This window comes from Moorena sp. SIO3H5 (genome assembly GCF_010692395.1).
Taxonomy (GTDB): Bacteria; Cyanobacteriota; Cyanobacteriia; order Cyanobacteriales; family Coleofasciculaceae; genus Moorena.
Genome location: NZ_JAAHHS010000028.1, coordinates 1 through 48,811 on the forward strand (window position 1 = coordinate 1; position 48,811 = coordinate 48,811).

Sequence of the window (48,811 nt, forward strand, 5' to 3'; positions counted from 1 at the left end):
TGATGTTTTGCGTATGGGGGCTCTGGTAGAGCAATCTTTTCGACTCAGCCATCAAGCGCTCTTTGAGCGCAATCTCGAGACTGCCCAACATCTTGCCTCTCTTGATAAGCGCATTGATGGCTACTATCACCAAATTGAGATGGAATGTGTCACGCTAATGGCTCTGCAATCTCCCGTTGCCCAAGATTTACGACTGCTGAGTGCCTTTATGCAACTGGTAAGAGACTTAGAGCGCATTGGTGATTATGCTGAAGACCTGGGAGAACTATCAATAAAGCTGTTTCCTTATCCACCCCATCCCTGTATGCCAGAGGTGGAACTGATGTCTCATCATGCCCAAGCGATGCTGGCAACAAGTTTGAAAGCCCTAGCAGATTTAGATGCCATTGCTGGGCAAACGGTCAAAAAGCTGGACGATACAGTAGACGATGCTTATGACCAACTTTATCAAACCTTGGCCAGTCAGCGGGATATCAAGGGTGTTGTTGAACCAATTCTTTTACTAGGACTAGTGATTCGCCATTTAGAACGAATGGCTGACCATGCTACCAATATTGGTCAACGAGTCTCTTATATTGTCACTGGTCAACGTTCAGGAGTTACTCCTGGCCGTTAGGTTCACGACTATAGCAATCTGATCTGAGTTTTTACATACCATAACAAACCAAGAGGGCAACAATGGGTAAGAATTTGCTCCCCTTGCTTGTTGACGTTGCAATTAGGATTGCTATATCATAGCCTAGCCAAATAATATGCTAGCCCTAAACATAAAAGCCTTCTTCTTAACCTGACTATTACCAAAGCCTTACCTCCCCTTCAACCTCAACCGGTATGATCTAGACCGCACAGACAGCTATTGCTCCGTTGCTTCAAAAGATTGGTATCGTGCGTCACTACAATCGAATATTTTTATCGAAAAGCTAGCTCCCCTGAGCACAAAAAAAATGATATGCTACTTCAGAGTTGTCCTATAACTAACGAATTTTGGTGGTTGTAGGAAAAAGATGCGGACTGCGTTGAGTCCAATAGTGTCGTCTATTAGGTGTGAGGTTGATTGACAACTTATGTCAACAGTTTTTTGGAATACTATCAAGTATAGTCCCGCTTTGCTAGGGGCTTCGCTGCTGGTCGCTAACAGTGCCTATGGTGCTCCCAGCCTTGAGGAATCTTCTACTGAAACTCAAGTGGCTCCACAAGAGCTAACGGTTGCTCAGGCGACCAGTGAGTCTAACTCGGAAATCCTACAACAAATCAATATCTACAACAACGAGGGCACGAATGTAAATTCGATCGACCAGGTCACCAGTGTTTCCCAACTGCGGGACGTATCTCCTGGTGACTGGGCTTATGAAGCTCTGCGCTCTCTGGTAGAACGCTATGGCTGTATTGCTGGTTATCCTAACCGCACATTCCGTGGAAACCGGGCAACTACCCGTTATGAATTTGCAGCTGGTTTGAATGCTTGCTTGAACCAGATTGAGCGGTTAATTGCGGCGAGCACCGCTGATTTTATTACCAGGGAAGACTTGGAAACCCTGCAACGGCTGATTCAAGAGTTTGAAGCCGAATTGGCTACCCTAGGGGCAAGGGTGGATAACCTAGAAGGTCGAGTAGCGTTCCTAGAAGACCATCAGTTCTCTACCACCACCAAACTAAAAGGGGAGGTTCTGTTTACCTTCGCTGGTGCCTTTGGGGAAGAACAAGCTGATGGTAGTGGGGATGATATTGATGAAAACATTACCTTCAGCAACCGGGTACGTTTGAACTTCGATACCAGCTTCACCGGTAAAGACCGGTTGAGAACTCGTTTGCAGGCAGGAAACTTTACAAGTCTCGCTGGTGTGACTGGTACCGACATGGCTCGCTTGGGTCATGATGCCGGTGGTGGCAACGATGTTGAGATTAATGACTTGTACTACCGTTTCCCCATTGGTAAGAAATTCAGGGGTTATGTGGGAACCACTGGCCTGGACTTGGATAACATTTTCAACCCGACCAACCCCTTCCTGGCAAGCAGTGGCAGTGGTGCCTTATCCCGGTTTAACCGCCGTAACCCCCTAACCCTTCGCGGAGCAGAGGGAGCTGGTGCCGGTTTCAGCTATAAATTTAGTAATGCGGTGAAACTATCAGTACTTTATTTGGCTGATGATGGTGATGCGCCTAATCCTGGCGAGGGCTTAGGATTGTTCAATGGTTCCTATAGTGCTGGTGCTGAACTGGCTATCTCCCCCATTGATAACTTGGATTTATCTTTGATCTACGTCCGTAGCCACCAACGAGAAGGGGATATCAATCTTTCCGGTAGCACTGGTAGTTCCCTGGCTAAGCGCCCCTTCGGCAACGCCGTGCCTACCTCAGCTAATCGCTTTGGAGCACAAGCCAGTCTTCGCCTGAGCTCACAAATTCACCTAGGCGGTTGGTTTGGTTATATTGATGCGATCGCTGAAGATGATAATGGTACGGTGGAAGAAGGTGACAATGCTGACATTGTCACTTGGGCAGCTAACCTGTCTTTCGTGGATTTAGGCAAAGAGGGAGCTGTGTTTAGTATTGCCGGGGGTATGCCACCTAAGGCTACGGAAATTGATGGGGGTGACGAAGATGAGGATACGTCCTACCTGATTGAGGCACAGTACAAATTCCCGATTAGCAAGAACATCCTGATTACTCCAGGAGCCTACGTGATTTTCAATCCTAATCACGATGATGACAATGATACGATTTGGGTTGGAGCGATCCGTACCACCTTTAAGTTCTAGGTAAAAATTCTAAGTAAAAATTATAAGGTTTGCTATCAGCTATCAGTTGTAAGTTATCAGCTGATAGCTGACTAGTTTAGGAGAAAGCTTTACTTGCCCTTCAACCTCACCCCTATAATCGCACTTCGCACAGACCCCATTGCTCTGTTGGTTAGTTCAACTGCTATCGTAAGTGACTAAAATCGAGGATGAGTATCTTTCTCGAAAAATCACAAAAAAATGATATGCTAATCCAGAGTTGTCCTATAACTAACGAATTTTAGTGGTTGTAGGAAAAACTTGCGGACTGCGTTGAGTCCAAGAGTGTTGTCTACTAGGTGTGAGGTTGATTGACAACTGATGTCAACAGTTTTTTGGAATACGATCAAATATAGTCCAGCTTTGCTAGGGGCTTCGCTGCTGGTGGCTAACAGTGCCTATGGTGCTCCCAGCCTTGAGGAATCTTCTACTGAAACTCAAGTGGCTCCACAAGAGCTAACCGTTGCTCAGGCGACCAGTGAGTCTAACTCGGAAGTTCTACAACAAATCAATATCTACAACAACGAAGGCACAAATGTAGATGAGCTAGACCAGGTCACCAGTGTTTCTCAACTGCGGGATGTATCTCCTGGTGACTGGGCCTATGAAGCTTTGCGCTCTCTGGTAGAACGGTATGGTTGTATTGCTGGTTATCCTAACCGCACATTCCGTGGAAACCGGGCAACTACTCGTTATGAGTTTGCAGCTGGTTTGAATGCTTGCTTGAACCAAATTGAGCGGTTAATTGCGGCTAGCACGGCAGATTTTATTACCCGGGAAGACCTGGAAACCCTGCAACGGCTGATTCAGGAGTTTGAAGCAGAATTGGCTACCCTAGGGGCACGGGTGGATAACTTAGAAGGTCGAGTAGCTTTCCTAGAAGACCATCAGTTCTCTACCACCACCAAACTAAAAGGGGAGGTGATCTTTACCTTCGCTGGTGCCTTTGGAGAAGAACAAGCTGATGGTAGTGGGGATGGCATTGATGAAAACATTACCTTCAGCAACCGGGTACGTTTGAACTTAAATACCAGCTTCACCGGGAAAGACCGGTTGAGAATTCGTTTGGAGGCAGGAAACTTTACTCAACTCAGTGATGTGACCGGTACCGACATGGCTCGCTTGGGTCATGATGCGGATAGTGGCAACGATGTTGAAATTCCTGACGTGTTCTACCGTTTCCCCATTGGTACAAAAACCACGGCTTATGTGGGAACATCTGGGCTGGCCTTGGATGACCCTTTTGACCCGACGAACCCCTTCCTGGAAAGCAGTGGCACTGGTGGCTTATCGCGGTTTGTCCGCCGCAACCCCGTAACCCTTCGCGGACCAGAGGGGGCTGGTGCCGGTTTAACCTATGAATTTAGTGATGCGGTGAATCTATCACTACTTTATCTAGCTGATGATGGCGATGCGCCTAGTCCTGCCCAAGGAGATGGATTGTTCAATGGTGCCTATAGCGCTGGCGCTCAATTGGGGATTTCCCCCATTGATAACTTGGAGATATCTTTGACCTACGTCCGTAGCTACCAGCCAGGAGAGGATGTGAATCTTTCCGGTAGCACTGGTAGTGACTTGGCCAAGCAACCCTTTGGGGAGACGGCTACCTCTGCTAATCGCTTTGGAGCACAAGCTAGTCTTCGCCTGAACTCACAAATTCACCTAGGCGGTTGGTTTGGTTATGTTGATGCTCAAGCAGAAGATGATAATGGTGCGGTGGAAGAAGGTGACAATGCTGAAATCTTAACTTGGTCAGCTAACCTGTCTTTCCTAGATTTAGGCAAAGAGGGAGCTGTGCTGAGTTTTGCGGGAGGTGTGCCACCTAAGGCTACCGACATTGATGGTGCTGATGAAGATGATGATACTTCTTACCTGATTGAGGCACAGTACAAATTCCCGATTAGCCAGAACATCACGATTACTCCAGGAGCCTACGTGATTTTTAATCCTAATCACGATGATGACAATGATACGATTTGGGTTGGAGCGATCCGTACCACCTTTAGATTCTAGGGTTTTAATTCTAGGTGTTGCTATCAGCTATTAGCTGTTAGTTATCTGCAGATAGTGCGTCGGGTGCGTTAGGGACCTGCTACCCATCATTTTCACCGTCGTCAGGGTTGGGATAGCTTGTCCCGTAACGCACCACCAGCTCTAAAAGCCATCTTGCTTTAGTAAAAATTATCCCGACTTCTCTTGGAGGTGCAACATTTAACCTATCTAAACCTACTCAGTAGCAGGAATGACCTGTATAGCACCAGGAGAAAACCTGGTGGTTGTTGCCGACAAGGCACGAATCATTATGTTTCGTGCGCCATTCCAGTCCCTTGGTAACGAAAAATCACATTTTGGACATTGGAATTTTTTATTTCCACCTAGTTTTTCATGGATATGTCCACAACTTGGACAAGTTTTACTGGTGTAAGACTCATTAACCAAGACTACCTTTACATCACTACGTTCTGCCATCTGAACTAAGTGTTGACGAAATCTGTAATGACTCCAGGTAAGCAGATTACGAGCTGTTTTCTTGTTTAATTTCCTAGCTGACTTTACTACCATTGCAGAAGTCGTAAACGTTGGCAAAAATATCAGTTTGTAGTTATTAACAAGAAAAGAGGCTGATTTATTATGGCAATCTTTAATTAAATCTTGGATTTTTTGGCGTAATCGATGGGCAGCTTTTCTCATTGCTGCGCTTTGGCGCACGCTTCGCGAACGTCTCTGGCGTTTGGCCGAGCTTAAGTCAATGCGACTCATCAGCTGATCTAGTTGATAACAAAGTCTCTGAATTCTGCCAATATCACCATAACCTATTTCTACATAAGTTTCACCATCAAAACCGGTAATAAATGTTCTAACGCCTGGGTCTAAAGCTATTACTTTATTCTCTTCTGTAGGGATAGGTTCAATATATTCTGGAAAAATCCCGTACCATTTACCTTTAATCCATACTAACTGAGTTCCATATATGCATTCTTCAGGGAAACCTTGAGGTGAACGATAACACAAGCCTTTTACTTTTGTTGGGTACCAGCATTTTTTTTTAAAGTCTCCTGCTTTAAATTTAATAACTTGGCTTGTTTCTCGACAAGATTTAAATTTAACAGAACCCTGATTGGCTTTTGCTTGCTTGAAACTATCAATTGCATCGGCTACTGCTTCTTGTAATTGATGACCTGGAAGTTGTTTTACCCAATCTGCTCTATCAACTTTTCTCGCTAGTTTTTGTAAATCATAAGCACTACCTTGATAACCATTTTTAAGCATGGCTACTGACCAATTATAGATCCAACGATAAGCATTAAGCCAAGTTTTCCAAACTTTATGGAGTTCTTTAGACGGAAACACCCTGATCTTTGAGACACTGTTGGGTGTCAACTTCACCGTCTGATTCCGAGGTTTTTTCTTGTACCGCTTTCGTGACTTGTTTTTGGTATTTTCGGAGTCCGTAAAGCCTAGCAGAGAAACAGTGGAGGATGGACAAGATATCTTCGACGAGTTCTTGCTCTGGGGATAATTTACGTTCATTGAGAACCAAGAGTTTAACTCCACTTTTTTGGCACAACCATTCAAGTAACGGAAATCCAAATCGGACTGCTCTATCTGGGTATGCAATGACAAATGCCGAGATATCAGAGCTGTATATTCGTTCCAATATTTTGATAAACTTTCGCCGTTTAAAATTGAGTCCCGATCCAACTTCTGAAATAACTTCAGCGTTTGGGTATTTTGACCGTAAAAATTCAGCTTGTCTATCAAGGTCGTCTCGTTGGGAATGTGTAGAGACTCTTGCATAAGCGACAATGGGCTTACTCTGCGGGTCTTGTCCTTGAACACAAAACCTTCTTTGATTCCCTTGAGTCCTGATGCTGTCAAGTCTTCCGTCTTTATCCCATCTCCTGAGTGTTGTAATGGAGACACCGTAATATTCGGCTGCCTCTTTTGGGGTGACATATTTTTTCATAACGGCTTAACCTTTACAAATCTATAATAGCAGATTTGTAAAGGTATGACGAGGTTTGATAAGATTAAATGCTAATAGTTACACCTCGGGGTTTTTGTGTTTCAGTATCAAAATGCTAATATTTACCCAAGACTGAGGTAACAGGTGCTCTCTATGAATGTCATAAAAATAGGGTCATTTCTATCATTGGGCATTATATTCGCACTAACTGGTAATCGGGTTAGCGCCCTGCCTGGTCAGAGGACTGATCAAGTTGCTGCATGGATTAACGGTCACCCCACTCTACGACCTGGTATTGGAGATGGCTTAGTAGTTCGCAAAAGTGATACGGCTGGGGAACGATTTACTTTTCAAGCCACTGTCTTGCCTCCTGGTAGCATCTCTTATCCAAAAGACCGGAGTACAATTCGCAGTGAACGCATTGCTATCCATGACCAAGTTAATGGGGTAACCATCGAACGCCTGGAGGAATCCCTGCGCACTGTCTATGGCCCACAGATTTATCGGGATTACAATAGCGCTGAGTTTGTATACACCTATCCTTCTCCAGAAATCTTAGAGTTATCACGGCGACAAAACCTACCACTGTGGTCAGCTGAGCAGGGTCAACTCTTGTTAGGAGAACAATACGCTTATTGGATAGAAATAACTAAAAATGATAGCGGTAAGGCTTTCAATGGGCAACTTACGGTTTTCCTAAAAGAGGATTTAGGGAAACTAGAAACAGAATTGCGGGGACGGTAGGTGAGTATTAATAAGAAGGGAGTAGGGAGTAGGGAGTAGGGAGTAGGGAGTAGGGAGTTTGGGGGGCAAGATTACTATAAGAACCCCATCTTTTATATATATATTTATTTGGCATTCCTTGATTCAGCAACACCCGATCTTTGCCTATAACCGCCTCAAGCTTAGCGGCGCGAGCAGCACCTGTCGGGAAAAAGGGCACTATTCGCGATCGCGTCCGCTAGAGCACCCTAGTTAGGAAGAGATGGGATGATGCAGCCAAGGTGCATCCACACCATAATCTTAAGATGCGTTTGCCCTGTGGATATGGCTCTTGCGAAAATACGGTCGCTCAATTCTAATTGGTCAGTTACACTAATCATTTTTTGCTTAAGATCGAGGAATAAGCCAATACAACGGTTTATTTCTAACTAGGGTTTTCTGAAGTTGGATTAAATAATTCCCACAATCCAACAAACCCGACAAAAAACGTATAAATGCCATAGGTTATAGGATTTTTATCACAACTGTCAGCTTTAAAACCAGCGATTACACCTTCAATTAAATGGGAGATTAAAATGAAACTTCCTAGCCACAAGGCATAATAGAGGTTACTTGGTAGAGAGCCATGGGTTAACTGTAAATAAGTATACCAAATTTCTAGACCTAAAGCGCAAGTAATTAAAATAGTAGATGTTATTTTAATTAGATCAAATAATTGCTTTTTCATGCTCAGATTATCCTGCTTTTAAACCCAGACTATAAACTATTTTACCTATGTTACTCTGATATAGACTCCCCATCCTCTAATTAAAGTAGGGTGGGCAAAGTTCAATTATATAAAATACTCAAAACAACCAAACTCCTTTTGCCCACCCTACAAGCTAGTGCTATTAAAAAAAATTAGTACTAAGAACGGCGAGGTACTAAGTTCAGCAAAACATCAGCAATAGCCTGGGAAATTGGTAAGCCAGGGCAAAGCTCAAGCCAGAAGAATTCTCCCACTGGATTGACCTCAAGAAATACATGGCGACCATCGGGAGTTAGAATAATATCAATCGCGCCATAGTTCAAGCCAAAGTAATCCATTAGCTTCAGCAACTTTTCTTCCAGATCTTGGGGCAGCTGATAGGGCTGCCAAGCGTTTAGGGAATCAACGCCCCGTCGCCGCCAGTCGTAACGAGCACCTGGAAACTGTTGAGAGTCTATCGAAGCAGTAAACACTTGCTTACCTAAAATTGTGGTTCGTAACTCTAGGGTCTTAGGGAGATGTTCCTGAAAGGTCATTGGACAGAACCTTAATCCATCCAAGTTGTCCAAATCTTCTGCTTTGACAGGATTGGTAAACACTACCTGCTCCTCTCCCTGCTGATCATAGATGGCAAAGGATGAGAGCATCTTGGTGATTATACCTGACTCACATTCTTTGGCAAATTCCACCACTGCTGCGGGATTATTGGTGGTCAGGTTAAGGGGAGTATCTATCCCGAGTTCCCGTGCTACTTTTAGCTGTAACTGCTTATTTTTGGCTTGCTCAACCACAGGAACCCGATCCAAGTGAAAGCCATCGATACTGGCAATCATACCTTGGATAGTTACACGAGATTCTTGTACAGAGGCTTGCCGCATTTGCGGATCCATGGTGCTGGGAATTCTTGCTCCCATGGCAATGCGCCGATACCAAACTGCTGAGACCTCCTGCAAATCTAGCTTTTCTTCCTCAGACTTTAGGATTAGCCTTTCTTTATTCTTACCGTCTCTATTCTTACCGTAATAGACATCTAATTGGACTTCCGTGGGAAATCGGTCAGTGTCAAACCGAAAGGCTTTCCCCCCTTTTTCTTCAATGGCTTTTACCACTAGGGGAATGCTTTCGTTGTCTTGGCTATGGGTAATAATTAAAACTGTCATTGTTAATAATAAAGGGAATCGGGAATCGGGAATCGGGAATCGGGAATCGGGAATCGGGAGTAGGGAGTAGGGAGTAGGGAGTAGGGAATAGGGAGTAGGGAATAGGGAGTAGGGTAAATAAAATTATTAAGTATTATTCCAAAAGGAAAAATAAAATTTTTCCATATTTAATTATTCCCAATTAATACCCTAAACTCAAAAAAAATAAATAAATTAGATATTGCACCATTAAACATTAGATATTGAATAGATTAAAACAGGTAATAGCAAACATAAATAAATCATCATAATTTATAGTAATTTTATTGTTTATTTTATTATGATTTACATGATGATTTTTGACTATGTATCCTTAATAATAGGGGGATATTATTGCCTATTGCCTATTGCCTGTTGCCTATTGCCTATTGCCTATTGCCTCTTGCCTTTTGCCTCTTGCCTTTTGCCTTTTGCCTTAATTGACAACTTCAGACAATAAGGCATCTGCGATCGCATCAGAAATGGGGTAACCCAAATCTCGCTCTAGCATGCCCCATTCGCCAGTGGGGTTAACTTCTAGGAAGACATACTCCCCGTCTGGGGTAACAATCATATCAATCGCACCATAGGTTAGTCCCAACTTTGCCATCAAAGCATTCAGGCCATGGGCAACCTCACTGGGCAATTGATCAGGTTCCCAAGCACAATCCTCGGGTTTAGCAGAGCGCCAATCCATCGTTGTTGCAGAATACCGAGAAGCATCGAGAGCTCCTACAAATAGATTTCCCGCCACGAATGTTATTCGCAACTCTCGCTGTTTAGGAATCTCCTCTTGGAATACCATGGGGCTATAGCGCAACATTTCTGCCTCTTGGAGGTCTTCTTCTTTGACAATGCTGGTATATAGGAAAAAAGAAGAAGCTTCCATACTATAGGAAAGAGGAGTAAGCAACTTAGCCACCATCTTTCCTTCAACCTCCGCGAAGAAACCCCGCATCCGATCTGGATTATTCGTGACCAGAGTGCGGGGGACGAGCAGACCAACTTCATTAGCAATTCTGAGTTGACGTGGTTTGTTTTCTGCCTCTCGGATTCGTTCTAACCTATCTACCCAACGAGCATGGTTGAGATTATCTAAGAAACCATCAATGGTTGCTAATGATTCCCTAACGCAAGCGTCTTGGAATTGGGGAGCTAAGTTTGGGCTGACTTGTGGATGCCAGAGTCGTCGCATCCAAACCCCCTGCACGTCTTCGGTTGTAATCGACTGTCCACTATAGTCTATGTGGTAACTAAGTCCTTCGCTACTGATCCCAGCTGCCAGTTGCACCTTAGTGGGAAATTGATCTGTATCGAAGCGAAAGGGTTTAGCCCCTCGTTTTGATAGGGCTTCCGCTACTCTATCAATAGTGAAGTAATCACCACTGTGGGTTATTAATAGGATTATATCACGGGATCGGTTCATATACCTAAATGGTGAAGAATAAATAACGGTTCAATACATAACACTCAGCCCAAAGCTAATCGCTGAGGGCTGATCGCGGGTTTAAAAAGCTCAGTTTACGCAAAGCGAGAAATAGTATCGGTAATTATTTCAACTACCCCTTCCTAATCGAGTACCCTAATCGAGTACACCCTTGGGAAGGGGATTGTGTCTACAGTCCACCTCCAATCTAAGTACCGAGATAGGTATAGCCTTTGGCAATCCCCTCAGTCTAGAGTTTTGGTTTCATCCTGGGACACATCAGGGACGGTTGAAAGTCGCCCCGTCCTCTCAAAGTCTTGCCTCAAGAGGAGCGTTCTCAGTGCGATATTCTTGGCTCCGACTAAATCAGCATGTAGTTTGTATTCACAAGCCATGCAATCAAAATCTAATCCATTATTGGGTCGATTGGCTTTACTGGTGTGACCACAACGGGGACATGACTGGGAGGTAAAATCAGCATCAACTCTAATCGCTAAAGCGCCACCCAAAACAGCTTTATAGTCAATGAAGTAATGTAACTTAGTAAACTCCCAAATCCTTTTATTTTTATGGGCTTGACAGTTTTTTTTAGATGGTTCATGCTTTAGTTTTATTGGCTTAATTTTATCACGATTATGGGTGATATTTTCTAGACCAATCAATGAGCCAGGAATCACTACACGTTTGGCAATACAGTGATTAATATCAGCGTTAAACCGTCTCTCTCGTTTTGACAAGACTTTCAAGCGTCTGGTAGCCGAACGAGTGCCTTTTTGCTGTAGAGTTTTTTTCGTTTTATAATAACGATTAGCTCTATGAATTACTGACTTGCCAGAAAAGAAACCAGGTGTGTTATTCGTATCAAACGTTACTGCTAGATAGCGCTGACCTACATCGACACCAACAACACGTTTGATTGCTTCAGGTTTAATATCGGGTAGCTCCAACTCTAAGCTTACTAGTAAATAGTAAGTCTTGGTTGTTTCAGCATAGCAAATTATTGCTGTACCTATTTTGGCTATACCTGAATGAATCAAGTCTAAGTGTTTTTGATATCCGGAGTAGTCAACTTTTATACGACCTTCTAAGGTAACTAGGCTAGCTTTACCTTTAACAAACGAGTAGTCACGCTTGTAACTAAACGTACAAGTTCGAGCTATGAATTTAGGAGGGGTATCTAACCCTTTGTACCGCTTGTTGGTAATTCCAGATTTTAAGTGAGTAGCATTACGCTCTACTTTCATCCAGAGATTTTTATAGATTGCAGCTACCTGTCGAGGTACATTACATGCCATTTGGGCTGGTAACCTAAAGCGTTCTCGAATGTCGTAGTAAACCTGCTTTTGTAACTTAGCTGCATAGGAAATTTTGCCTTTTTCAAAGGCCAACTTCGATGTATAGTTCAAGGCATCACGATAGGCTAAAGTAACTGCACGAAGCTTTTCCTTTTGCTCTGGTGTGCAGTTCAACTTCAGCTTTGCTGTAATTACCTGCTGCATCTAATTCTTGACCTTTGTTAATTGTGTTATAGCAGTTCTAAATAACGCTATAGTCAACCAGACACGATATTACTTCTGGGGAGCATCTTCCTCATCAGAAGGGAACTTCAGGGTCACAATTTGACCACCGCCACCATCTTCTTGATCCGATGGGTACTTCCGTGTCATCGCAATTGGACCACCGCCACCCTCTTCGTGATCTGAGGGATACTTTTTAGTCAAGGCTGGACCACCACCACCCTCTTCGTGATCTGAGGGATACTTGCGGGTAAAGCATCCGGCACCATCTTCAAAATCAGAGGGGAACTTCTCTGTGAACGCAAATCCGCGACCGCCTCTAACATCATCCATTTCCTCTTCAGATAGCTCTTCGCACCATTGTCCTTCTAGGTAGCGAGCAAAAAAGGGAACTGCTTGGGAATTTTCTTCTGGTTTTTCCATATTAGACATGGCTTTAAACTCCTAGTGGATAAATAAGATGTGGGGAAATAGGATATAGGATGTGGCTAACTGATGTGCTTAACTATGAATATATCTATCAATAGACACAGAATAGATACAACACATAGATACAACAAATAGACACAACTATTTCCGTATAAATCTATTACAAGCCATGCCCCCCTAGCTGTAACGCCAAATTGGCGAAAATTTTTAATTAATTCTTGAAACCTAATATAACTTCTTCATCATTATCCGATGGGTACTTCAGAGTCAAAAATCTCAGGGGGTGACAAGCGCTCTTTAAAATATTACAGGGGTTAGGTTTTAGGGGTTAGGTGTTAGGTAAAATTGCCCTTGCGGGTGGATTGATTAAAACTATCATTGACGTTGTATGGTGAAAATTGCTTCAATTGCTGGGAAATACAAATGACACCGATGCGCTGATTTTACCCAACACCTAAAACCTAAAACCCAACACCTATATAGTTTTGAGCTTTGTTGTCACCCCGTGAGAAAGGCGATTCTGAGTCTACTCTTCGGGATATCCGGATATCTCCATCTTGTTAATCTGGGAGACACAGGAAATTATTGAGTTTTTCAGGCATTTATTCAAAATTCTATAGAAGGAAGTCCATTATGGCCATAAGTTGGGATTTTGAATTAAATTTTGGATTAAAAAAAATAACCTTTCCCTTAATTAACTGACCATGGATCACTAATCTCAGAATTAACAGACCATGGATCACTAATCTCAGGTATTTCCATAGCTTGTCGTCTGTCTTGCTGCTGTTGAATCCGATCGAGAGTACCAGTGGGAATAGAAGCAATCAGCTGACGAGTATAATCCTGCTGGGGCTCTCGATAAATACTGTCAGCGGGACCAATTTCTTCTATTTTGCCCTGGTTCATTACCATAATGCGATCGCTCATGAATTTGACTACACTCAAGTCATGGGAAATGAATATATAGGTTAACCCGAAATCCTCCTGCAATTGTTTCAGCAAATTCAGGACCTGTGCCTGTACGGAAACATCTAGAGCGGAAACGGATTCATCACAAATGATAAACTTAGGATTAAGAGCGAGTGCCCTAGCAATACATACCCGCTGGCGCTGACCTCCAGAAAATTCGTGAGGATAGCGATTCATCCAGTCAGGATTTAAATCTACTCGCTCCAACAACTCAGCCACGCGATCGCGTTTTTCCTTACTATTACCCCCAATATCATGAATCAATAGGGGTTCCATCACTGCTTCCCCAATCTTTAGTCGTGGGTCGAGGGAACTAAAGGGATTCTGAAACACAATTTGCATTTCACGGCGTAATTGCCGTAAACCCATACCCTTGATTGTGGTAATCTCTTTACCATCAAAGTGTACTTCTCCACTCATTGGTTCAATCAAGCGGAGCAATGTTCGTGCCAAGGTAGATTTGCCACAACCGGATTCTCCTACTAACCCCAAGGTTTCACTGGGATAAACATCAAAAGATACTCCATTGACTGCCATGAGATAGCGTTTTGTCCCGCCAAATATGCCTCGAATGGGAAAGCCTACCTGTAAGTTACTAACTGAAACTAATGGTGGTTTGCTTGTTCGCGTAGCGTGGCCTTTTGGCCAAGGTTGGGAGGTTGAAGGTTGGGAGGTTGAAGGGTTGAAGGTTAAAGGTTGTTCGCCTTTAGCGTTCGAGTAGGGTAGGTTATCTGAGGAAGTTTGAAGCTGGAACCGGTCAACATTCAACCCTTTTGATTTTTCTCGGATTACCTGTTCTCCATTAGGAGTAGTTACCACCTCCATGAAGTCAGAAACAGTTGGTAGGTATGTTACAGTTTGGTCGAGAGTTGGGCGACAAGCCAATAATCCTTTGGTGTAGGGATGGTTTGGTTCAGAGAAAATTTTCCAGACATCACCCCTTTCCACAATTTTGCCTTGGTACATCACCGCTACGCTGTCAGCAATTTCCGCAATTACCCCTAAGTCGTGGGTAATAAAAATCATGGACATCCCTCGGGTATCCCGTAACTCCCTGAGCAAATCCAGAATGGTTGCCTGTACGGTAACATCGAGAGCAGTAGTGGGTTCATCAGCAATCAACACATCAGGGTTACAAGAAATTGCGATCGCAATCATGACCCGCTGCAATTGACCACCAGACAGTTCATGGGGATAGCGCTTTAAAATTTCCCGTTTTTGCTGGTTAATGTGGCGATTAATTAGCCGTTCCCCCGGTATAGCTTGACCAGGGTTCTCCCGACGGAATTCCTCTAGAAAAGTCTCCCTCAATTGTTGGTCGCTAGGGAGTAGCTTCACCTCTTGAAGACGAGCCATGGCTTGACGCCTTGCTTCTTTTAGGGAAACATCCTGGTGTTGCAGAATGGCTTCTGTCAGTTGAAACCCACAGGTATACACTGGGTTAAGGGAAGTCATCGGTTCTTGGAAAATCATTGAGATTTGACCACCCCGGTAGGACTGTTTTTGATCAGGACTCACCCCTAGTAAATCCACCCCTTTTGCCCGAGTTGAGGGTCGGAAATAAATCTCGCCATTGGTAACCTTACCAGGATAGGGGATCAAACCCATTATGGCCAAAGACGTGACTGATTTCCCAGAACCTGACTCCCCCACAATTCCTAGGGTTTGTCCTCGACGCAGTTGAAAGTCAATGCTGTCAACGGCTGTGACCTGTTTTACATCGGTTTGGAATTGGACTTTCAGATTACGGACGTCAAGAACATTGTCAGTCATGGCATTCAAGAGGATTAAGTTAGCAGAGTTAACTTAAATGATACAAAACTTGACTCTAGGGTTTACTCCCTACGTCAGCTGTCAGCTGTCAGCCGTCAGCTGTCAGCCATCAGCTGTTTTCTATCAAAACTTCCTGAAATGTGAGAACCCCCGTGCTTTAGCCGGGGGATGAAACAGACGGCTGGATTCATCCAGTCGTGTCCTCTATTTGGCTTCTAACCCAGCGTTCAATGAATTCCCCAACGCTAGTTCCGGAGTCTTTAGCTGAAAGTTGTAACCATTTCCACGCGGTGTCCGTCAGCATGATTCCATGTGTCTTTTTTAGCTCATCATAGTGAACTGGAATTCCTTTCATTCTTTTTTGAGTTTTTCTCTGATTCATGGTTGACGTTATTAGAACATTCGAGTATACTAAAGCTATTTTATAAATGAATTTCAAGACTATCAATGTATAAGACAATTCCAATGAAGGCTATATTTTCAGATGAAGAAATAATCTTCTGGAAATTTCAATGTGAGCAATCAAATAGCCTAACTAATAGTGCGTTATATTATGTTAGACAAAAACACTATAAATCACTAGAGGAACAAGAAGCTTATAATACCTACTGGAATGGAGACGAATTCAGGTGTGGATGGCGAACCCGAAAATGTATTACGAAATATCCTGAATTGGATAAAGCCTTAAAGATGTCACCACATTATAAGGCTATGTGTGCTCAATCTGCCCAACAAACCTTGAAAACAGTAGGGGAATCATTAAGTAGTTACAACAAATTAGTTGATATTTATTATTTAGGAGAAGTAGATAGACCTAAGTTACCTAGGTACAGAAAATCCGGAGGTCTTGCTGCTGTTACATTTCCCAGGCAAGCTCTCACATATAAAGATGGTTTGTTTTATCCTTCTGTCAGTAGAGAGAGTAAACCAGAATTATTAACTCAAATATCATTAGAACCTCCTAGTTTCATAGATCCAGAATGGGTGAGAGAAGTCACAGTTCGTCCCTGCTATGGTCAACTATGGATTGATTGGGTGATCGATGACGGGAAACAACCGATAGAAGATAATCCTACACTGGATTACTCTCAAGCGATTGGAATAGATCATGGTGGAGATAATTGGTTAACCTGCGTCTCAACCTTAGGAAAAAGTTTTATCATTGACGGTCGAAAATTAAAGTCAATAAACCAAGGATATTGTCGTCTAGTAGCTAAGTACAAACAAGGAAAGTCTGAATTTTATTGGGATTCAAATCTTGATTCGCCGAAGGCGACGCTACGCGAACGGATTCAGAGGAAGCGCAATAATCAAATGAGAGATGCCATCAACAAGGCTGCTCGATTCCTCATTAATCGTTGTCTAAATGATGGCATTGGAAACCTTGTAATCGGCTGGAATGAAGGGCAAAAAAAACGCTCTAATATGGGAAAAAGTGGAAACCAAAAGTTTGTCGCAATCCCTACTGGAAGATTAGTTGAAAGATTAAAACAACTTTGTCCAGAATACGGAATCAATTTAATAATTACTGAAGAATCTTATACAAGCAAAGCGTCTTTCTTAGATGATGATTTCTTGCCGAAACACGGTGCAAAACCCGAAGGCTGGAAACCATCAGGAAAACGAGTTAGGCGTGGTCTTTATAAGACGTTAGACGGAAACCTGATAAATGCTGATTGTAATGGTGCGGCAAATATCATCAGGAAAGTAACCACACAGTCAATTAATTTGACCAAGGTGGCTAGAGGGATTTTGACAGTCCCACATAGATATGATTTGTTCACTCACTTGTCCAGATCCTATCGAATAAAAGGTGAAGTCGCACGGGTTTACCCTGCGACGTAACAACCTTTGAGAATCCCCCTTGCTTTAGCCGGGGGAGATGTCAACTTCAATCAGATCGATCTGGCTGCTACTTGGGAAGTAAGCGAACAGCGATTAGCGCTACTTGAGGTGCGTGCGCCTTCAGTTATGAGCATATGCTTACCTTCTATCTACCCTTTACCAAAGATAGAATTTCCAGGCGCTTCAAAATCTTCACTATAAAAGAATTGATCAATTAACTCGATATGTTTTTCTTTAGTAATGGAGTCATCATCCTTTAAATTGAGCCGTTTAAATACCTCATTAGCCAAATTTTCATCATGTCCTCTGGTGCGATAAAACTGTCTGTATTCCTCCAAATCTAGTTGGTCATCCCCATTACTATCAAATACGCTAAAGACGAAACCGGCGATGACCCGTATTTCCGCTTCATAAACCCCTTGGTCTTTAAGGATATTCTCGATATATACCAACCATTCCTCCAAAGATATCCTGTTGTCACGATTAGTGTCTGCAAACTTTTGCATACTATCCCAACGAGACATTAACTTCGATTGCAAGGAATTGTAGTTGGGTGAGCCTGGTTCCCACCCGCCAACCTGGGAGTAGCTTTCTAGGAACCGGTCAAAATCCGCTTGTTCAATGAAACCGTTATTGTCGGCATCATACATTTTAAATAATCTTGGTAATTTCTGCTTCTGAAATTCAGTTAGCATAATTAATTTATCCAGGGATGACTAAATTCAAGTTTATACTAGGTTTACAGTAGGATAACTAGTCGAACACAATTAATACACCCTTGGTTACAGCAACAGCTCATGGTCAGGGTAAAAATAGCGTCAGCTAATAGCTGAATGCTTACAAAACAGCTAATCTAGCCTTAGTTAATACTTCTAAACAATACTCTTTGTCAAGGGTTTGTTTATAAATTTTAATCAAACCCCCAAGGTGTTGCTGTGATTGGTATTTGGTAATTTACACTTCTCTACCAGAGGTAAAATTAACCTTTGATCGTTGTTTGTAAAAGTTGGTGATATGCTCTGCTGCGCTGTATGCGATCGCTAACTAGATAACGCCCTTTCTAAACTTAGAAAATTATCAAACGTTATGATTAAAAACCATTAGAGATCTGATCATGATTTATCACTAGATTAGTGATAAGTTTTTATGATATATTTTAAAATGCTATAGTAAATGTAGTGTAGGGTAAGTTAGGAACCGGATCACCCTGATTTTATTAGTAGCCAGTGTTGGGATATTCCGTCCGGAAATTTTAACGGGCAAGATGCCCATTCCAGCAAGATTCCCATTCCACCCACCAGCTCAAAAAGCTTTTAGGAGATGCACCCCTTTCGGATTTATTTGCAATAATAATCCCTAGTTCCTTTAGCATCCAGGGAGTCTCCCAGGCGATTCAAAGCATGAACATAAGCAGCTGTGCGCATGGAAACTGCTAGTTCCTGAGAAAGTGACCAAATTGTTTCGGTTTCTTCCACCATTTTCTCTTTGAGACGCTGATGGACTTCATCCAGCTTCCAATAGTGTCCACTCCGGTTTTGTAACCATTCAAAATAGCTAACGGTGACTCCTCCAGCATTAACCAAGATGTCAGGAAAAACATAGATGCCTTTTTCTTCCAAACGATTGTCAGCGGTAGAGGTTACTGGTCCATTGGCTACTTCAAAGATATAGTTAGCTTTGATATTATCAACGTTTTCTTCAGTAATTTGGTTTTCCAAGGCAGCAGGAATCAAGACATCTACATCTAACGCTAAAAGGTCTTGATTAGTAATGACTTCATGCTCAACAATATTGCAAACGCTACCTCGACAGTAAACGGCTTTAATGCCTTGACTGGATGTTTTGTATTGGCGAATACTAGGAATATCTAAGCCTTTTTTGGCATAAATACCCCCTTGAGAATCACTGACAGCGACAACTTTATAACCTGCTTTAGCTAACAGTTGCGCTATCACAGCACCAGCATTACCAAATCCTTGCACCGCTACGGTGGTATTTTGAGGCAGCTGGTCAAATTTGGGCAAAATGGATTCAATCACAAAAAACGCGCCAGTAGCGGTAGCGGTATCGCGACCAATACTTCCTCCCAAGGCCAAGGGTTTACCTGTGACGACCCCTGGACTGATTTGACGGCGAATGACGCTGTATTGATCCATCATCCAACCCATAATCATGGAATTGGTGTAAACGTCGGGAGCGAGAATATCAATATCAGGCCCAATGAAATCTGCGATCGCATCGATGTAACCACGACTTAAGCGTTCCAACTCCAGCTTGGATAAGGCTTTAGGATTTAGAGTAATTCCCCCTTTACCACCGCCGAAAGGCAAATTTAAGGTAGCACATTTAAAGGTCATCCAAAAGGCTAAGGATTGGACTTCATCTAAGGAAACATTGGGATGATACCGCACTCCCCCTTTTGCTGGTCCCCTGGTAGTGTCATAGCGAACCCGGTAGCCCTGAAACATCTGTAACGAGCCATCATCCATGCGGACTGGGATGGAAACGCTCAAACTAGATTTGGGATATTTTAAGCGTGCGATCGCATCTTCGGAAATTGACACATATTTCAATGATTTCTGCAATCGTTTACTGGCATCAGCAAATAATGACTCAGACATGGCCTTATTTCTCCAGCTAACAATATTTACCATTTACCCAGTCGTGGTTATTTAATTTAATCACAAAAAAACTGTATCTTTTGTTACATTATGCTAAGCTTGACTGGTTTAGACTAAACCTCTTGCCAAACTAACGACGCTCATGATTGCACTCCTCGCCGCCCTCTCAGCTTCCGCTGCGGCAGGAATGAGAATTGCCCTGCCCCTGTTGGTGATTGGTTTGCTCCACAGTGACCAACTCTGGTCGAAGGTACCGTTACTGTCATACATTCATCCCCCAGTCTTGCTGACTATCTTGACAACTTGGTCATTGGTGGAGCTATTTGCCTCGAAAAATCTATTAGGACAGCGAGTCTTGCAAATAGTTCAGCTAGTCTTGAGTCCTCTGGTAGGGGCAATTCTTGGTATTGCTGTGACTCAGTTTGCTGAAGAACTAACGGGATTTGTCTGGGTAGTGGGTATTGTCGGTGGTTTATTAGCCTTTGTACTCCAGTTAGTTCAAGTGGGATGGTTCTACCGTTTGCGTGGCTTACCTCTGTGGGTAGTGTTTCTTCAGGATTTTCTGTGCGTAGTTTTGATAATCTTAGCTTTTGACGCTCCAGAACAAGGAGGATTAATTGCTTTGCTGCTACTGTGGTTAGCGATTCGCAGTGCTAAGCATTGGTATCGTTGGTATGTTCGAGGGAAGCGTTCCCGTATCAGCGATCAAAGCCATGACCAGAATCCTGACTGAAGGCGTTGAAACTCAACGATTGACTACATGCATCTCAGATTCTTTATAGCGAGTTCCAATGACAGGGTTTTGTGTAGCAACGGTTTCAATTCTAGTAAGTTCGTCAGGGGTTAATTGTAGTTCAGTAGCTGCAATATTCTCTTCTAAGTAACGGCGGCGCTTGGTGCCAGGGATGGGAATAATCTGATTTTCTTGTGCTAACAGCCAAGCTATGGCTACCTGCGCAGGTGTTGCACCTTTGGATTGCGCGATCGCTTTCACTTGTTCAACCAAGCGCAAATTCTGTTGAAAATTTTCCGGTTGGAAGCGAGGTAAGCCCTTACGCAAGTCATGATCAGCCAAATCTTCTGGCTTAGTAATCTGTCCGGTCAAAAATCCCCGTCCCAAGGGACTAAAGGCTACAAAACCAATGCCCAGTTCTTGTAGGGTTGGTAGAATTTCAGCTTCTGGATCTCTAGTCCAGAGAGAGTATTCCGATTGCAATGCTGTCAAAGGATGAACAGCATGAGCCCGTCGAATCGTTGGTGCTGCAGCTTCCGATACACCAAGATAGCGAACTTTGCCCTGTTTAACTAGGTCTGACATTGCCCCAATGGTATCTTCGATGGGAACTTCGAGATCCACACGATGTAAATAATAAAGGTCAATTGTATCAATGCCCAGTCGTTGCAAAGAAGCATCACAGGCTTGTCTGACATGATCTGGTTTACCATTAATCAGCCAAGCCCCTGTTGTTTCCGAGCAAACATATCCACATTTAGTGGCGATCGTAACTCGATCGCGATAAGCCTTCAAGGCAGTTCCAACTAATTTTTCGTTAGTAAACGGACCATACACATCTGCCGTATCAAACAGTGTCACCCCAAGCTCAACAGCTTGTTGAATGGTTGCAATAGCTTCTTGTTTGTCGCATTTACCATAAAGATCGGATACTCCCATGCAGCCTAAGCCGATGGCAGACACTTCCAATCCTGGGCGACCGAGTTTCCGTGTTTTCATATAGCAATCCTATCTGATTCATCAAAGAAATGGGCTGCTTTAAGGCAGAAGGCAGAAGGCAGAAGGCAGAAGGCAGAAGCTAGAAGTAAAGGAGTAATGTTTCTTGGGTAATGGTGTTTTATAACTAATTATCTACTCAGGATATTACTTAACCTGAGTAGATAATTTTGGGCTAATTTCAAACTGCAACTGTGAACGGTAGAAACAAACATCAAATTCCATAAAAAAGTTAACTTGTCCCAAGATAAGCGGCACATTGGTAGCTTGTGTCCAGGCAAATACCAGTTGTACAGGCTCAAACTGGCCAACAACGGCTTGTGCAAGCACAACACGCGCTTCATACTGAGCCAAATTTCCCGTCAAATTCAGTGCTGTTGTTTGCCGTTCCCAGTCGTATCCAAGCTCGACCCCTATCAAATATGGCAGTACATTCACACTTGCCCCAGTATCCAACAGCCCGGATGCTGCCTGTGAATCCTGTTGATAAACTAAGGTAAAAGGCAAATACGGGCGAAAACTAGCTTCGCCTAAGGCTGTATCACTGGAAACAAATGGATATCGTTCAGGATTACCCATGATCTTGAGCTTTGGCAGCCTGTAGCACTTTTAACATCGTATCCGCTGCCTCAACCGCATCATAAGGCGACGACACTGGGTAAGACTGGTCAGGTTTAATTAAATCCGTTTCTTGTTGGGCTAGTTCCGAAATCAGAATCTGTATGATATAGAACTTGTCTGAGCGACTCAGTTCTCTCAAGGTCGAGATTAGTTCTGATGAAACCATAAAAAACTTCGGTCAAGTCGAGCGTACCTTTCTATTCTAATAGTCCTCGTCCGCTGCCATGAAGTTTTATTTGCTGGACTTCAGTATCTATTAATGCTTCAATCTATTTAACCTGATAGGTCCAGATTTCTACAGGAGTCTTCTGGTTAGTATTAGGGTGGGAATAATATTTATCCCCGCGCTCGATTAATTGCCATTGACCTGATGACTCTAAGTTAGCCATCTTTGCTTGAAAATCTTGGCTGCTTTCGTAAAAATCAGGGCGCATTGTAAAAATTATATAACCTTCTGGTTTAGTAATGCGAATTAACTCATCAAAAGCATGACTGGGAGCATGATTATAAGTAAATACTCCAACATTGATATTGGCATCAAATGAATTCGATGAGAAGTCTAAAGGCTCTCCCAAAACTTGCTGATATAACTCGCTATAGACATTCTTTTGACGCGCTTTATTCAACATTTCCTGGGACATATCAATAGCAACTAAGTGACGGTAGCCTTCCTGGTATAGCCTTTTACCAACCAAGCCTGTTCCTGCCGCAGCATCTAAAATTTTTGCACTTTTAGGGATGCGCTTGAGAGCAATTTCGGCAACTTTTTGTAGTGATACGTAGTCGCCATCACCAGTAAAATCCTGATCATACTCCTCTGCCCATCTGTCATAGTTCGCGATAAGTTCTTGATTATTTTTAGAACTGTAAACTTGACTGACTCTATCTGTTATACTCATTTGTCTTGCTTTAATAATATTATTGTGTTATGGGAGTTTAAGTGGTTACTGATTCTTCAAAAATTGCTATCTTTAGCATATATCATTTCTCTGCATCTAAGTTTATGAATATTACACAACAGCTTGCTTATTTTATACATAAAACTGAATATAAATATTTATTTACAAAAAAAGTTACAAATCTAGCCAAAAATGCCATTCTGGATACCATTGGGGTAACTTTGGCGGGAGTCAACACACCTGTTGGAAATATCATGCTTAACTATGCCAAGACTCTAGGAGGAACACAGCAAGCCAGTGTCTTAGGTAGTGGTTTTAAAACATCCCGCAAAGAGAATGATAATCCTTGTAAGGGAGGGAGAGGAAGGGTAAAATTGAATAAGGCAGCAAAAGCTGTGGTCATTGTTGACCCCCACTCACCATAGCAATAGCCTAAAGTTAGGGATGCAATCTGGCACTTCCATGAAAATCTCTCAAATTTCTGTCTATCAAGTTACCTTACCCTTAAAACATCCTTACAGACATTCAGGAGGACGATTGTATGCTGACAAACTTGATTCTACCATCGTTGCCATTGATACTGATGAAGGAGTTCGAGGCTGGGGCGAAGGATGTCCCTGGGGATCAGCTTACTCGGCTGCTTTTGCACAAGGCATTAGAGCTGGAATTAAAGAATTAGCTCCCCAACTGATTGGACTTGATCCCAGGCGTACTGATTTGATCTATCGAACAATGGACATGGCGCTAGTTGGGCATCTCGATATTAAATCAGCATTGGATATGGCCTGTTGGGATATTCTAGGCAAAGTGACTGGTCTCCCCTTATGTGAGCTGTTTGGTGGTCGTATCGACCAAGCCATTCCCATTGAAACCTCAGTTCCCACAGGTACACCAGACGAAATGATTGAATCCATTGTCAGGGGACAAGAACAGGGCAACACGATCCATAGCTGCAAGATTGGGTCAGACGTAGTCCAAGATCTCGAAAGAATCAAAGCGATCATGACCCATCTGCTCACCAACGAAAGTGTAACTTTTGATGCAAATGGCGCTTGGCTGATAGCTGATGCCCTGCAGGTGATGAACACTGTCACCGTACCAATTTTGTACTTTGAACAGCCCTGTAAAACCTATAAAGAGTGTTTGCAGGTGCGTCAATTAACCCGTCATCCGATTATTTTGGACGAATGCATTCAGCACTATAACGATGTTGTCTGTGCTCATACTGATAAAGCTTGTGAAGTGATCAAACTCAAAGTTGGTCGTGTGGGTGGGTTGAGCAAGGCGAAACGCATCCGAGATTTTTGTGTGGAAACAGGGATACGGATGAATATTGCAGCAACTGGTGGCAGTGTGATTGAGGATACGGCGGTAGTTCATCTAGCTCAATCTACCCCAGCAACCCATTTACGCGGCGTCTGCTTAATCGATGATATGGTCACGATTAACACCGCTATGGGTGGAGCACGGAATCAAGGGGGGAAAACCTATGCACCAGAAGGAATAGGACTGGGTGTAGAGCCGATACCCGATGTTTTGGGTAAAGCGATCGCAATCTATCAATAGACGATTAGCGTCCTGCGAAAATTAAGGTGGAAGCTCCCCCCAGAGGGCTTCCACCTTAATTTTCGGACGGCTCTAATAGGCGATTACCTGATAGATTTACTTCTCAGGAAAAGGATGGATATTCATGTAAGGCTTATCAATCTCAGGTCTGGGCTTATAAACTTCTGCCTTATTTTCCAGAGCTGCACCATAAGCACCCTTCATGATCACAGAATCAGGCAGTTTATGCAAAGGCCGATAGCAATGATGCTCCTGACCTTCGCGGATAAAGGGTTCATTCAAGACCGCATTATAACCACAGAAGATCATGGTACGGGATCGATCGCTGCGGTTAGGGGGAGAACCATGCAACACATTGCTGTGGAAAAATACAGCATCTCCGGGTTCCATGTCACAATTGACAATTTCCATCGTTTCCATTGCCTTCTGCACTCTTTGAGGATCTGTTCCGACCGTATTCCCCATTTCGATCACTTCCATACGTCCTAAAACATGGGAGCCTTTCAGCATCTGAAGACAACCATTCTCTAGGCTGCAAGGCTCGATCGCAATGGCACAAGTAATGAGCTGTGGAGAAAGACAGTGATTGTAGTACCAAGATCCATAGTCTTGATGCCATTCAACCTGACCACTGTTGGGCAACTTCCGACAAATTTTGGAATGCCAGTGGTAGCAAGCTTCCCCCAGCAAAGCCTCCGCACCGTCCACAATACGGGCAATGCGAGGGAAAACCCCAAGTAGAGAGTCCCCAAGCTCTGCCCAATAGAGGATGCTGTAGGACTGACCTGTGCGGTCAAACGTCTGAATTTCTAAGGGCGCGTATTCATCTACATGAGTAATGAGTGAGCGATGCAAAACTTCAGTTTCTGCAGACTGGAAAAAGCCTGGAACAATCAGGAAGCCATCCCTATGGTATTGGGCAATTTGGGCTTCCGTTAACTGGTAAGAGAATTCATATTTTTGGTCAGATTCAGATTGATTAAGTTGAGAATTCGATAGCATTTTAGTTAAATTATTATTGTTTAGAGTTGTGGATAAAACAGAGGTTTAATAAAAACCAGAGTCCTCCATCTTGTTGCTTCATTGAGCTAAGGTTAGCCGAAAACATCTCGCTAATTTCACTCTTTCGCAACTTCATAGACCCAAATATTATACATCAGTTCTTGAGTTGCTTTTGGCCACATTGGAAATGGTTCTGTTTTTTCTAATAATTTCCAATCACCAGATGCCTCAAGCGCATTTTGTTTGTATTTAAAATCACTGGCTTCGTAATAATCAGTACGGAGGGTAAATACAATGACTCCACCTCGGTGCGTCACCCGGATGAGTTCATCAAATGCACGACTCGGTGCATGACCTGGAGCAAATACACCTTTGGCCATAATTGCTTGATAGGTATTGTCTGTGAATTCTAAAGGCTCACCTAATGTTGCTTGATAAAGTGAAGTATAGACATTTTTCTTCCGGGCTTCTTCCATCATTTGCAAGGAAATATCTAAGCCATCTACATGGTAATAACCCTGTTGGTTCAATAGCGCTCCAACTAGTCCTGTACCCGTTCCAACCTCTAGAATTTTTGCATCAGTCGGAACGTATTTGATAAAAGTTTCTACGGTTCGTTGGGGGCCTACATTGCCAAAAACTTCTTCCATCTCTTGATCGTAATCTTGAGCCCATTGATCATAACGTCTAGCAAGTTCTTCTATGTTAGGTGCATCATAGACCCACTGTGCCTGTTCGGGAACTTGATCTTTAGTGTTCATGATTCTTACACTTATATGGTGTTTAATTCAACAGTAGATTAGACCTGTCCGGTAATTAAGGTAGAAGTCCTCCTTCCGAGGACTTCTACTGCCTAGATTGTATAACTATTTGCTTGATTAATTAACTAAAAATTACTCAGTTTCAACGAAGCTTCTTCAATATCTTCTCGATATCCTAAAGCACTTAAACGTAAATATCCCTCTCCACAAGAACCAAATAGGCAACCTGGCATCCCTGCAATTCCTGTTTGTTGCAGTAGCCGATTGAAGAAATCCAAAGATGAAAGTTGGTCGGGAGCCTTCACCCAAATATAAGGACTATCAATGCCTCCAAAACAAGTGAAACCATTTTTATCTAATGCGCTTTTCAGTAAATAAACATTCTTGAGATAGAACTCAACGATTGCCTTAGATTCCTGTTTTCCTCTCTCAGAAAGGGCTGCAATGCCAGCAATCTGCGCGAGATTAGAAGCTCCCCAAAACTTGATTGACGATCGGGCATTCCACATCTGATTTAACTCTCCTGGAAATGAATTTTTAACTGTTAGTTCATGGGGAATTACACACCATCCTAACCTTAGACCTGCAAAGTTAGCGACTTTAGAGAAACTATTAATTTCAATTGAGCACTGTTTTGAATTTTTTAGTTGATAAATGCTTTTGGGAATATCTGGAGTTTGAACAAATTGACTATAAACAGCATCGAATATAATAACAGACTGATGATTCATCCCATAATTTACAAATAAATTTAATTGTTCAGACGTAGCAACTGCACCTGTTGGATTATTTGGAAAACACAAATAAATTAAGTCGATCGCTTGTTCAGGCACTTCTGGCAAGAAACCATTGTCCTGATCACAATCTAAAGTGAAAATTTGATGGCGGCCTACCGATAAGTGACTTTCAGAAATATAGGGATAGGTTGGATTTTGAATGCCAACACTATCATCCACAGAGAATAGTTCTTGAATATTCCCCAAACCTGATTGGGCTCCATCCAGGATAAAGACTTCTGATGGATCTAAACTCACTCCCAAAGGTTGATAATGATTGCAGCAAATGAGTTCCCTTAGCTGTGATTTGCCTGCTACAGGTTCATAACTTGTGTAGGTCTTAAGATCACCCAAACGGGTGACACCTTCTCTCAGCTTCTGAATAACAGTGGGTGATAAAGGTTGACTGGTATATCCAAACGTCATTAGATATAGTTTCCGTTGAGGATGTAACAGCTTAAACTCTTCTATCTTTTGAAGGACTGTTCCATATAATTTGTCACTGGAATTGTATTGATTCAAGACGTAACTAAGATTAAGATTTTTACTTGCCATAGAGTGTTTACTTGTACTTTATGAACGATAAGTTGACCTAAATCTTGTTGCTCAAATTCCCATAAATTTAACTTTCAATGCAAATAATAACATCTGCAATCTGGGCACCTTCTTCAATGTTAAATTCTGTATAAAAGAATTTTTTTCCTGTCCTTGAAATAATTTTTTTAATTAAGAAAACTCCTCTGAATGAGTGATTATTGACTTGTTTATAAAAGCGAGTATTAAATTTTACAATTAGTGTTTTCTCATCTACGATCGTTGGAAAGAAATAATCTACATCAACTGGTTCTAAATGATATAGTCCATTGATTAAGACGTTTGATAACGTCGCATACATAATTTGTTCATAGGTAATAACAACCTCTGCGGCATTCAGATGATACTTTCTTCCTTTAACTGCATAGCAGGTACTCGGAACAGAGAAGTAACCAAATGATTGTTGATTATCTACATCTAACTCTAACTCCTTTAGGTATTTGCACTCTTCTTCATACACATCTAGAGTTAACTTGAGTAAGTCATTTTTATTCATAATTTATTGATTTTAACAAATTCAGTTTAGCTAATTTAAGTTATTTTCAGTTGATTTAACATTCATTTGTCAGTAAATGGACAGTCCTATATTTTAACCTTGCCCTCGGCTGAGAACTCGCATTTTAGACATTAAGTCATCTGTATCTACATAACAGCCAATTAGATACCGCGATCCACCGCTGAGATTAAAGTGAGTACGGGCATGAAGGATACGACGATTGTCAAAGGCGATTAAATCACCTGGCCGTAGTTTGAAGCGGACTTGATACCGACTTTCTTTGACACGTCGGTACCAGGTAAGCAGAGCATTATAGGAGGCATCGACCTGATTGTAGGGCACTCGTAACGTACCTCTTTGGTAAGTAATGCTGCGCACTTCACCGATCTGATTATTGTGATCGAGTACAATTATTGGTCCTTCAACACGATAATCTTCTTCTTTGGTACTATACTTCCATTCCCAAATCGTTTCACAGAAATTGCGAAAGACTTCTGGCTCTGAGCGACGCAAATCCTCTGCCACCCGAAATGCATCCACAAAAACATTCTCCTCAGAATTTTGGGAAAGAGAACACAGCATGGAACACCTCAAGAATCAATTGACTCCGGTTTGGAATTTTACCATACTTGAGTCTGTATTATTGATCAATGTTGAGAAGAAGCCAACAGACACTGGTAATTTTAAGCTGTCGTAGGATTTTTACGGCTCACGGGGGTACAATAGGGATATAACAGGGCAAAAATAGCTATTTTATCCCCAAAAAGTCCTATTTTTTTGATATTTGGCGATTTACCGAGGGAGGATTTCAAGAAGCCGCAATTCTAAACCCAGCATGTTGGTAGAAGTAGGGACGGAACCAGTTACGATAGAATGTTGATGCTTCTGTTCCAGTAGTCACCCAAGCACCACCAAGCATCATGTTATGTTGGGTATCAAAGAAGGGAGCAGAATAATCTTCATAGAGCCGATGGGGCTTGAATCCTGGTAGCGGCTTGAAGTCATCACTGAGCCACTCCCATACATTCCCCCGCAGGTCATAGAGTCCAGCAGGACTTTTAGCAGTTTCTAACATACCCACTGGGCTAGGTGAGCCAAACTTGAGATTTAGATTGTAATCCTGTATCGCAAAGGGGTCTTGCTTGAGAGTTGTGCTACTTTCATCCCTGCCAGCAGTGGCAAGATTCCACTCCCCTTCACTCATCAAACGAATCCCTTTACCCTTCCAACGACAGTAAGCCATAGCTTCATGGTGATTCACTTCAACCGGCCAATCGAGAGGAAGGTCAATCTCGTCAAACAGCGCTCGATATTTGTAGCCACCATTGGTAGGTATCCAGAATTTAGGGTGCTTGATATTAGAAGTTGTCTTCCAAATCCAGGATTTTTTATCCCAGTAATCTAGATTATCGTAGCCATTATCATTTACAAATTCCAGAAATTCTCCATTGGTAATCAGATACTCACTAGCGAAAAACGGTTTAACCTCTACCGAACGATTGCCATATTCACTATCCCAGCCATAGGTAGGATAATCTTCTGGTTTACCAAGTGCTACCGAACCCCCAGAAACTTGGAGCATTTCATTCCTCGAAACCTTGCCATTAGAAACAGCATAATTCCAGCTCTCAGGATGTTCAAGCCGCTCTACAGGCAGTTGTCGGATCAGCATCGAAGAGGTTTCAAAGTGGGTGCGACTGTGTTCAATTCCCATCATCAGCGCCCAAAGAGGATGATTTTGATGAATTGGCAGATTCAGAGGAGTCTTTTCGATAGTTTCTATAACCACCCCATACACTTGATCTCGATACCGCCAAACTTCTTCCACTGTCGGCCAGTGGATATCTTTGGTTGCTTGATCGAGTTCTTCAGGAGTTTCCGGGTCTACACCAATCTCAAACAGGATTTCATAGTTAGGATTAATGGGTTTATCTAATAACCCAACCCCAAGGAATTTATTGATGTAGAATACAGCCGAGTGACCCAAATAGAAAATCAGACGGTTTCTTAATGGGTCGGGACTGATATAGAATGTTTCTTCCCCAACCAGACTTTTCATCAGAACATCTTCGAGTTCCCATGAATTCTTAAAGTAATTGATAATGGTTTTGCGACTACAGGTGTCAAGGCGAGGGAATTGAGTAGATTGGAGAGTATCCATGGTTTGAGTTTCAAATACTATTCGTAAACTTAGGGGTGTGTATATTCAGTGGTCAGTGGTCAGCCGTCAGTGGTCAGTGGTCAGCCATCAGCCGTCAGCTATCAGCTGATCGCTTACACGTCGATTACACACCCTGTATCTGAAACAGGAGTAAACCAAACCATTGCTTGGTATCAGTCCAAGCCTGAACTGTTTTTAGTCCCCGATCGTTTAGATAGTGCTCCATCTGCTCCAAATTGAATTTGCGAGAAATTTCTGTAAGCATGCTTTCTCGTGCTTGGAACTCAACCGTTAAATCCAGGCTGGCTAAGCGCACAACATGGGTTTCGTGGCAATGTAAATACATCTCAATCTGACTTTCCGATTGATTATAAATGGCCTGATGGGTAAAGCGATCGAGGTCAAAATTTCCTTGGAAACGCCAGTTCAGATGTGCCAGCATATTCAGGTTAAATGCTGCAGTCACCCCCTGAGTATCGTTATAGGCAGCTTCCAGAATCTCCTTCGGTTTTTGTAAGTCAATGCCCAGCAAAAAGTAATCTCCTGGTGCTAGTAAAGCTGTCATTTTATCAAAAAAGCGATCGCACTGTTCAGGAGCAAAATTTCCCAAGCTACTACCCAAAAAGAAAACCATCCGTCTCGGTAATGGTGTTGGAGTTAATTGGCTAAGAGCCTGTTCATAGGTTCCCACCTGACCCTGAACCTTTAACTTAGGATAATCCAACAACAGCTGCTTGGCACTCTCTTCAAGAATCTCCCCACTCACATCAATAGGAACATAGCGCAACGGATATCCCTGATTTTCATAGGCATCCAACAACAAGCGAGTCTTGGTAGAGCTGCCACTACCCAGTTCCACTAATTCGCAAGCTCCTGTTAATTGGGCTACTTCTACAGCATACTGTTGTAAAATTTCTGCTTCTGTGCGGGTGAGATAATATTCCGGTAACTCGCAGATTTGCTCAAATAATTGTGAGCCTTTTTGATCGTAAAAGTAACGAGGTGGCAAACATTTTGGCCTTTGGGTTAATCCTCGAATGATATCTTTGCCTTCATCTGTTAAAGTAGGCAATTTGGCACTACCGAGATAGTTAATTCCTAGGCGATCCTCACTGAATCTCAGATTCTCTGTGGTCTCTTGAAAAGTTGTTGACATAATACTATTTTAAATTTAGTTTTCCAAAAACAATTTTCCAAAAACAGTACATTTATACTGCTTAATACATGATATGATTAACACCGGTTAAGATTACCATAATTTTTACCAGTTTTGAATAGCTATTACTTTGGACAGCGAATCCAAGAATTTAGCTATAGTTTGTCGATTCTGAGGGCAGGGCAAACGCATCTATCTAAATTAATCTAAATTAGATTTACAAATAAGTAATAGTGTGATACAAAGCAAAGTTAACTTGAGCACCAAATATGAGATAATGAATTCATCACTAATTTTGAGGAGTTGAGTGGTCTAACAGAAAAACGGCGTCTTGATCCAAAGCGCGAGTGGGTGAAACCCCCGTAATACATAACCGCAGGATAGGGAAGACTTGTCTTGATGCACTTAAAATTAGATAGATTAATCACAAAAAATAAAAATAGATGACATTAACAAATGATAGTTTTACCGATGGATTTTATGATTCAGTAGGCACCCTGGAGAGCCTGCAAGAATCTGCGATCGCATACTTATGCTCAGATCCAACATTAAAGCTCGTCAAACTCGACGACCAAGAATATAGGGAAGGGCAAATTACGTATCGTAGTCGGAATAAGGAAACAGAGATGATGCTTGACGCGACACTTCATGCTATAGACGAGAAGATGTCTTCACAACAGCATTACACTATCCTTAGCATCGGTTGTGGGATCGGAATTTTTGAGAAGCCTTTTTTAAAAAAGCTTCTTTCTCTAAACAAAACTATCCATTTTGTTGGTGTTGACCCCAATAAAAAAGAATGCCTGAAACTCAAAGAATGGTGTCGTGAAGTAAGTGCCGAAAAATCATCAAAATTTAGTTTCAATATTTATCCAGTTGGTTTCGATACATTTGAATATACCCAAAATTTTGACATTATCTTATTCATTAATTCTCTCTACTATTTTTCAGAAATTGAACCGTCAATTTGCAAAAGTAATCAACTTCTTAGGGAAGGAGGGATGATTATTGTAGGAATAAACCCCAAAAAAAAGTTACTAAATAAACCTTATTACTACATCAATCAGCGACTTTACATAAAACCTAAATGGTTTGCCGAGGATATAGAAAAATTACTCATTGAAAGCAATATTTTATTTCGTAAAGAAACGATGGAGTTTCCAGTAAACATTAAAGAGTGTTTTATCAAAGAGTCTCAAGTTGGTAAACAGTTGCTGGATTTTATAGTTGGTGCCAACACAGCATACTTTTCCCCCTTACAATTGCGACTGCTCTTAGACTACTTTGGCACTTGTGCGCAAAAAATAGAGGGGGGAGAAATAATGATTCCACACTCCATAATTTTATTTTTTATTGAAAAAGAAAGGGTATCCGCTTAAAGTGGTAAAATTTTAACGGGACAGTGTGCCGCTCCACCGTACAGCCTTAAGTTAGTTAGTAGCCAAAATAAAATATATCCTACATCTGAAACAGCCATTAAACAAAACAGTAACAATCTCAAGCCTTTTTAAAACTACTATCAAAAAAGTAATCTAGATCTAGACTTTTGGTTTAAAGTTACTTTGATAGATTACGAAGAGCTTGTTAATAATCATCGTTTTTTACAAATAATCGATTCATTTGGAGATGGTACGATCAAACTTTTAGATATAGGTTGTGGAACAGGAGTTTTTCCAGATTTATTATATAAATAAAAATTGATATATATAATGTAATTGTTTTTTATTATAACAAATTGATTGATGGTTATAATCGGTATTTGCTAGAAGTTTATTTAAAAAATGTATTATTAATATTTCGGTTGATGTCCTTTCTTGATTTGTTTAAAAAAAAGTAGAGTATTTTAAGCCCAAAACTAATCAATTTAACTTTAATCAAAAAAATATATAAAAAAATAATTCAATATTATATTTTGCAAAAAAAATGCTTTCTAAAGTTAAAAATATGAAAATTGAAACCATTAAAATTAATCAATTCACCATTCACGAGCATCATTTGGACATTATCTATGGTGCAGATAACTTCAACTTTTCAACTAAAGTGTTTTACCATGATGTATCCTTCAGTTTACTGGCCAGCAAATATTCTCAAGCAGTAATTAATCAAATCGCTGCTTATATTGCCTTATTCGAGGGCATGAAACTGAGTTCACTATTTCCCAAATACTATGATATTAACCTTGTCGCTGAAAATTTAAGTCAGCCAGTGTTAGAGCTATTTGCCAAGATCTATCAAGGAGTCTTTGGTCAACATTGGTATGAAAACAATATAACCGACTACCCTGGTCCTGAACTTATCTATTCACAAGGTAGCTTAAGCAATAGCAAACCCACCTCTATATTTGGCGATAACTCTACCGTACTTGCAGGCTGTGGTGGTGGTAAAGATAGTATTGTAGCTATGAAAATGCTACAAGAAGCAGATGTTCCATTTGCCTCAATGCAATACTCCCACAGTGTTTATGGCAAAGCCGATATCCAACACAATTTAATTTCGGGAGTCCTAGAATACGTCACCCCCCTTAAAAAGCATAAAATTTCTATCTACGATGACTTTATTGACTATCCCTTTCTTCAGCTATATTTCCCAGATAATTCAGGAATTACCGTTCCAGAAACTCCTGTCTCTATCTTTGAATCCTTACCTCTAATGCTGAATGAGGGATACAATTACTTGGCATTAGCCCATGAAAAAAGTGCCAATACTGGTAATTTATTCTGGGAAAAACTAGGTAAAGAAGTCAACCATCAATGGGGAAAAGGCTACGAAGCCGAAAAAGAGTTGAATGAATTCATTCAAGCAAATCTCTTATCTAATTTCTCGTATTTCAGTATTTTGCAGCCCATCTATGACTTCCGCATCTTCAAACATCTAGCCAAATATCCCGAGGTGCTGCCTAAAATCCACTCCTGCAATATTCAAAAACCTTGGTGCAAGAAATGTCCCAAGTGTGCTTATGTATGGCTAGGTTTGATGGCTGTCTTCGAGCCAGCATCTGTAGATGCAGTGTTTGGCTCCAATTTGTTTGATGATGATGACTTACTACCTATTTTCAGAGAAATGATCGGACTAGCTGAACATACACCCTTTGAATGTATTGGTGAAATAGATGAAAGTCGATTAGCAATGAAACAGTGTTTAGAAAAAGGTTTGTCTGGCAAAGCCCTAGAGATATTCAAACATGAAGTTTTAGTAGACAGTTCAATTGATTGGCAAAAACTTGAACAAAAGTATGACCGAGTATATGACACGGAACATGCTATTCCCGATTGGATATTTAGTAAGATTAGAGGGCAACTTTAAGTTTAAAAGCCAAGGAGCAAGTCATCAGACCAACTCCTATTGGGAGCAGTCGAGGGGGACGATTACTTGCCTCCCCCTCAATTAAATCTGGACTTGCCGGTTGCCCTTGTAACCTGAAAAAATTTACAACAACCCAGCAAAATGTAGCGGTCCACTACCACTAATCAACTCCAACAGTAAAGCAATAAACCCAATCATAGCCAGACGACCATTCCAAACTTCTGCTGCTGTAGTCATGCCCCACTCCCAGCGCTCGGGAGGGTAGATTTTGACTGTCTCTGGGGGACGAATGACCTCAGAGAGTTGACGGCTGGGTGATTCGAGAGCGTCAACTACCAAATTTGTCAAAGACTCAATAAATAGGGGATGGGTATTGAGGGCTGGTACCCGCTCAAAGTGCTTAATCCCTGATTCTTCTGCTATTTCTCGATACTCAATGTCGATTTCCTGGAGGGTTTCGATATGTTCCGATACAAAACTAATCGGGACTACCAGCAAATCTTGAGTATTCTTAGCTCCGAGTTCTTGCAACGCATCTTCAGTGTAGGGTTGGAGCCATTCTACCGGACCAACCCGACTTTGATAGGCCAGAGTATGGGGATTGGGGCGGTTGAGGGTTTTCATAATTAAGGAAGTGCAATCCTCAATTTCTCGCTGGTAGGGGTCTCCAGCTTCTGTGACATAGCTGATGGGTACACCGTGAGCACTGAAGAAGATATGAACTTGATCAGGATTAGAAAACTTATCGAGTTCCTGAGCAATTAAGTCAGCCATGGCTTGGAGGTATTGTGGCTGCTGGTACCAGGAGGTAATGACTGTGTGTTCAATCTTGCTCAGGTCTGGGTCTTCTGTCCACAGATTTTCTAGCAGACGGAAGCTAGAACCACTGGTGCTGATCGAAAATTGGGGATAAAGCGGTAAAATGACTAAGCGTTCGATCCCATCGGCTTTGATAGTTGCGATCGCTTCTTCTGTGAAAGGATGCCAGTAACGCATTCCTACATATACACTGACCTCTTGCCCTTTTGTTTGCAAATGTTCCTGGAGGGCTTCGGCCTGGGCGTCTGTAATCTTCCGTAGAGGGGAACCACCACCAATTTGCTTGTAGTTCTCCTGGGAGATCTTAGCACGCTTAGTGGAGATTAGCCAAGCCAGGGGTTTTTGCAGCCACGGAAAAGGCAGGCGAATAATTTCCGGGTCAGAAAACAGGTTGAATAGAAAGGGACGAACATCCTTTAACTGATCTGGCCCACCTAGATTAAGCAATAATACCCCAACACGACCCATAGTTAACACAGCTTCCCATAACTTTTATATTTGTTACTGATTTTAACAATATATTTTTTAACTTAAATTTGCAACAAGAAACACAGATCTTTACGAAGGAGTGAGTAGTGGCAACAGTTCTTAGAGCTTGGAGTTATCAGTACCAATGGCTGTACGATAGTATTTCCCGGATCGCGGCTTTGAGCGTAGGTGGAGAGAGACGATTCCGCCAGCTACCGTTACAGGGCTTAACAATTCATTCAGGAACCAAAGTGCTAGATCTCTGTTGCGGCAGTGGTCAGGCCACCCAGTTCTTGGTGGAATTGTCTGAGGATGTCACAGGCTTAGATATTTCGCCACTATCCCTAGAGCGAGCACAACGGAATGTTCCCCAAGCCAAGTATGTAGAGGGCTTGGCTGAACAGATGCCATTTCCAGATGCTCAATTTGATCTAGTTCACACCAGCGCAGCACTCCATGAAATGACCCCTGAGGTGTTGCAGCAGATTATTCAGGAGGTTCACCGGGTGCTTAAACCAGGAGGAGTGTTTACCCTGGTGGATTTGCACAAGCCAACTAATGTTTTGTTTTGGCCAGGGTTAGCGGTATTTATGTGGTTGTTTGAGACCCAGACAGCTTGGCAATTACTAGAGACTGACTTGGTCAAGGTGCTTGAGGAAGTGGGGTTTAAGGTATGCGATCGCTCCTTGTACGCAGGTGGTAGTTTACAGGTTATTCAGGTAACGAAAGGGTAAAGGTAAGCCTATGCCCTACGTGCATAGGCTGATGGATGAATGTTTATGGGTAAAGGCCATCTGATATATAGCCTTCAACTATACAGCCCACCTACATATTCCCCATAACCGTTGTAAAGTAGGGTGGGTCGTCTGTCCCAGGATAAGTTTGGACCGCTACTGATGAATTTTTCTGTAGCTTGTGACCATCTGGGGTGAGGCTTATTGGGGTTAACATTTGCCTCAAAGTCATATTCATAGGAATTAATAGTATTCCAGTAAGTAGCTGGCTGGTTAGCTAAAAACTCGACTTTAACTATAGATTTTGCTCCTTTAAAACCATATTTCCAGGGCACTACCATGCGAATAGGAGCACCATGCTGTTTGGGTAATAGATGACCGTAAATGCCAATAGCAAAAAATGCTAGTTCGTTAGCCATTTCCTCAACACTTAGACTTTCCGTATAAGGCCAAGGTAAGGAACCAAGGTGTATACCTGGACCAGTAGTAATTTTGCGGTCATAATAGGAGGTAAATCGCACAAATTTAGCCTCTGAAGTAGGTTCTACTGCTTTCATCAGCGCTTTCATGGGAAATCCGATCCACGGTAGCACCATTGACCACGCCTCTACACAGCGGAAGCGATAGATCCGCTCTTCGATGGGAAATTTAGTTTGGAGATCATCTAGGTCATAGGTTTGGGGATTTTTGACTAATCCGGTCACCTCTAGCTTCCAGTCTTTGGTTGGTAAATTTTGGGCTGCTTGCCAGATCGATTTACTGCCGCCAAATTCATAAAAATTGTTGTACTGTCCAGCGAGATCCTGATCAGTGATGGGTCTGTCAACACTGGCAAAAGCTGGATTGGTTGCTAAGGATTTGAACTTGGGTTGATTTAGGGTTTCCACAAAAGCTTTGTCTGAGGCAGAAGAGGAAGCTTGACAACCAAGAATTGAGAGCATTCCAGTGCCTAGGCTGGCACCAACTAAATTTTTGAGAAAGCGACGTCGGTTAGAATAAGCCGTTTCTGAGGTGACTTGTTGCTCTGGCAGTTCCCAGGACTTTCGTACACGAATGATGGTCATAAAGTAAGTGATATTGTTGACGGTGAGCTTTTAACAGTCAGCCTAAACAGGCTAGTCGAGCTTATAGCTGGCAAGGGTAGCTTTTCAAGTAGCCCCTTGACTGATAGCGCCAGTTAAAAGATTCAGTTATGCTTGTGCCAAGTCTAGTTAATAACTAGAGTTAAAATTACTACCCGTTATTTTTTTTTATAAGGATCTATTCGGATGCCAGATTAATCTCATGACTACTAAAATAAAAATAAATAAATAAAATAAGGTAAATAAAAAAACCAGGAGAAAGCTGATGATCCGTAAAACACTAGTTATAGTAGGAATCGGCTGGATAGTTGTGGGATTGGTACCTCTTGCCTATGCTCAGTCAGGAGCGCAGTCTAGTGAGCCAAGCGATTCAGTAACCTTGTCTGGTGACACCCTCCGCCAAGTTAATGGTCGCACGGTCTCAGATGATTATGGCACCTTTTTCCCAACATCACTAGAGCTGGAGGAAACGGAAGGCTTAGGTAACAATTTACAGCCTAAGTTCAAGGTTGGTTCAAGGGACGATGTAGACATAGTTTTTGGGGATGTCATCCAGCAGGAAGAACTTAATGTGTTTCCTCAATCCTCAACTACTCGCAATACTCAAAAAGTCCAGTTGGCGGTTCCACTTAGAGAGTAAAGGTTGAGTACAGGTTTTTTCTAAGCACTGATAGCTAAACGGTTACTCAACCTCTGGTTGACCAGTTCAGTAGCCAGCCTAATTGCAGCCTTCATGCTAGTAGCGTTAGCAATGCCAAGACCGGCAATATCAAATGCTGTGCCATGATCAGGAGAAGTGCGCACAAAGGGTAAACCGATGGTAGTATTGATCGCTCGGTCAAATGCCATAAGTTTGACAGGAATTAAGCCCTGGTCATGATAGAGTGCCAAATAAGCATCATGAGCATGATGAGCGTGTTGGTGGTGGTTGCCGTACCAAGCCTGACCAGGTTTTACCCAAAGCGTGTCAGGAGGTATTGGTCCATCTAATTGGATAGTCGGGCGTTGCTGGCGCTCTTTCTCTAGCCAGGGAATCAGCCAATCTTGTTCTTCACAACCTAGCTGACCCTGCTCACCACTATGAGGATTTAACCCAGAAATCGCGATTCGAGGTTTCTTGATACCAAAATCACTAGCCAAGCAGGCGATTAGTAAGTCTAGTTTACTCCCCATCAATGATGGCGTTAAGGTGTTTGGTACTTGACTTAAAGGAATATGTGTGGTAGCTAAAAGTGTACGTAGCACCCAACCACTATGGGGCGATCGCGCTACGAATAGCATCCCAAATTGTTTGACACCAGAGTACTGGGCTAGCACTTCAGTTTGACCAGGATAATTATGCCCTGCTGCTTTCCAGAGAGACTTGGCAATGGGTGCGGTCACAATAGCATCAAACTCACCACGTTGGGTGAGTGCGATCGCATTTTCGAGATACAGAAAACTAAGAGCACCACTAGCAGCATTACCAACACCTGGGGTTATTTGAGGCTGTTGTCCATAATCCAACTCAATGTCAATTATTGATAATGTCTCTGGGGAAGCTAAAGTAGCTACATCTTCAACCCCCTGCTGACGTAGCTGGGTGTAAGCCCCATTTAAGAGGTACCGACTGCCAATCACCGTTATCTCACAATTGCTAGTGACTTGGGAATCTGCCAATGCCTTGAGGACAACTTCTGGTCCAATGCCTGCTGGATCTCCCAAGGTCACTGCTAACCGAGGACGCCTTGGTGGTGAGTTAAGTTTTCCTGTCAAAGACATGTTCTGATGGTTTGTTGACAAGTCTGACATCATTCCTGAACACTCCCGGCTCCTAACCCCTTTGCTGAAATAGTCTTGCTCAGGATTTCCATAGGATTGCTATATTCTGGCACCCTAGTCATGATACCTTGTAACAAAAGTACATAGGAGATCATAAAACTAATGGGTACAGAAATTTTCAATGCAGCGTTTTTGTCCTTCACCTTGATTCTTGTGGGTTTGGGCTTAGGCTTCTTATTACTCAAAATCCAGGGAGTGTCAGAATAGTTTCTAGTGAATGGGTTATGGGGTAACGGCTGTGGGGTTTGGTAAAGAATTCTTTCACAGTTTTCTTCCAAATCCATGACTGATGCTGTCGCCCGCCTCAACCCATTCTCCCACACCCCTAACCGTGGGCAAAGTCTATCGAATACCAGAAAAATGAGAGATCGACGAAATTTCTGATAGAATCTTATAGAAACTTTAAGATTCCTTACTAAAATTACTATAATGAACTTGTTGGTCGTCGGTGCAACTGGCACCTTAGGAAGACAGGTGGTTCGTCGTGCACTGGACGAGGATCATCAGGTACGCTGTCTTGTACGCAGTCCACGCAAAGCCTCTTTCCTAAAAGAATGGGGAGCCGAACTAGTACAAGGAGACCTCTGTGTTCCAGAAACCCTACCAAAAGCCCTGGAAGGGATCACAGCTGTCATTGATGCGGCAACATCGAGACCAACAGATTCTCTGACCATCAGACAGGTAGACTGGGAAGGGAAAGTTGCCCTAATTCAAGCTTCTGTAGCTGCTGGTATAGAAAGATATGTCTTTTTCTCAATTCTGGGAAGTGAGAATTTTCCTCATGTCCCACTGATGGAAATAAAACACTGTACAGAACTATTTCTGGCAGAATCAGGATTGCCATACACAATCTTGAAACCAAGTGGTTTTATGCAAGGCTTAATTGGTCAGTATGCCATCCCGATTTTGGATGGACAGGCGGTTTGGATTACAGGAGAAACCTCTCCCATCGCCTATATGAACACCCAGGATATTGCTAAGTTTGGCATTCGTGCTCTTGAAGTTCCAGAAACAGTAAATCAGACATTCCCGGTTGTGGGAACCAGAGCCTTTAGTACCTACGAAATCATTAACCTGTGTGAGCGGTTGTCCGGTAAAGATGCTAAAATAGCCCGACTCCCAATAAATTTTTTGCGGGGTATGCGGCGATTCGTGAGATTTTTTCAGTGGGGCTGGAATGTGGCAGACCGGCTTGCCTTTACTGAGGTGCTAGTGAGCGGGAAACCTCTGGATGCACCGATGGAGAAGGTATACGAGGTATTTGGCCTAGACCCTAAGGAAACCACAACTTTGGAAGAATATCTGCAAGAATACTTTAACCGGATTATGAATAAGCTCAAAGAAATCGATTACGAGAAGGCTAAGAAGAAGTCTAAGAAGAGGACTCCTTTTAAATCTAAATCCTAGATATTTCCTGGAAAATCGATAAGCGCGAGGTTTTGGGGAGCCAGTGCAGCAAAAGTGCTTCTCTACCGGGCTTCCAAGGTGCGGATGCTAGCTTGAGCACACAGCCGGTCCCCATAGCGCAACTGGATCAAGACAGTACCTGATTAAATCACAATCGTCCATGATCTTCGGTGATAATTTAATCCAAGTAGTTCAAGACGGGGACTGGTGAGTATACCAAAAGCAGGCATTATCTACAACGACCTTAAACCAATGGCTTGTAGCGTTGCTGAAGAGTTGCACAACCAATTGAGGACTGCGGGTTGGGAAGTGTGTATGGCGACAGGGGTTGGGGGAATTCTGGGTTATTCGAGTCCTGAATCACCAGTGTGTCATACACCGATGGACAAACTAGCCCCCCCTGGTTTTGATGACCAGATGGCTTTCGCCATTGTATTGGGGGGAGATGGTACAGTACTAGCGGCTTTTCGCCAAGTGGCTCCCCAAGGGATTCCTGTGCTAACCGTGAATACAGGTCACATGGGTTTCTTGACAGAGACCTATGTCAATCAGTTGCCTTCTGTCTTGGAACAGGTCATGGCACAAGAGTATGTTATAGAAGAACGGTCGATGCTTTCTGTGCAGATCCTGCGAGATGAGAGGATTTGGTGGGAGGCACTTTGTTTAAATGAAATGGTATTGCACCGGGAACCGTTGACGAGTATGTGCCATTTTGAGGTACAAATAGGACATCACGCACCAGTGGATATTGCAGCTGATGGTATTATTGTCTCAACACCCACTGGCTCTACTGCCTATTCTCTAAGTGCTGGAGGACCAGTATTAACTCCTGAGGTGCCGGTGTTGCAACTGTTGCCCATCTGTCCCCATTCTTTGGCATCTCGGGCATTAGTCTTTGCTGACACAGAGCAATTAACTATTTTTCCCGCTACTCCCAATTCGATGGTGATGGTAGTTGATGGCAATGGTGGTTGCTACGTAATACCAGAAGATAAAATAAAAGTTAAGCGATCGCCTTACTCCGCTCGATTTATCCGTTTGCAACCACCAGAGTTTTTCAGAGTTTTGCGAGAAAAGTTAGGGTGGGGGTTGCCGCACATTGCTAAACCGACCTCTGTGGAGTTGCCTTAGACCGATTGTTCCTCTCAATCGAGAATATTGGTGGAAAATTTTCCTAAGCTCGCTGTGTCAATTTACCCTCATCAGTCTAAATTAAGAATTAAACAGCCATGCAGCGCGTGAAGGGGGTTAGGCAGAAGTGTCAAAAAAGGTGATTGCTGCCTGTTGGTTAAGATAAACACGATTAGCTGGAATCAACTAACCATCGGGGTTTCCTGAACGTGTTGCTCCAAAGTTGTATTCATAACCTACCACCATGACTCTCGATCTGGTAGTTTCTGGTGGTGTGTGGTGGTGTCCGATATCCATGTGGATGTAATCGGTGAAACGCAACTTTGGATCAGGGGGGCTTGTGCAACCTTTGCCCCGGTAAGATAGGAGTATCCACCAGCAACTGGCTATTCACGGTCGGTACTTAGGCAATCAACCCAAACTATTCTATGTCTGCTTTGAATCGCAATACTCGTCGTCGGCTCAATAAATTACAACAGACTTCCAGCGTGTGGGAGGGAGACCGCCGTCCCCTGTCAGTTATTGGTAACAATCATCAACAGCCGGATGGTGAGGGTCATAATGATTGCATTCTTTGGGTGGATGGCTCGGAAGGCATCGTCAGGGCAATGGATTTAGTATCACCAACCATGGGACCAGAAGCGATTGTTCGTGCCCTTATGCAAGCCATGGAACATCCCCAAAGCCCCGCCAGACCAGCACGACCCTCAAAGATTGTTGTTCGTAACCGAGAAATTCAGTTTTTTTTGCGAGGTGTCCTTCAAGGGTTAGACATTGGCATTGATTATGTACCCAATTTACCCTTGATTGACGAACTGTTTCGGGGATTTGAGGAAATGGCGGCTACTCGACAACCCCAGCTACCACCTAAGTATGCCGACCTACTTATAGAAAAAGCCTATGAAATTTGGCATGAAGCTGCTTGGGAAGTAGTGGCTGATCATCAGATTATCTCGATTGAATTAAATCGCTGGGATATTGAAACCCTATACGTCTCAGTAATGGGTATGCTGGGTATGGAGTACGGCGTACTACTATATCGCTCCTGGGATTCCCTGAAACGCTTCCGATCATCAGTGCTGGCAGATGACTCCTGGGAAAAGATGGAACAAGCTTTCTTAGGGCAAGATTGCTTGTTTTTAACCTTCGGGCGGTTTGGCGATGATACCGAAGATGAAGATGAAGAGGATGATATTGATTTAGCTGATTTGCCAGTATCAGAGATTGTACCTGGGTTTGGCACAGTCCATCCCTTGGAAGGAATGCGACCTTATCTTTATGAAGAAGAAGCGATCGCAATTTATGTTGCCCTAGAAGCGATTCAGCGATTTGTTCACGATTACCATGAGGAATTAGATGACGAAAACTTACCGAAGATTGGTAAGCGCTACCGCATCCGAGTACCCCTAGAATCAAAATCTACTGTTAACGTTAAAATTAACACCCATCCTGACCTGGCGGATGAGTTGTTAGAGATGGCAATTGAGTCCGAGGAAGATGATTTCGATTCAGAGTCGATGACCATACCCTTACGGGATGACCTTGTGCCAAAGGATGCTTTCCTCAAGCTGGGCATGATGTCTTGGGAAGCAATAGAATCTATTCGCTCTGGTGTCAAATCCTATCAGTCTCAGAATATCAAAGCAATCGGGGAAGGGATGCCAGTTATTTTGATTCAAACCACCCGACCAAAGGCACAAGTGTTGATAGAGCAGATCGAGACCGCTGGTGGACTCAAAGGGATTTGCTTTAATTCAGGGGAAGACCCCTTTGAAGGCACACGCTACGACCTTGGCATTATCCAAACAGAAAACAGCAGTCTTTATTTATTAGGAGAGTTTTCTGAAACCGATACCAACCATGCCGCTGCCCGCGAGCAGTGGGAGGAGGGTTGTGAAAATCAGGGATATTGTGGTTTAGTTATTGCCAGAGGTCTAGCAGGAGCATCTCGGGGTAATCCCAAGCCTCGTGACATGATGGCATTGTTTGAAGCGCGATCGCTGTCCACTACAGATTTGGGAATAGCAATACTCAAGGCAGAACCCTCAATAACTGAGCCTCCCTTCTGACCTTCTGATTGAGATACTCCTCACCCATAAGCCTGATCCCGATCACGAGATAAGTAGACCAACAACACCACCATCCCCTGGGATTACTTCACCAATTTTACATGCATTTACCTGCTGTGAATTAAACGATGTTAGGGTTTCCTCAACCTGCTGTTGAGGAACAATCAGCACAAAACCAATCCCCATATTATAGGTATCAAACATTGCCTGAGGACTAACCTGACCTGTGTGGGCTAGCCACTGAAAAATTGGTGGAATCACCCAGCTGTTGGGATAAATCTGGATGGATTGTCCAGCACCCAGGCAACGAGGGAGGTTTTCTGGGATACCGCCGCCGGTAATGTGAGCCATACCGTGAATCTCGATACCAGCCCTACGAGCATCAAGCACAGGTTTCACGTAAATCTGTGTTGGTGTCAACAATTCCTCCCCTAAGCTTTTACCAGCTAACAATTCCGGAGTTATATCCCAGGAAAGAGCGTTGTCTGGGGAATCCTGAACAATTTTCCGGATCAGACTAAAACCATTGCTGTGGACGCCCTGACTGGCCAAACCAATTGCCACATCTCCAATTTGGACTTGGGAACCGTCCAACATGTGGCTCTTTTCCACAATTCCTACACAAAATCCTGCTAGGTCATACTCGGCGAGTTCGTAGAAACCAGGCATTTCTGCAGTTTCCCCTCCTAGTAAAGCACACCCAGCCAGACGACAACCTTGGGCAATACCGGCAACAACCTGAGTCAGTTGTTGTTGATTGAGCTTGCCAGTTGCTAAATAATCCAAGAAAAACAGGGGCTCCGCACCAACAGTCAAGACATCGTTGACGCACATGGCTACCAAATCAATGCCAACGGTGTCATGGCGGTTGAGGTCTTGAGCCAATTTGAGTTTAGTACCAACTCCATCAGTTCCAGATACCAACACTGGCTCAGTATATCCCACTGGGAGCTGAAAGCAACCACTAAAGCCACCCAGTCCACCTAATACTTCCGAACGGTGGGTACTTTTTACCAGGCTACGGATTTGCTTAACAAATCCTCGACCTGCTTCAATATCAACACCAGCGTCTCGATAATCCATGGGAACACACACATGCTTTTGAGCTAGAAATGCAGGATGTATTTTACAGCCTAGCGTCGATCAAGACCTAGGGGGCAAAAGTGGTGAGATCAGTAGTGTGTTGAGGAAGGTCGTGGTAAGGGCCGTCGTAAACGCTGTGGTAAGCGCCCTTATTTACCAGAATTGCTTGCACCTAGTCTGTATTCAAGTTTACTTTATCGAGGAAGTTTGTTGAAGCTGATTCATTAGTTATTTCACAGATCTTGATGGGATGGATAAGAATTAACTATTATTAGTGTTACTTCACAAAAATTTCACAAAAGCTCTAACCATTAATATAACTTAGTTTGTGGTCAATTTACAACAGTCAATTTTGACAATTTTTTGGTAACAGCTTCATAAAATGGGGATTCCACCATCAGAAACTTCATGGTATTCTATGTCAGGTTTTTAGTTAAATCACTAATAACCATTTGTGAGGAAATAACCATTTGTGAGGAGTTAATGGGCAAGTTTAAGTTATGTTACTGCGTTTGTTGCAGCACCATAATGCCTAAAACTGCCAATTATCTTAGACTACAGACCTATGAATCAAAAAATTTGGGGTGGCATCACCGTTTCTGTGCTAACAACAGTTCTCGGTGCAACAATATCAACTCCTGTATCATCTGCTGAGACAGTTACTCAGACTGTGACAGGAAATTCTGATGCTCAACTGGCAGAAGAATTGCCATCTAGCGCAACTGCAGCAATAGAAAAACTACCAGCTCAGCCAACACCAGAGTTTCAAGTGGCTGAGTTTCCAGAGCAACTGAGAACTGCTAATACCTCAGAAATCATTACCAATATTTATGCTTATGAACTTGCAGGACGTCAGGCAGCTACACTGTATGTCCGTAGTATTCCTGTTCTGACTTTCCTAGGTTCACAGGAAATCAATGCTGACCCTACCAAAGACATAGTTGCTACTGAGGTTGAAAAGATAGCAACTCCGTCTTCTGTTGCCCCAGGCAACGCTACGATATCGGATGCTAATGGGTCAGAAAATGACTCAATCCGGCGGGCTCAAGTGGTTGCTGCTCGGATCAATGAACTTCATGGCAAAAATGTCAATGCTGAGTCAATCACTGTCCGTTGGAATGGTTCCTACAAAAGCTACAGCATCCAAGTAAATGGCGAAGAATTAGTCGAAGTTGATGAGAATACAATTCTGCCAGATACCACCAAAGACCTGGCTGAAGATGCTCTACAAGCTACTAATCGATTGCGAAGGCTGATCGGTTACGCTCCCCCTCTCAAAGAAATTGCAGACTTACCGCCAGCACCAAAACCACGAACAGTACAGAAAGTAGCTAGGAGTACCACTCCTCGGCGAGTAAGAAGTCAGATGAGGGGTATGGCTTCTTGGTATGGCCCGGGTTTTCATGGCCGCCGCACTGCCAGTGGTGAGCGATTTAATCAATACGCCCTGACTGCTGCTCATCGTACCTTGCGGTTTGGGACTAGGGTGCGGGTGACTAACATGAGAAATGGTCGCTCCGTCATTGTGCGAATTAATGACCGTGGACCGCACACCAGAAATCGCGTCATTGACCTTTCCAGAGCAGCAGCCCGAGTTATCGGAGTTGAAAGATCCGGCACTGCTGCTGTGCGTCTAGAGGTTTTATATTAACTTAAACCGCAATGGCTAATCGGTAATGGGTAATCGCTAATCGTAATCCAATTCCCAATTACCAATTCTCCATTTCCAAATCTGAGAAAAAATTTGTTGCAGGTAGACACGAGAATTAGTATTAGTATCATTCGTCTTCCTGCTTAAAATAAGCATTCAGCCTGGAGGGTTAGCTGAATGCTTATTGTTGAGGTGGATAGCCTAAGCGCAACTAAGCTATGAGGCTTATAATTTATCTATTGAACGGAAAAGAGGTAGGGGCGATCAGGACCAGAAGAGAGAGTTGTGAAGTTTTTAACGCTTACTCAAAAATCGGTAATTTAAATGGGCAACAGTTTAATTATTGTTTCAGCAACTTTAACTTTAACTAAACTTTAAAAATATCTAACTTCACTACTGGCTTAAGTTTGAGCTATTAGTAAAAAAAATTAATTCGCTGGCTTGGGGTTTTGAAGTAGTACTAAACTTTAATTTCTTAGCATAAACTTTATAATAGTCTTTGGTTGCTAGTGTAATATTAAACAAGTTTACTTTAAGCGAGTAAATCCAGAGGTGCGACCCGTGGCGAATTTAATTCGCCTAGCGATGCAGCGCGGTCTTGGGGGTTTCCCCCATGAGCGACTGCATCAAGACAAGGAAAGCGCACCTATGCAATTTTGAGTGCTAAATTGCTATGAATTAGCACCAAAATGCCTGGAATCATAATGTTTAATCTACCCTAACTATGACTCAAAAAAGTTGGAGTTGCATCACCGGTTCTTTGATAACAACAGTTTTGGGTACGTTGTTATCAACTGATATTTCATCAGCTAAGGGCTTTGACTACACTGTTAAAGATCACCCTGAATTACCACTGATGACAGAGGTGAAATCTGCCACAATTCCAGATGCTGATCGCGCAGCTTGGCCTACGGCCTTAAAACTCTCAAGTCAGCAAGTTCAGATGTTTGATTTTGCGGAGTTTTCAGCTCAATTTAGAATTCTCCCTACTTTAACGTTACCAGCTAAAGCCGTAGGCGACGCTGCGCGAACGGAGCTAATCACTACTGATCGCGGAGCGTGGCCAAAGGCCTTGGAGATTCCACAGTCAGAAGGGAAGAGAGCTTCTCCGGATTCTAATCTCCAAGAAAACGCTATCCTAATCGGCTATGCTTCTCCTCTCAAAAAAAGCAGTGCTTCAGCAAAGACATGGCAACCACTAAAAGTACCAACGATTGCAAGCCGTCGCCGTCGCCGAGTGCGATGGAGTGTAAGGGGAATAGCTTCTTGGTATGGTTCAGCTTTTCATGGCAGGCGCACTGCTAGTGGCGAAAGATTCAATCAATATGCTCTGACTGCTGCTCATCGTACCTTGCGGTTTGGCACTAGAGTCAAAGTGACTAATCTCAGAAATGGTCGCTCTGTCATTGTGCGGATTAATGATCGTGGACCTTATATTAGGGGTAGGATTATTGACTTGTCCAGAGGAGCTGCCAGAATAATTGGATTGGTAAGGTCTGGCACTGGGTC

46 protein-coding genes are annotated in these 48,811 nt (G+C 42.8%); 19 read left to right on the forward strand and 27 right to left on the reverse strand.

The window, feature by feature from the left end; all coding sequences use genetic code 11:
- The 3 genes from phoU to F6K52_RS04945 all read left to right on the forward strand — a co-directional run.
- The coding region (gene phoU / locus F6K52_RS04935) for a phosphate signaling complex protein PhoU (RefSeq protein WP_293074864.1) at positions 1-616 on the forward strand (616 nt) is incomplete at its 5' end.
- Between the two features lie 448 nt (positions 617-1,064).
- Positions 1,065-2,759 (forward strand): iron uptake porin, encoded by a 1,695-nt coding sequence (locus tag F6K52_RS04940; RefSeq protein WP_293074867.1) that lies wholly within the window; start codon positions 1,065-1,067, stop codon positions 2,757-2,759.
- Between the two features lie 339 nt (positions 2,760-3,098).
- Positions 3,099-4,790: an iron uptake porin gene (locus F6K52_RS04945; RefSeq protein ID WP_293074870.1), complete on the forward strand. Its 1,692-nt coding sequence runs from the start codon at positions 3,099-3,101 to the stop codon at positions 4,788-4,790.
- 213 nt (positions 4,791-5,003) lie between these two features.
- On the opposite strand, the gene F6K52_RS04950 is transcribed toward F6K52_RS04945, so the two are convergent.
- Both F6K52_RS04950 and F6K52_RS04955 read right to left on the reverse strand, forming a co-directional pair.
- Positions 5,004-6,164, reverse strand: coding sequence for a transposase (locus F6K52_RS04950; protein WP_293074873.1), 1,161 nt, complete (start codon positions 6,162-6,164; stop codon positions 5,004-5,006).
- On the reverse strand, positions 6,115-6,744 hold the full coding sequence (locus F6K52_RS04955; protein ID WP_293074876.1) for an IS607 family transposase: 630 nt from the start codon (positions 6,742-6,744) through the stop codon (positions 6,115-6,117). Before F6K52_RS04955 ends, F6K52_RS04950 begins: the two co-directional genes overlap by 50 nt.
- Positions 6,745-6,897: 153 nt before the next feature.
- On the opposite strand from F6K52_RS04955, the gene F6K52_RS04960 reads away from it, so the two are divergent.
- Complete coding sequence (locus F6K52_RS04960) at positions 6,898-7,488, forward strand: hypothetical protein (RefSeq protein WP_293074879.1); 591 nt, start codon at positions 6,898-6,900, stop codon at positions 7,486-7,488.
- 7 nt (positions 7,489-7,495) lie between these two features.
- Here F6K52_RS04960 and F6K52_RS04965 read toward each other — a convergent pair whose 3' ends face one another.
- The 7 genes from F6K52_RS04965 to F6K52_RS04995 form a co-directional block, all read right to left on the reverse strand.
- Entirely contained in the window at positions 7,496-7,687 is a 192-nt protein-coding gene (locus tag F6K52_RS04965; RefSeq protein ID WP_293074882.1) for a hypothetical protein, read from the reverse strand.
- Between the two features lie 204 nt (positions 7,688-7,891).
- A complete protein-coding gene (locus tag F6K52_RS04970) occupies positions 7,892-8,194 on the reverse strand; it encodes a hypothetical protein (RefSeq protein WP_293074886.1) in 303 nt (100 codons plus the stop codon).
- Positions 8,195-8,373: 179 nt separating this feature from the next.
- Positions 8,374-9,375, reverse strand: a complete 1,002-nt coding sequence (locus tag F6K52_RS04975; protein WP_293074889.1) for an MvdD family ATP-grasp ribosomal peptide maturase — start codon at positions 9,373-9,375, stop codon at positions 8,374-8,376.
- Positions 9,376-9,829: 454 nt separating this feature from the next.
- Positions 9,830-10,819, reverse strand: coding sequence for an MvdC family ATP-grasp ribosomal peptide maturase (locus F6K52_RS04980; protein ID WP_293074891.1), 990 nt, complete (start codon positions 10,817-10,819; stop codon positions 9,830-9,832).
- 245 nt (positions 10,820-11,064) lie between these two features.
- Positions 11,065-12,318 (reverse strand): transposase, encoded by a 1,254-nt coding sequence (locus F6K52_RS04985; RefSeq protein ID WP_293074893.1) that lies wholly within the window; start codon positions 12,316-12,318, stop codon positions 11,065-11,067.
- 69 nt (positions 12,319-12,387) lie between these two features.
- Positions 12,388-12,768: a microviridin/marinostatin family tricyclic proteinase inhibitor gene (locus F6K52_RS04990; RefSeq protein ID WP_293074897.1), complete on the reverse strand. Its 381-nt coding sequence runs from the start codon at positions 12,766-12,768 to the stop codon at positions 12,388-12,390.
- Between the two features lie 687 nt (positions 12,769-13,455).
- Positions 13,456-15,507 carry an ABC transporter ATP-binding protein gene (locus F6K52_RS04995; protein WP_293074900.1) on the reverse strand — a complete coding sequence of 684 codons (2,052 nt, stop codon included), beginning with the start codon at positions 15,505-15,507 and terminating at the stop codon, positions 13,456-13,458.
- A gap of 37 nt (positions 15,508-15,544) precedes the next feature.
- Here F6K52_RS04995 and F6K52_RS05000 point away from each other — a divergent pair, with 37 nt between their 5' ends.
- Both F6K52_RS05000 and F6K52_RS05005 read left to right on the forward strand, forming a co-directional pair.
- On the forward strand, positions 15,545-15,679 hold the full coding sequence (locus F6K52_RS05000; RefSeq protein ID WP_293074903.1) for a hypothetical protein: 135 nt from the start codon (positions 15,545-15,547) through the stop codon (positions 15,677-15,679).
- Between the two features lie 275 nt (positions 15,680-15,954).
- The gene (locus F6K52_RS05005) at positions 15,955-17,352 is read left to right on the forward strand and encodes a transposase (protein ID WP_293074906.1); all 1,398 of its coding nucleotides are present in this window, start codon (positions 15,955-15,957) and stop codon (positions 17,350-17,352) included.
- Positions 17,353-17,501: 149 nt separating this feature from the next.
- On the opposite strand, the gene F6K52_RS05010 is transcribed toward F6K52_RS05005, so the two are convergent.
- Both F6K52_RS05010 and F6K52_RS05015 read right to left on the reverse strand, forming a co-directional pair.
- On the reverse strand, positions 17,502-18,047 hold the full coding sequence (locus F6K52_RS05010) for an EF-hand domain-containing protein (protein WP_293074909.1): 546 nt from the start codon (positions 18,045-18,047) through the stop codon (positions 17,502-17,504).
- Between the two features lie 642 nt (positions 18,048-18,689).
- Positions 18,690-19,973, reverse strand: coding sequence for a Glu/Leu/Phe/Val dehydrogenase (locus tag F6K52_RS05015; protein WP_293074912.1), 1,284 nt, complete (start codon positions 19,971-19,973; stop codon positions 18,690-18,692).
- Positions 19,974-20,115: 142 nt separating this feature from the next.
- Between F6K52_RS05015 and F6K52_RS05020 the strand changes: the two genes are divergently transcribed.
- The gene (locus F6K52_RS05020) at positions 20,116-20,706 is read left to right on the forward strand and encodes a DUF4126 domain-containing protein (protein WP_293074916.1); all 591 of its coding nucleotides are present in this window, start codon (positions 20,116-20,118) and stop codon (positions 20,704-20,706) included.
- A gap of 12 nt (positions 20,707-20,718) precedes the next feature.
- Here F6K52_RS05020 and F6K52_RS05025 read toward each other — a convergent pair whose 3' ends face one another.
- The 4 genes from F6K52_RS05025 to F6K52_RS05040 all read right to left on the reverse strand — a co-directional run bounded on the left by F6K52_RS05025 (position 20,719) and on the right by F6K52_RS05040 (position 23,222).
- Entirely contained in the window at positions 20,719-21,705 is a 987-nt protein-coding gene (locus F6K52_RS05025; RefSeq protein ID WP_293074919.1) for an aldo/keto reductase, read from the reverse strand.
- Between the two features lie 144 nt (positions 21,706-21,849).
- Positions 21,850-22,281 (reverse strand): aspartyl protease family protein, encoded by a 432-nt coding sequence (locus F6K52_RS05030; protein WP_293074922.1) that lies wholly within the window; start codon positions 22,279-22,281, stop codon positions 21,850-21,852.
- The gene (locus F6K52_RS05035) at positions 22,274-22,489 is read right to left on the reverse strand and encodes a hypothetical protein (RefSeq protein ID WP_293074925.1); all 216 of its coding nucleotides are present in this window, start codon (positions 22,487-22,489) and stop codon (positions 22,274-22,276) included. The genes F6K52_RS05030 and F6K52_RS05035 overlap by 8 nt, the downstream gene beginning before the upstream one ends.
- A gap of 103 nt (positions 22,490-22,592) precedes the next feature.
- Positions 22,593-23,222 carry a class I SAM-dependent methyltransferase gene (locus F6K52_RS05040; RefSeq protein WP_293074928.1) on the reverse strand — a complete coding sequence of 210 codons (630 nt, stop codon included), beginning with the start codon at positions 23,220-23,222 and terminating at the stop codon, positions 22,593-22,595.
- A 41-nt stretch (positions 23,223-23,263) separates the two neighbouring features.
- On the opposite strand from F6K52_RS05040, the gene F6K52_RS05045 reads away from it, so the two are divergent.
- Entirely contained in the window at positions 23,264-23,647 is a 384-nt protein-coding gene (locus tag F6K52_RS05045; protein WP_293074931.1) for an MmgE/PrpD family protein, read from the forward strand.
- A 37-nt stretch (positions 23,648-23,684) separates the two neighbouring features.
- On the forward strand, positions 23,685-24,788 hold the full coding sequence (locus F6K52_RS05050) for a mandelate racemase/muconate lactonizing enzyme family protein (RefSeq protein WP_293074934.1): 1,104 nt from the start codon (positions 23,685-23,687) through the stop codon (positions 24,786-24,788).
- Between the two features lie 96 nt (positions 24,789-24,884).
- On the opposite strand, the gene F6K52_RS05055 is transcribed toward F6K52_RS05050, so the two are convergent.
- The 7 genes from F6K52_RS05055 to egtD all read right to left on the reverse strand — a co-directional run bounded on the left by F6K52_RS05055 (position 24,885) and on the right by egtD (position 31,734).
- Positions 24,885-25,790, reverse strand: coding sequence for a phytanoyl-CoA dioxygenase family protein (locus F6K52_RS05055; RefSeq protein ID WP_293074937.1), 906 nt, complete (start codon positions 25,788-25,790; stop codon positions 24,885-24,887).
- Between the two features lie 116 nt (positions 25,791-25,906).
- Positions 25,907-26,551, reverse strand: a complete 645-nt coding sequence (locus tag F6K52_RS05060) for a class I SAM-dependent methyltransferase (RefSeq protein WP_293074939.1) — start codon at positions 26,549-26,551, stop codon at positions 25,907-25,909.
- Between the two features lie 125 nt (positions 26,552-26,676).
- Positions 26,677-27,882, reverse strand: coding sequence for an LL-diaminopimelate aminotransferase (locus F6K52_RS05065; protein WP_293074941.1), 1,206 nt, complete (start codon positions 27,880-27,882; stop codon positions 26,677-26,679).
- A 67-nt stretch (positions 27,883-27,949) separates the two neighbouring features.
- The gene (locus F6K52_RS05070; protein ID WP_293074943.1) at positions 27,950-28,417 is read right to left on the reverse strand and encodes an FcoT family thioesterase; all 468 of its coding nucleotides are present in this window, start codon (positions 28,415-28,417) and stop codon (positions 27,950-27,952) included.
- Positions 28,418-28,510: 93 nt separating this feature from the next.
- On the reverse strand, positions 28,511-28,999 hold the full coding sequence (locus F6K52_RS05075) for a TauD/TfdA family dioxygenase (protein WP_293074945.1): 489 nt from the start codon (positions 28,997-28,999) through the stop codon (positions 28,511-28,513).
- A 226-nt stretch (positions 29,000-29,225) separates the two neighbouring features.
- The gene (gene ovoA / locus F6K52_RS05080) at positions 29,226-30,578 is read right to left on the reverse strand and encodes a 5-histidylcysteine sulfoxide synthase (RefSeq protein ID WP_293074948.1); all 1,353 of its coding nucleotides are present in this window, start codon (positions 30,576-30,578) and stop codon (positions 29,226-29,228) included.
- A 124-nt stretch (positions 30,579-30,702) separates the two neighbouring features.
- Positions 30,703-31,734 carry an L-histidine N(alpha)-methyltransferase gene (gene egtD / locus F6K52_RS05085; RefSeq protein WP_293074951.1) on the reverse strand — a complete coding sequence of 344 codons (1,032 nt, stop codon included), beginning with the start codon at positions 31,732-31,734 and terminating at the stop codon, positions 30,703-30,705.
- Positions 31,735-32,177: 443 nt separating this feature from the next.
- Here egtD and F6K52_RS05090 point away from each other — a divergent pair, with 443 nt between their 5' ends.
- Positions 32,178-33,113: a class I SAM-dependent methyltransferase gene (locus F6K52_RS05090; protein WP_293074954.1), complete on the forward strand. Its 936-nt coding sequence runs from the start codon at positions 32,178-32,180 to the stop codon at positions 33,111-33,113.
- Between the two features lie 565 nt (positions 33,114-33,678).
- Positions 33,679-35,037, forward strand: coding sequence for a hypothetical protein (locus F6K52_RS05095; protein WP_293074956.1), 1,359 nt, complete (start codon positions 33,679-33,681; stop codon positions 35,035-35,037).
- 123 nt (positions 35,038-35,160) lie between these two features.
- Here the strand turns inward: F6K52_RS05095 and hemH are convergent, their stop codons facing one another.
- Complete coding sequence (gene hemH / locus F6K52_RS05100; RefSeq protein ID WP_293074959.1) at positions 35,161-36,324, reverse strand: ferrochelatase; 1,164 nt, start codon at positions 36,322-36,324, stop codon at positions 35,161-35,163.
- A 107-nt stretch (positions 36,325-36,431) separates the two neighbouring features.
- Here hemH and F6K52_RS05105 point away from each other — a divergent pair, with 107 nt between their 5' ends.
- Positions 36,432-37,058, forward strand: a complete 627-nt coding sequence (locus tag F6K52_RS05105) for a methyltransferase domain-containing protein (protein WP_293074962.1) — start codon at positions 36,432-36,434, stop codon at positions 37,056-37,058.
- Positions 37,059-37,132: 74 nt separating this feature from the next.
- Here F6K52_RS05105 and msrP read toward each other — a convergent pair whose 3' ends face one another.
- Positions 37,133-38,122 carry a protein-methionine-sulfoxide reductase catalytic subunit MsrP gene (msrP, locus tag F6K52_RS05110; protein WP_293074965.1) on the reverse strand — a complete coding sequence of 330 codons (990 nt, stop codon included), beginning with the start codon at positions 38,120-38,122 and terminating at the stop codon, positions 37,133-37,135.
- A 283-nt stretch (positions 38,123-38,405) separates the two neighbouring features.
- On the opposite strand from msrP, the gene F6K52_RS05115 reads away from it, so the two are divergent.
- Positions 38,406-38,780 (forward strand): hypothetical protein, encoded by a 375-nt coding sequence (locus tag F6K52_RS05115; RefSeq protein ID WP_293074968.1) that lies wholly within the window; start codon positions 38,406-38,408, stop codon positions 38,778-38,780.
- Positions 38,781-38,800: 20 nt separating this feature from the next.
- Here F6K52_RS05115 and pdxA read toward each other — a convergent pair whose 3' ends face one another.
- Complete coding sequence (pdxA, locus tag F6K52_RS05120; protein ID WP_293074989.1) at positions 38,801-39,901, reverse strand: 4-hydroxythreonine-4-phosphate dehydrogenase PdxA; 1,101 nt, start codon at positions 39,899-39,901, stop codon at positions 38,801-38,803.
- Between the two features lie 162 nt (positions 39,902-40,063).
- Here pdxA and F6K52_RS05125 point away from each other — a divergent pair, with 162 nt between their 5' ends.
- The 3 genes from F6K52_RS05125 (at position 40,064) to F6K52_RS05135 (ending at position 42,499) form a co-directional block, all read left to right on the forward strand.
- The gene (locus F6K52_RS05125; RefSeq protein WP_063747919.1) at positions 40,064-40,168 is read left to right on the forward strand and encodes a PetM family cytochrome b6-f complex subunit 7; all 105 of its coding nucleotides are present in this window, start codon (positions 40,064-40,066) and stop codon (positions 40,166-40,168) included.
- Positions 40,169-40,390: 222 nt separating this feature from the next.
- Entirely contained in the window at positions 40,391-41,368 is a 978-nt protein-coding gene (locus F6K52_RS05130; protein ID WP_293074971.1) for an SDR family oxidoreductase, read from the forward strand.
- A 213-nt stretch (positions 41,369-41,581) separates the two neighbouring features.
- Entirely contained in the window at positions 41,582-42,499 is a 918-nt protein-coding gene (locus F6K52_RS05135) for an NAD(+) kinase (RefSeq protein WP_293074992.1), read from the forward strand.
- Between the two features lie 186 nt (positions 42,500-42,685).
- Here F6K52_RS05135 and F6K52_RS05140 read toward each other — a convergent pair whose 3' ends face one another.
- Complete coding sequence (locus tag F6K52_RS05140; RefSeq protein ID WP_293074974.1) at positions 42,686-42,820, reverse strand: hypothetical protein; 135 nt, start codon at positions 42,818-42,820, stop codon at positions 42,686-42,688.
- Between the two features lie 107 nt (positions 42,821-42,927).
- On the opposite strand from F6K52_RS05140, the gene F6K52_RS05145 reads away from it, so the two are divergent.
- On the forward strand, positions 42,928-44,568 hold the full coding sequence (locus F6K52_RS05145) for a hypothetical protein (RefSeq protein WP_293074977.1): 1,641 nt from the start codon (positions 42,928-42,930) through the stop codon (positions 44,566-44,568).
- Positions 44,569-44,610: 42 nt separating this feature from the next.
- Here F6K52_RS05145 and purM read toward each other — a convergent pair whose 3' ends face one another.
- Positions 44,611-45,651 carry a phosphoribosylformylglycinamidine cyclo-ligase gene (gene purM, locus F6K52_RS05150; RefSeq protein WP_293074980.1) on the reverse strand — a complete coding sequence of 347 codons (1,041 nt, stop codon included), beginning with the start codon at positions 45,649-45,651 and terminating at the stop codon, positions 44,611-44,613.
- A gap of 565 nt (positions 45,652-46,216) precedes the next feature.
- Between purM and F6K52_RS05155 the strand changes: the two genes are divergently transcribed.
- Positions 46,217-47,302 carry a septal ring lytic transglycosylase RlpA family protein gene (locus F6K52_RS05155; RefSeq protein ID WP_293074983.1) on the forward strand — a complete coding sequence of 362 codons (1,086 nt, stop codon included), beginning with the start codon at positions 46,217-46,219 and terminating at the stop codon, positions 47,300-47,302.
- Positions 47,303-48,026: 724 nt separating this feature from the next.
- A partial coding sequence (locus F6K52_RS05160) for a septal ring lytic transglycosylase RlpA family protein (RefSeq protein ID WP_293074986.1) occupies positions 48,027-48,811 on the forward strand: 785 nt, incomplete at its 3' end.

Excerpts from the sequence above, each read along its gene's own strand:
- F6K52_RS05000 (WP_293074903.1), top strand. The coding sequence starts at position 15,545 with ATGATACAAAACTTGACTCTAGGGTTTACTCCCTACGTCAGCTGTCAG.
- F6K52_RS05075 (WP_293074945.1), bottom strand. The coding sequence starts at position 28,999 with ATGCTGTGTTCTCTTTCCCAAAATTCTGAGGAGAATGTTTTTGTGGAT.
- F6K52_RS05025 (WP_293074919.1), bottom strand. The coding sequence starts at position 21,705 with ATGAAAACACGGAAACTCGGTCGCCCAGGATTGGAAGTGTCTGCCATC.
- F6K52_RS05065 (WP_293074941.1), bottom strand. The coding sequence starts at position 27,882 with ATGGCAAGTAAAAATCTTAATCTTAGTTACGTCTTGAATCAATACAAT.
- F6K52_RS04990 (WP_293074897.1), bottom strand. The coding sequence starts at position 12,768 with ATGTCTAATATGGAAAAACCAGAAGAAAATTCCCAAGCAGTTCCCTTT.
- F6K52_RS05035 (WP_293074925.1), bottom strand. The coding sequence starts at position 22,489 with ATGGTTTCATCAGAACTAATCTCGACCTTGAGAGAACTGAGTCGCTCA.
- F6K52_RS04945 (WP_293074870.1), top strand. The coding sequence starts at position 3,099 with ATGTCAACAGTTTTTTGGAATACGATCAAATATAGTCCAGCTTTGCTA.
- F6K52_RS05145 (WP_293074977.1), top strand. The coding sequence starts at position 42,928 with ATGTCTGCTTTGAATCGCAATACTCGTCGTCGGCTCAATAAATTACAA.
- F6K52_RS04960 (WP_293074879.1), top strand. The coding sequence starts at position 6,898 with ATGAATGTCATAAAAATAGGGTCATTTCTATCATTGGGCATTATATTC.
- ovoA (WP_293074948.1), bottom strand. The coding sequence starts at position 30,578 with ATGGATACTCTCCAATCTACTCAATTCCCTCGCCTTGACACCTGTAGT.
- F6K52_RS05005 (WP_293074906.1), top strand. The coding sequence starts at position 15,955 with ATGTATAAGACAATTCCAATGAAGGCTATATTTTCAGATGAAGAAATA.
- purM (WP_293074980.1), bottom strand. The coding sequence starts at position 45,651 with ATGGATTATCGAGACGCTGGTGTTGATATTGAAGCAGGTCGAGGATTT.
- F6K52_RS05060 (WP_293074939.1), bottom strand. The coding sequence starts at position 26,551 with ATGAACACTAAAGATCAAGTTCCCGAACAGGCACAGTGGGTCTATGAT.
- hemH (WP_293074959.1), bottom strand. The coding sequence starts at position 36,324 with ATGGGTCGTGTTGGGGTATTATTGCTTAATCTAGGTGGGCCAGATCAG.
- F6K52_RS05030 (WP_293074922.1), bottom strand. The coding sequence starts at position 22,281 with ATGGGTAATCCTGAACGATATCCATTTGTTTCCAGTGATACAGCCTTA.
- F6K52_RS05155 (WP_293074983.1), top strand. The coding sequence starts at position 46,217 with ATGAATCAAAAAATTTGGGGTGGCATCACCGTTTCTGTGCTAACAACA.
- F6K52_RS04955 (WP_293074876.1), bottom strand. The coding sequence starts at position 6,744 with ATGAAAAAATATGTCACCCCAAAAGAGGCAGCCGAATATTACGGTGTC.
- F6K52_RS04980 (WP_293074891.1), bottom strand. The coding sequence starts at position 10,819 with ATGAACCGATCCCGTGATATAATCCTATTAATAACCCACAGTGGTGAT.
- pdxA (WP_293074989.1), bottom strand. The coding sequence starts at position 39,901 with ATGTCTTTGACAGGAAAACTTAACTCACCACCAAGGCGTCCTCGGTTA.
- F6K52_RS05130 (WP_293074971.1), top strand. The coding sequence starts at position 40,391 with ATGAACTTGTTGGTCGTCGGTGCAACTGGCACCTTAGGAAGACAGGTG.
- F6K52_RS04975 (WP_293074889.1), bottom strand. The coding sequence starts at position 9,375 with ATGACAGTTTTAATTATTACCCATAGCCAAGACAACGAAAGCATTCCC.
- F6K52_RS05020 (WP_293074916.1), top strand. The coding sequence starts at position 20,116 with ATGATTGCACTCCTCGCCGCCCTCTCAGCTTCCGCTGCGGCAGGAATG.
- msrP (WP_293074965.1), bottom strand. The coding sequence starts at position 38,122 with ATGACCATCATTCGTGTACGAAAGTCCTGGGAACTGCCAGAGCAACAA.
- F6K52_RS05125 (WP_063747919.1), top strand. The coding sequence starts at position 40,064 with ATGGGTACAGAAATTTTCAATGCAGCGTTTTTGTCCTTCACCTTGATT.
- F6K52_RS04985 (WP_293074893.1), bottom strand. The coding sequence starts at position 12,318 with ATGCAGCAGGTAATTACAGCAAAGCTGAAGTTGAACTGCACACCAGAG.
- F6K52_RS05010 (WP_293074909.1), bottom strand. The coding sequence starts at position 18,047 with ATGCTAACTGAATTTCAGAAGCAGAAATTACCAAGATTATTTAAAATG.
- F6K52_RS04970 (WP_293074886.1), bottom strand. The coding sequence starts at position 8,194 with ATGAAAAAGCAATTATTTGATCTAATTAAAATAACATCTACTATTTTA.
- egtD (WP_293074951.1), bottom strand. The coding sequence starts at position 31,734 with ATGTCAACAACTTTTCAAGAGACCACAGAGAATCTGAGATTCAGTGAG.
- F6K52_RS05015 (WP_293074912.1), bottom strand. The coding sequence starts at position 19,973 with ATGTCTGAGTCATTATTTGCTGATGCCAGTAAACGATTGCAGAAATCA.
- F6K52_RS05040 (WP_293074928.1), bottom strand. The coding sequence starts at position 23,222 with ATGAGTATAACAGATAGAGTCAGTCAAGTTTACAGTTCTAAAAATAAT.
- F6K52_RS04995 (WP_293074900.1), bottom strand. The coding sequence starts at position 15,507 with ATGACTGACAATGTTCTTGACGTCCGTAATCTGAAAGTCCAATTCCAA.
- F6K52_RS05095 (WP_293074956.1), top strand. The coding sequence starts at position 33,679 with ATGAAAATTGAAACCATTAAAATTAATCAATTCACCATTCACGAGCAT.
- F6K52_RS05070 (WP_293074943.1), bottom strand. The coding sequence starts at position 28,417 with ATGAATAAAAATGACTTACTCAAGTTAACTCTAGATGTGTATGAAGAA.
- F6K52_RS05090 (WP_293074954.1), top strand. The coding sequence starts at position 32,178 with ATGACATTAACAAATGATAGTTTTACCGATGGATTTTATGATTCAGTA.
- F6K52_RS04940 (WP_293074867.1), top strand. The coding sequence starts at position 1,065 with ATGTCAACAGTTTTTTGGAATACTATCAAGTATAGTCCCGCTTTGCTA.
- F6K52_RS05050 (WP_293074934.1), top strand. The coding sequence starts at position 23,685 with ATGAAAATCTCTCAAATTTCTGTCTATCAAGTTACCTTACCCTTAAAA.
- F6K52_RS05115 (WP_293074968.1), top strand. The coding sequence starts at position 38,406 with ATGATCCGTAAAACACTAGTTATAGTAGGAATCGGCTGGATAGTTGTG.
- F6K52_RS05055 (WP_293074937.1), bottom strand. The coding sequence starts at position 25,790 with ATGCTATCGAATTCTCAACTTAATCAATCTGAATCTGACCAAAAATAT.